This is a genomic window from Amycolatopsis sp. NPDC049691 (assembly GCF_040675005.1).
Lineage (GTDB): Bacteria > Actinomycetota > Actinomycetes > Mycobacteriales > Pseudonocardiaceae > Amycolatopsis.
The window spans coordinates 1-57115 of the sequence record NZ_JBFANX010000030.1 but is presented as its reverse complement, the minus strand read 5'-3'; the positions used below and the strand labels follow the sequence as shown (position 1 = coordinate 57115).

At 71.4% G+C, this 57115-nt stretch carries 52 protein-coding genes, 1 tRNA gene and 3 pseudogenes (1 of these 56 cut by a window edge); 50 read left to right on the top strand and 6 right to left on the bottom strand.

Annotated features, from left to right (window positions below; genetic code table 11):
- The 7 genes from AB0J40_RS42720 to AB0J40_RS42690 form a co-directional block, all read left to right on the top strand.
- Positions 1-92: the 3' portion of a TadA family conjugal transfer-associated ATPase gene (locus AB0J40_RS42720; protein WP_364465511.1), read on the top strand. The gene continues 1060 nt to the left of window position 1, outside the view; 92 of the gene's 1152 nt are visible here — the last part of the coding sequence; its start codon lies beyond the left edge, outside the window; it ends in the stop codon at positions 90-92.
- A 31-nt stretch (positions 93-123) separates the two neighbouring features.
- Positions 124-882 carry a type II secretion system F family protein gene (locus AB0J40_RS42715; protein WP_364465509.1) on the top strand — a complete coding sequence of 253 codons (759 nt, stop codon included), beginning with the start codon at positions 124-126 and terminating at the stop codon, positions 880-882.
- Positions 879-1601 carry a type II secretion system F family protein gene (locus AB0J40_RS42710; RefSeq protein WP_364465507.1) on the top strand — a complete coding sequence of 241 codons (723 nt, stop codon included), beginning with the start codon at positions 879-881 and terminating at the stop codon, positions 1599-1601. The genes AB0J40_RS42715 and AB0J40_RS42710 overlap by 4 nt, the downstream gene beginning before the upstream one ends.
- Before the next feature lie 27 nt (positions 1602-1628).
- The gene (locus AB0J40_RS42705; RefSeq protein ID WP_091389387.1) at positions 1629-1793 is read left to right on the top strand and encodes a DUF4244 domain-containing protein; all 165 of its coding nucleotides are present in this window, start codon (positions 1629-1631) and stop codon (positions 1791-1793) included.
- 20 nt (positions 1794-1813) lie between these two features.
- Complete coding sequence (locus tag AB0J40_RS42700) at positions 1814-2149, top strand: TadE family type IV pilus minor pilin (protein WP_364465622.1); 336 nt, start codon at positions 1814-1816, stop codon at positions 2147-2149.
- The gene (locus AB0J40_RS42695; protein ID WP_364465504.1) at positions 2136-2501 is read left to right on the top strand and encodes an Rv3654c family TadE-like protein; all 366 of its coding nucleotides are present in this window, start codon (positions 2136-2138) and stop codon (positions 2499-2501) included. The genes AB0J40_RS42700 and AB0J40_RS42695 overlap by 14 nt, the downstream gene beginning before the upstream one ends.
- Before the next feature lie 675 nt (positions 2502-3176).
- Positions 3177-3794: a bifunctional DNA primase/polymerase gene (locus tag AB0J40_RS42690; RefSeq protein WP_364465502.1), complete on the top strand. Its 618-nt coding sequence runs from the start codon at positions 3177-3179 to the stop codon at positions 3792-3794.
- An 83-nt stretch (positions 3795-3877) separates the two neighbouring features.
- On the opposite strand, the gene AB0J40_RS42685 is transcribed toward AB0J40_RS42690, so the two are convergent.
- Positions 3878-6343: a DEAD/DEAH box helicase gene (locus AB0J40_RS42685; protein ID WP_364465620.1), complete on the bottom strand. Its 2466-nt coding sequence runs from the start codon at positions 6341-6343 to the stop codon at positions 3878-3880.
- Between the two features lie 349 nt (positions 6344-6692).
- Here AB0J40_RS42685 and AB0J40_RS42680 point away from each other — a divergent pair, with 349 nt between their 5' ends.
- The 3 genes from AB0J40_RS42680 to AB0J40_RS42670 all read left to right on the top strand — a co-directional run bounded on the left by AB0J40_RS42680 (position 6693) and on the right by AB0J40_RS42670 (position 10415).
- Positions 6693-8987 (top strand): sodium-translocating pyrophosphatase, encoded by a 2295-nt coding sequence (locus tag AB0J40_RS42680; RefSeq protein ID WP_364465500.1) that lies wholly within the window; start codon positions 6693-6695, stop codon positions 8985-8987.
- Between the two features lie 145 nt (positions 8988-9132).
- Positions 9133-9723, top strand: a complete 591-nt coding sequence (locus AB0J40_RS42675) for a hypothetical protein (RefSeq protein WP_364465498.1) — start codon at positions 9133-9135, stop codon at positions 9721-9723.
- Between the two features lie 41 nt (positions 9724-9764).
- Positions 9765-10415 carry a hypothetical protein gene (locus AB0J40_RS42670; protein WP_364465496.1) on the top strand — a complete coding sequence of 217 codons (651 nt, stop codon included), beginning with the start codon at positions 9765-9767 and terminating at the stop codon, positions 10413-10415.
- Positions 10416-10433: 18 nt separating this feature from the next.
- On the opposite strand, the gene AB0J40_RS42665 is transcribed toward AB0J40_RS42670, so the two are convergent.
- The gene (locus AB0J40_RS42665) at positions 10434-11240 is read right to left on the bottom strand and encodes a serine protease (RefSeq protein WP_364465494.1); all 807 of its coding nucleotides are present in this window, start codon (positions 11238-11240) and stop codon (positions 10434-10436) included.
- 296 nt (positions 11241-11536) lie between these two features.
- Between AB0J40_RS42665 and topA the strand changes: the two genes are divergently transcribed.
- From topA to AB0J40_RS42615, 10 genes are all read left to right on the top strand, one after another.
- The gene (gene topA, locus AB0J40_RS42660) at positions 11537-14416 is read left to right on the top strand and encodes a type I DNA topoisomerase (protein ID WP_364465492.1); all 2880 of its coding nucleotides are present in this window, start codon (positions 11537-11539) and stop codon (positions 14414-14416) included.
- Positions 14417-14534: 118 nt separating this feature from the next.
- Positions 14535-15143, top strand: a complete 609-nt coding sequence (locus AB0J40_RS42655) for a hypothetical protein (protein WP_364465490.1) — start codon at positions 14535-14537, stop codon at positions 15141-15143.
- An 86-nt stretch (positions 15144-15229) separates the two neighbouring features.
- Positions 15230-16021, top strand: coding sequence for an ESX secretion-associated protein EspG (locus AB0J40_RS42650; protein ID WP_364465488.1), 792 nt, complete (start codon positions 15230-15232; stop codon positions 16019-16021).
- Complete coding sequence (locus tag AB0J40_RS42645) at positions 16014-16253, top strand: hypothetical protein (RefSeq protein WP_364465486.1); 240 nt, start codon at positions 16014-16016, stop codon at positions 16251-16253. The genes AB0J40_RS42650 and AB0J40_RS42645 overlap by 8 nt, the downstream gene beginning before the upstream one ends.
- Positions 16246-17037: a hypothetical protein gene (locus tag AB0J40_RS42640; protein WP_364465485.1), complete on the top strand. Its 792-nt coding sequence runs from the start codon at positions 16246-16248 to the stop codon at positions 17035-17037. The genes AB0J40_RS42645 and AB0J40_RS42640 overlap by 8 nt, the downstream gene beginning before the upstream one ends.
- Positions 17038-17543: 506 nt before the next feature.
- A complete protein-coding gene (locus AB0J40_RS42635; protein WP_364465483.1) occupies positions 17544-18155 on the top strand; it encodes a hypothetical protein in 612 nt (203 codons plus the stop codon).
- A 148-nt stretch (positions 18156-18303) separates the two neighbouring features.
- Complete coding sequence (locus tag AB0J40_RS42630) at positions 18304-20433, top strand: dTMP kinase (RefSeq protein ID WP_364465481.1); 2130 nt, start codon at positions 18304-18306, stop codon at positions 20431-20433.
- Positions 20430-21635 (top strand): DNA polymerase III subunit delta', encoded by a 1206-nt coding sequence (locus AB0J40_RS42625; RefSeq protein ID WP_364465479.1) that lies wholly within the window; start codon positions 20430-20432, stop codon positions 21633-21635. Before AB0J40_RS42630 ends, AB0J40_RS42625 begins: the two co-directional genes overlap by 4 nt.
- Before the next feature lie 83 nt (positions 21636-21718).
- On the top strand, positions 21719-22258 hold the full coding sequence (locus AB0J40_RS42620; RefSeq protein ID WP_364465477.1) for a DUF6232 family protein: 540 nt from the start codon (positions 21719-21721) through the stop codon (positions 22256-22258).
- A 16-nt stretch (positions 22259-22274) separates the two neighbouring features.
- Positions 22275-22610, top strand: a complete 336-nt coding sequence (locus AB0J40_RS42615; RefSeq protein ID WP_364465475.1) for a hypothetical protein — start codon at positions 22275-22277, stop codon at positions 22608-22610.
- 55 nt (positions 22611-22665) lie between these two features.
- Here AB0J40_RS42615 and AB0J40_RS42610 read toward each other — a convergent pair whose 3' ends face one another.
- The gene (locus AB0J40_RS42610; RefSeq protein ID WP_364465473.1) at positions 22666-24330 is read right to left on the bottom strand and encodes a hypothetical protein; all 1665 of its coding nucleotides are present in this window, start codon (positions 24328-24330) and stop codon (positions 22666-22668) included.
- 133 nt (positions 24331-24463) lie between these two features.
- Between AB0J40_RS42610 and AB0J40_RS42605 the strand changes: the two genes are divergently transcribed.
- A tRNA-Thr gene (locus AB0J40_RS42605) sits at positions 24464-24537 on the top strand.
- Between the two features lie 242 nt (positions 24538-24779).
- On the opposite strand, the gene AB0J40_RS42600 is transcribed toward AB0J40_RS42605, so the two are convergent.
- A complete protein-coding gene (locus tag AB0J40_RS42600) occupies positions 24780-25235 on the bottom strand; it encodes a GreA/GreB family elongation factor (RefSeq protein WP_364465471.1) in 456 nt (151 codons plus the stop codon).
- A gap of 123 nt (positions 25236-25358) precedes the next feature.
- Between AB0J40_RS42600 and AB0J40_RS42595 the strand changes: the two genes are divergently transcribed.
- The 7 genes from AB0J40_RS42595 (at position 25359) to AB0J40_RS42565 (ending at position 31891) form a co-directional block, all read left to right on the top strand.
- Positions 25359-25946 (top strand): TetR family transcriptional regulator, encoded by a 588-nt coding sequence (locus AB0J40_RS42595; protein WP_364465469.1) that lies wholly within the window; start codon positions 25359-25361, stop codon positions 25944-25946.
- 106 nt (positions 25947-26052) lie between these two features.
- Complete coding sequence (locus tag AB0J40_RS42590) at positions 26053-27258, top strand: M14 family metallopeptidase (RefSeq protein WP_364465618.1); 1206 nt, start codon at positions 26053-26055, stop codon at positions 27256-27258.
- A gap of 28 nt (positions 27259-27286) precedes the next feature.
- Entirely contained in the window at positions 27287-27808 is a 522-nt protein-coding gene (locus tag AB0J40_RS42585; RefSeq protein ID WP_331658596.1) for a gamma carbonic anhydrase family protein, read from the top strand.
- A gap of 39 nt (positions 27809-27847) precedes the next feature.
- Entirely contained in the window at positions 27848-28276 is a 429-nt protein-coding gene (gene rplK, locus AB0J40_RS42580; protein ID WP_364465467.1) for a 50S ribosomal protein L11, read from the top strand.
- A 1-nt stretch (position 28277) separates the two neighbouring features.
- On the top strand, positions 28278-28682 hold the full coding sequence (locus AB0J40_RS42575; protein ID WP_364465465.1) for a hypothetical protein: 405 nt from the start codon (positions 28278-28280) through the stop codon (positions 28680-28682).
- A gap of 112 nt (positions 28683-28794) precedes the next feature.
- Positions 28795-30063: a serine hydroxymethyltransferase gene (glyA, locus tag AB0J40_RS42570; RefSeq protein WP_364465463.1), complete on the top strand. Its 1269-nt coding sequence runs from the start codon at positions 28795-28797 to the stop codon at positions 30061-30063.
- Positions 30064-30241: 178 nt separating this feature from the next.
- On the top strand, positions 30242-31891 hold the full coding sequence (locus AB0J40_RS42565) for an MDR family MFS transporter (RefSeq protein WP_364465461.1): 1650 nt from the start codon (positions 30242-30244) through the stop codon (positions 31889-31891).
- A gap of 53 nt (positions 31892-31944) precedes the next feature.
- Here AB0J40_RS42565 and AB0J40_RS42560 read toward each other — a convergent pair whose 3' ends face one another.
- Positions 31945-32460 (bottom strand): inorganic diphosphatase, encoded by a 516-nt coding sequence (locus tag AB0J40_RS42560; protein WP_086853343.1) that lies wholly within the window; start codon positions 32458-32460, stop codon positions 31945-31947.
- A 174-nt stretch (positions 32461-32634) separates the two neighbouring features.
- On the opposite strand from AB0J40_RS42560, the gene dacB reads away from it, so the two are divergent.
- The 14 genes and pseudogenes from dacB (at position 32635) to folK (ending at position 47410) form a co-directional block, all read left to right on the top strand.
- Entirely contained in the window at positions 32635-35001 is a 2367-nt protein-coding gene (gene dacB / locus AB0J40_RS42555) for a D-alanyl-D-alanine carboxypeptidase/D-alanyl-D-alanine-endopeptidase (protein ID WP_364465458.1), read from the top strand.
- Between the two features lie 81 nt (positions 35002-35082).
- A complete protein-coding gene (locus AB0J40_RS42550) occupies positions 35083-36093 on the top strand; it encodes a zinc-dependent metalloprotease (protein ID WP_364465616.1) in 1011 nt (336 codons plus the stop codon).
- Positions 36090-37049, top strand: a complete 960-nt coding sequence (gene tilS, locus AB0J40_RS42545) for a tRNA lysidine(34) synthetase TilS (RefSeq protein ID WP_364465456.1) — start codon at positions 36090-36092, stop codon at positions 37047-37049. Before AB0J40_RS42550 ends, tilS begins: the two co-directional genes overlap by 4 nt.
- Positions 37050-37052: 3 nt before the next feature.
- The gene (gene hpt / locus AB0J40_RS42540) at positions 37053-37604 is read left to right on the top strand and encodes a hypoxanthine phosphoribosyltransferase (RefSeq protein ID WP_364465454.1); all 552 of its coding nucleotides are present in this window, start codon (positions 37053-37055) and stop codon (positions 37602-37604) included.
- Positions 37605-37748: 144 nt separating this feature from the next.
- Entirely contained in the window at positions 37749-38114 is a 366-nt protein-coding gene (locus tag AB0J40_RS42535) for a hypothetical protein (RefSeq protein WP_364465452.1), read from the top strand.
- Between the two features lie 23 nt (positions 38115-38137).
- Entirely contained in the window at positions 38138-39526 is a 1389-nt protein-coding gene (locus AB0J40_RS42530) for a hypothetical protein (protein WP_364465450.1), read from the top strand.
- A gap of 59 nt (positions 39527-39585) precedes the next feature.
- On the top strand, positions 39586-40371 hold the full coding sequence (locus AB0J40_RS42525; RefSeq protein WP_364465448.1) for an ESX secretion-associated protein EspG: 786 nt from the start codon (positions 39586-39588) through the stop codon (positions 40369-40371).
- A gap of 381 nt (positions 40372-40752) precedes the next feature.
- Positions 40753-41568 carry an ESX secretion-associated protein EspG gene (locus AB0J40_RS42520; RefSeq protein ID WP_364465446.1) on the top strand — a complete coding sequence of 272 codons (816 nt, stop codon included), beginning with the start codon at positions 40753-40755 and terminating at the stop codon, positions 41566-41568.
- 202 nt (positions 41569-41770) lie between these two features.
- Entirely contained in the window at positions 41771-44173 is a 2403-nt protein-coding gene (ftsH, locus tag AB0J40_RS42515) for an ATP-dependent zinc metalloprotease FtsH (protein WP_364465444.1), read from the top strand.
- Positions 44151-44408, top strand: a pseudogene (locus tag AB0J40_RS42510) (GTP cyclohydrolase I); the annotation flags it as partial. The gene ftsH and the pseudogene AB0J40_RS42510, both read left to right, overlap by 23 nt.
- Positions 44409-45383: 975 nt before the next feature.
- Positions 45384-45728, top strand: a pseudogene (gene folE, locus AB0J40_RS42505) (GTP cyclohydrolase I); the annotation flags it as partial.
- 35 nt (positions 45729-45763) lie between these two features.
- Complete coding sequence (gene folP, locus AB0J40_RS42500; protein WP_364465614.1) at positions 45764-46570, top strand: dihydropteroate synthase; 807 nt, start codon at positions 45764-45766, stop codon at positions 46568-46570.
- The gene (gene folB / locus AB0J40_RS42495) at positions 46563-46922 is read left to right on the top strand and encodes a dihydroneopterin aldolase (RefSeq protein WP_364465442.1); all 360 of its coding nucleotides are present in this window, start codon (positions 46563-46565) and stop codon (positions 46920-46922) included. The genes folP and folB overlap by 8 nt, the downstream gene beginning before the upstream one ends.
- The gene (folK, locus tag AB0J40_RS42490; protein WP_364465440.1) at positions 46919-47410 is read left to right on the top strand and encodes a 2-amino-4-hydroxy-6-hydroxymethyldihydropteridine diphosphokinase; all 492 of its coding nucleotides are present in this window, start codon (positions 46919-46921) and stop codon (positions 47408-47410) included. Before folB ends, folK begins: the two co-directional genes overlap by 4 nt.
- Positions 47411-47605: 195 nt before the next feature.
- Here the strand turns inward: folK and AB0J40_RS42485 are convergent, their stop codons facing one another.
- Positions 47606-48541, bottom strand: a complete 936-nt coding sequence (locus tag AB0J40_RS42485) for a MerR family transcriptional regulator (protein WP_364465612.1) — start codon at positions 48539-48541, stop codon at positions 47606-47608.
- 61 nt (positions 48542-48602) lie between these two features.
- Between AB0J40_RS42485 and AB0J40_RS42480 the strand changes: the two genes are divergently transcribed.
- The 8 genes and pseudogenes from AB0J40_RS42480 to AB0J40_RS42445 all read left to right on the top strand — a co-directional run bounded on the left by AB0J40_RS42480 (position 48603) and on the right by AB0J40_RS42445 (position 56997).
- Entirely contained in the window at positions 48603-49064 is a 462-nt protein-coding gene (locus tag AB0J40_RS42480) for a DUF3180 domain-containing protein (protein WP_364465438.1), read from the top strand.
- A 69-nt stretch (positions 49065-49133) separates the two neighbouring features.
- On the top strand, positions 49134-51371 hold the full coding sequence (locus AB0J40_RS42475; RefSeq protein WP_364465436.1) for a DUF6779 domain-containing protein: 2238 nt from the start codon (positions 49134-49136) through the stop codon (positions 51369-51371).
- A 264-nt stretch (positions 51372-51635) separates the two neighbouring features.
- Positions 51636-52739 (top strand): PrsW family intramembrane metalloprotease, encoded by a 1104-nt coding sequence (locus AB0J40_RS42470; RefSeq protein WP_364465610.1) that lies wholly within the window; start codon positions 51636-51638, stop codon positions 52737-52739.
- Positions 52740-52883: 144 nt separating this feature from the next.
- Positions 52884-53789, top strand: a complete 906-nt coding sequence (locus AB0J40_RS42465; RefSeq protein ID WP_364465434.1) for a DUF2520 domain-containing protein — start codon at positions 52884-52886, stop codon at positions 53787-53789.
- A complete protein-coding gene (panC, locus tag AB0J40_RS42460) occupies positions 53786-54691 on the top strand; it encodes a pantoate--beta-alanine ligase (RefSeq protein WP_364465432.1) in 906 nt (301 codons plus the stop codon). The genes AB0J40_RS42465 and panC overlap by 4 nt, the downstream gene beginning before the upstream one ends.
- A 9-nt stretch (positions 54692-54700) precedes the next feature.
- Positions 54701-55198, top strand: coding sequence for an aspartate 1-decarboxylase (gene panD / locus AB0J40_RS42455; RefSeq protein ID WP_364465430.1), 498 nt, complete (start codon positions 54701-54703; stop codon positions 55196-55198).
- Between the two features lie 5 nt (positions 55199-55203).
- A complete protein-coding gene (locus tag AB0J40_RS42450) occupies positions 55204-55983 on the top strand; it encodes a type III pantothenate kinase (protein WP_364465428.1) in 780 nt (259 codons plus the stop codon).
- A gap of 136 nt (positions 55984-56119) precedes the next feature.
- Positions 56120-56997: pseudogene (locus AB0J40_RS42445) on the top strand (IS5 family transposase).
- Positions 56998-57115 lie beyond the last annotated feature (118 nt).

Here is a 57115-nt window from a genome sequence, read left to right as displayed (position 1 = left end):
ACGGCCGCGCCCGAGTCGTCCCGGTGTGGCGCGCGGGCCGCTGGACGGTCGACCGCCACCTCTTCGTCACGACGGGAGCGATCGCATGCTGAGCCCGCTCCACTTCCCAGGCCGGAGGCCGCGATGATCACCCCGTGGTTCCCGCTGTGCGTGGGAGCGGCGTTGGCGTGCTGGCCCGCGGCCCCGAGCCGTCTCCAGGCCGCGCTCGAGCCACCGGCGACGTTCCGCTTCCCCGACGTGTGGCGCGTACTCCGATGGCTGCTCCCCGCGGCCGTGGCGGGCCTCCTGGCAGGCGCGGGAGGAGCGATTGCGGCGGGAGTCCTGACGCTGGCCTGGCACCAAGAGCGGCAAGCCCATCGCCGCACGGCCGCGGAAACAGAGCTGGCAGCCCACACGGCAACGGCCCTGCGCACGATGATCTCGGAGCTGCGTTCCGGCGCCCACCCGGTGACGGCGGCAGAGGCAGCGGCCGAGGTGGTCCCAGCGCTGGCAAAGGATCTGCACGCGCTGGCCACATCGGCCCGCCTGGACGGAGAGCTGAAGGCACCGGCCCTCCCCGAACTGGCGACGGCGTGGACATTGGCCAAGCGCCACGGCCTCCCGATGGCAGAGGTCCTGCAAGCCACCCACCGCGACGCGGAGGCAAGGCTGACATCAGCCCGCCGAACCCGCGCGAAGCTGGCAGGCCCCCAAGCAAGCGCGGCGGTCCTCACCGGCCTCCCAGCGCTGTGCGTGCTGCTCGGTCAGGTGATGGGCGCATCCCCGCTGCAGGTCCTGACAGACAGCGCACCGGGCCAGCTGCTCTTGGTGGCGGGCAGCATCCTGCTCTGGGCGGGAACAGCATGGTGCAGGGCATTAACGAGCCGGGCGAACCTCCGATGACCGCGACCGCCCTCCTTCTCTGCGCCGCGGCTCTCCTCATCTGGCCGACCGACTCGGCCGCCGCGAGGCGATTCGCCTGGCTGTCCGGCACCCCAGCCCCCGAACCCCCCAAGTGGCCCCGAGCGATCCCCCACCTCGCGACCACCGTCGGCGGCATCTCGACGGCAATCCTCATCGGCGGATTGCCCGGCGTGGTCGTGGGCGCCCTGGTAACCGCCGCCGGGTGGTGGGCCATTCGCCGCACTCGGCAGCCGCGCGCACCCACCCTCGGCACAGCGGCCAAGCTCCGGCTCGCTGGAACGCTGGATCTCCTCTCGGCCTGCCTCCGTGCCGGACTGCCGGTGCCCTCGGCGCTCGACGCGGTAGCCGACACCGCGCCGACCGAGGCGGGCGCGGCCCTCCGTTCGACCGCCGGCCTGCTCGCCCTCGGCTCCACCGCCGAGGAGGCCTGGGCACCGGTGCAAACCGTCGCGGGGTTCGGCGAACTGGCGGCCGCGGCGATCCGGACATCCCGTTCCGGGGCCGCGTTCGCCACGGCGGCCGCCGACCTCGCCGGACGGTTCCGCGACGAGCTCGCCACCGAAGCGGAGGAACGCGCGGAACGAGCCGGCGTGGCCCTGGCACTGCCCGTCGGCCTGTGTTTCCTGCCGGCCTTCTTCTGCCTGGGCGTGCTGCCGGTCGTGATCGGCCTGGCCGGACGTCTCGGCCCGCTCTTCTGACCACCGACAAGTACTGAAGGGAAACCCATGCGCGCGCCCCGCTCCGACGACGGTTCCACCACGGTCGAGTACGCGATCGTCACGGTCGCCGTCGCGGCTTTCGCGGCCGTCCTCTACACGCTCCTCACCGGCGACTCGGTCGTCTCGTGGCTGACGAACCTGGTCATGAAGGCCCTGACGGTGCCGTCGTGAGCCGAAGAGACGAAGGGGCGGTGACGGTCGAAGCAGCTCTCGGCCTGGCCGGTCTCACGCTGGTGACGGTCCTCTTGGTCGCAGGCCTCACGGTCCTGACGAGCCAGCTCCGCTGCACGGACGCGGCCCGCGAGGCAGCGCGGCTGGTGGCCAGAGGCCAGCCCCAAGAGGCGGCGTCGGCGGTCCACCAGATCGCCCCACCGGGCGCGAACCTCGCCATCCGCCACGACGGCGACGCGATAACGGTCGAGGTGAGCGCCCACCCAGCGGGCGGCCTACTGCCGTCGATCAACCTGAACGCAACGGCGTACGCGGTGGCCGAACCGGGAACGGAGGCCGCCGATGCGCCCGGCTGACGAAAGCCCGGACAGCGGCGTGGCCACCATCTGGACGGCGATGGCGGTGGCCGCACTGACCGGAGTAGCGGTCCTCGGCTGCTGGCTAGCGGCCGCGGTCCTCGCCCGTCACCGAGCGGAGACAGCCGCCGACCTGGGCGCACTCGCAGCGGCCTCACACGCGGCAGAAGGCCCAACCCAGGCCTGCGAGCGCGCGAGGTGGATCGCGGACCGCATGGCGGTCACGCTGGTGACGTGCAGATGGCAGCAACTGGACGCCTTCGTAGAGGTGCAGGCACCGGGCCTGACATTCGGCGGCCTGCCCGGCCCCTCCGCCAGGGCCCGAGCCGGACCCACCGGCCAGCCGCCGTGACGGCTGGGTGACCAGGGGCTCGCCGGACTCACCGACCAGCTGCCGAGACCAGCTGGTCAGCGAGGCGCGCCGACCAATCGGCTGGCCACCGTGGCCGGCGTCGGCCAGAGCCGAGCCGCCCCACCCGGGCAATCCGCCTGCACCACCGCCCGGGCGGCGCCACCACGACCACCGGTGCCACCACGACTACCGGCGCTACCACGACCACCGGCGCCACCTCACCGTGGCCGCCGACCGCTCACCGGGACCCTCACGTGCCGCCCGCTCGGCGGACGCCGACCGGTCGGTATGCCACGGTGACCGGCTGATCCGTCCGGGCGGACGATAAGTGGCCAATTGTCACGGGCAGCGGTCGGTAGTGCACGGCGAGCGGTCGAACACGCTGCTCACCTGGGCCGATACCCCGCGCGAAAGCCGCCGCCCAGCCGATCAACAAGGTCCCGCTCCTGGGGATTCGCACGACGAACGGTCTGTGGGCGGCTGCCGCTCACCGTCGATCCGCAGCCGCCGGGTTCGGTCGGGCCGTAGGGACTACCGGGCGTTCATCGCCGCGTAACCACCGGTTGTCGCGCGGGGGTTCCGGGCAATGTGCAACTTGCCGTTAAGTGAGATGTGCGACACCACGGCAGGGTCCCAGCGGGTCGCGGAGAACCGGAACCTAAGGCAGGAAAGACAATGTTGGACGCGAATTGGCCGGACAGCTGGCGCGGCGCCTTCCGCATCGAACTGCGGGCGGAGGCGATCGGTCTCGCCTGGCGTGGCTGGCCGGTGCTCCCGGGCGTCAACCCCGCTCCGCTCACCGAAGGCGACGACCTCACCTGGCGCCGTCCGGTCCCGGCCAGTGACGCCTGGCGCGAGCAGATCGGCACCCACGCCCACGAGGTCGCCACCTGGTTCTCCGACCGGACCCACAGCCTCCTCGTCGCCACCGGCACCGTCCTCGACGCCATCGAGGTCGACGACGAACTCGGCAAGCGCGCCTGCCGCCTGCTGCGCGCCATCGGGCACCCCGCCCCGATCATCGCGCTGCCGAACGGCCGGTGGCTCTTCCTCACCACCGTCGCCGACCACGTGCCGGCCGAGCTGGCCGCCCGCCCGTCGATCCAGTGGCACGGCAAGGACAGCTGGATCCCGCTGCCGCCGTCGCCGTTCCAGCACGGTGTCGTGCACTGGCGCGTGAAGCCCGAGGTCTGCGGCTGGCAGCTGCCGGACGCCGCCGAGGTGCACGACGTGCTCGTCCGCGCCCTGGCTGGTGCCGAAGCCCCGCAGCTGGTCCAGTCCACCGCGGCCTGAACCACCCGAACCACCGCCGACGGCCGGTCCCAGCCCGGCCGAGGCGGAGCACGGCACAACTCCATGAACCACCATGTGGCCGTCTAGGCACCGTGTTGACGCAACGCCCCGAGCACGGTTCCCAAGACAGCCACTGCCCCCGCCTTGTCCAGCGGATCGTTGCCGTTCCCGCACTTCGGCGACTGGACGCAGGACGGGCATCCCGTCGGGCACTCGCAGGAGACGATCGCCTCCCGCGTTGCGGCCAGCCACGGGACAATCGCGGCATAACCGCGTTCGGCGAATCCCGCACCCCCGGGATGGCCGTCATGCACGAACACCGTCGCCTCCCCGGTGTCTTCGTGCCACGCGGTACTCACCCCGCCGATGTCCCATCGGTCGCACGTAGCGAACAGCGGTAGCAGGCCGATCGCCGCGTGCTCGGCGGCATGCAGGGCACCGGGGACTCGTGCCGGAATCAGTCCGGCACTCCCCGGTGCCCTGCCACCCTCGTGAACGGGCCCCCGACCGTTCGCCAGGGGTTCCTCCCCGGTCCCCGCCGGCCCCGCAGATTCGGTCCCCACCCGATGGCCCCCGGTCCCCGCCTCACCATCGGCCCCAGACCCGCGGGAAACCGCCGCCGAAGCCCTCGGACGTCCTCCGGCGGCGACGGCCGGCCCCAGCAGCGAAGACGAGATCGTGTACCAGACCGCCCGCGTGCGCAGGCTCTGCTCCGGCAGGTCCAGCGGCGTGTGGTCCAGCACCTCACCCGACGGCCGCCGCCGCAGGTAGCCGACCACCTGCGACGTCACCGCCACCTCGCCGAGGCACACGCTCACCCCGCCGAACTCCTGCTTCTCCTGCGTGCTCAGCACCGCGATGTCCACGATCTCGCGCGGGGTCGTCGTCCAGTCCGGGTTCTCCGCGTGGACCATCGCCAGTCCCGTCTCCAGGTCCAGCTCGTCGACGACGTACGACGACCCCTGGTGCAGGTACACCGCGCCGGGGTGGACCGCGAAGCACGCCGACCCCGGGTCGACCGTGCCCAGCATCCGCCCGGAGTCCGACTCGACCACCGCGATCTGCTCGCCGCCCGTGCCGCGGATCCCGACCTCGGCGTGCGGCCGGTCGCGGGACGTCCAGTACCAGCCGCTCGACCGGCGCCGCAGCAGCTTCTGCTCCGCCAGCTCGGCCAGCACCTCCCGGGCCGCCTCCCCGCCGAACATCTCCAGCTCGGGGACGGTCAGCGGCAGCTCGGCCACGGCGCACGCGAGCTGCGGCGCCAGCACGTACGGGTTCGCCGGGTCGAGCACTGCCGTCTCCACCGGCCGCGACAGCAACGCCGCCGGGTGGTGCACCAGATACGTGTCGAGCGGGTCGTCCCGCGCGACGAACACCACGAGCGCCGAGTCGCCGGACCGACCCGCCCGTCCGGCCTGCTGCCAGAACGACGCGAGCGTGCCCGGGTAGCCGGCCAGCACCACCGCGTCCAGCCCCGCGATGTCGACGCCGAGCTCCAGGGCGTTGGTCGTCGCGACGCCCAGCAACCGGCCCGACAACAACGCCGCTTCCAACGCGCGACGCTCCTCCGGTAGGTAGCCAGACCTATACGCCGCAACGGTTTCCGCCAGGGCAGGGTCCACTTCGGACAGTATGCGACGCGCACCCAGCGCGGCCAGCTCGGCGCCCCGCCGGGACCGGATGAACGCCAGTGACCGCGCGCCTTCGACGACCAGGTCGGCCAGGATCCGCGACGTCTCCGCGCCCGCCGAACGCCGGACCGGCGCGCCGTTCTCCCCGGTCAGTTCCTCCAGCAGCGGCGGCTCCCACAACACCACCGTCCGGGCGCCGCGCGGCGAGGCGTCCTCCGTCACCGCGACACAAGGCACGCCGGTCAACCGCGAAGCGAACGAAGCAGGCGAAGCCGTAGTAGCCGACGCGAGTACGAACACCGGCGAAGCGCCGTAGTGCTCGGCAACGCGCCGAAGCCGGCGAAGCAGCAGAGCGACGTGCGAACCGAAGACGCCGCGGTAGCTGTGGCACTCGTCGACGACGACGCAGCTGAGCCGCCGGAAGAAAGTCGCCCATCGCCCGTGCTGCGAAAGGATCCCGCGGTGCAGCATGTCCGGGTTGGTGAACACCCAGTTGGCGTGCGCGCGCACCCAGTCGCGCTCGACCATCGGCGTGTCCCCGTCGAAGGACGCCGCCCGCACGCCGGGGATGTCCAAAGAGGACACCGATCGCAGCTGGTCCGCGCCCAGCGCCTTCGTCGGCGACAGGTACAGCGCGTTCGCCTTCTCGCCCGCGGCCAGCCGCGACAGCACCGGCAGCTGGTAGGCGAGCGACTTGCCCGACGCCGTGCCGGTCGAAATCACGACGTGGCGGCCCTCGTACGCGTGCGACGCCGCCTCCGCCTGGTGCGCCCACGGCAGCGAGACGCCGCAGTCACCGAACGCGCTCACCACCGCCGGGTCGGCCCACGACGGCCACGGCACGCACGTCGCGGACCGGCCCGGCAGGTCCGCGACGTGCGTGACCGGGTCTTCGCGCGCGGGGATGCCGGCGGTCACCCGCCCCAGCAGCCGCCGGCCCCGTGATTCGTCCACCCGCCGAGCTTGGCACAGGGGTACGACAGTTCCGGAGATCACCGGAGCGCCAACGGAATCCGGCCAGAGGGATCGATCAAGTGAGGAGGCTCACAAGGTAACGGAATGTGCTGTCCCGGGGACGCCTTAAAGGCGCTGGTTGCGATACCAATACACTCCCGCAATCCACACCCTCTGTGGTGAGCGTCATGCGAGACGTGCATCGCCGCACGGCTAGCGTGTCGCTCGGTACAGGGTCCATGCCAGCGCCGGCCGTGTCGAACCCTCGGCTTGCCGTCGACGCTGGCGCACGGCGACGTCTCCTGGAGGACGAATGTCACGGCAGTTCCTCGCGGAGGGCGGGTCCATCACGCTCTCCGGAGGTGGCTACACGATTGTCGGTGTAGTCGCCGTGGTCGCGCTTGCCGCACTCGTCATCGGCTACGTCCTGCTCAAGGAGGTGCTGGCCGCAGGCCAGGGCACCGCCAAGATGCAGGACATCGCCAAGGCGGTGCAGGAAGGCGCGGCCGCTTACCTCAAGCGGCAGCGGAACACCCTCGCCATCTTCGGCGTGATCGTGTTCCTCCTGCTCTTCATCCTTCCCGCGGACGACTGGAACGAGAAGATCGGCCGTTCGATCTTCTTCCTGGTCGGTGCGGGTTTCTCGTTCGCGATCGGCTACCTCGGCATGTGGCTGGCCACGCAGGCGAACCTGCGGGTCGCCGCCGCCTCGCGTGAGGAGGGCGGCCGCGAGAAGGCGATGCGCGTCGCGTTCCGCACCGGTGGCGTGGTCGGCATGATCACCGTCGGACTCGGCCTGTTCGGTGCCGCGGTCGTCGTGCTCGTCTACACGGGCCAGGCGCCGAAGGTGCTCGAGGGCTTCGGCTTCGGCGCCGCGCTGATCGCGATGTTCATGCGTGTCGGCGGCGGCATCTTCACCAAGGCCGCCGACGTCGGCGCGGACCTGGTCGGCAAGGTCGAGCAGGGCATCCCGGAGGACGACCCGCGCAACGCCGCGACCATCGCGGACAACGTGGGCGACAACGTCGGCGACTGCGCCGGCATGGCCGCGGACCTCTTCGAGTCCTACGCCGTCATGCTGGTCGCCGCGCTGATCCTGGGCAGCACCGCCTTCGGCGTGCACGGCCTGATCTTCCCGCTGATCGTGCCGGCGATCGGCGTGATCACCGCCGTCATCGGTGTCTACATCACCAAGGCGCGCGCGGGTGAGGGCGGCCTGGTCACGATCAACCGCTCCTTCTACATCTCCGCGGTCATCTCCGCCGTCCTGTCGGCGATCGCGGCGTTCGTGTACCTGCCGAGCAGCTTCTCCGACTTCGGCGCGGGCTTCGAGGGTTCGGGCAACCCGGCGGTCATCGCGACCGTCGCGGTGATCATCGGCATCGTGCTCGCCGCGGTCATCCTGAAGCTGACCGGCTACTACACCGGCACCGAGTACAAGCCGGTCAAGGACGTCGGCCGCACCTCGGAAACCGGCCCGGCGACGGTCATCCTGTCCGGCATCTCGGTCGGCTTCGAGTCCGCTGTGTACACCGCGATCGTGATCGGCGCGGCCGTGTTCGGCGCCTACCTGCTGGGCGGCGGCATCGCGCTGTTCGCCGTGGCGCTGGCCGGCACCGGCCTGCTGACCACGGTCGGCGTCATCGTCGCGATGGACACCTTCGGCCCGGTTTCGGACAACGCGCAGGGCATCGCCGAGATGTCCGGTGACGTCGACGAGAAGGCCGCGCAGATCCTCACCGAGCTCGACGCGGTCGGCAACACCACCAAGGCGATCACCAAGGGCATCGCGATCGCCACGGCGGTCCTCGCCGCGACGGCGCTGTTCGGGTCCTACTCGGACGCGATCACGAAGACGCTGTCGGGCATGGGCAACGGCGTGGTCACCGGTCTCGACGCGGCGAAGTCGTTCGTCAACGAGATCGTCAGCCCGAACACGCTGGTCGGCGTGATCATCGGTGCGGCCGTGGTGTTCCTCTTCTCCGGCCTCGCCGTCAACGCGGTCTCCCGTGCGGCCGGCGCGGTGGTCTACGAGGTGCGCCGCCAGTTCCGCGACATCCCGGGGATCATGGAGGGCACCACCCGTCCCGAGTACGGCAAGGTCGTCGACATCGTCACGCGCGACTCGCTGCGCGAGCTGACGACGCCGGGTCTGCTGGCGGTCTTCGCCCCGATCGCGGTCGGCTTCGGCCTCGGCACCGGCGCGCTCGCCGGCTACCTGGCCGGCGCGATCGCCTGCGGCACCCTGATGGCGATCTTCCTCGCCAACTCCGGTGGCGCGTGGGACAACGCGAAGAAGCTGGTCGAGGACGGCAACCACGGTGGCAAGGGCTCGTCCGCGCACGAGGCCACCATCATCGGTGACACCGTTGGTGACCCGTTCAAGGACACCGCCGGCCCGGCGATCAACCCGCTGATCAAGGTGATGAACCTGGTCTCCGTGCTGATCGCGCCCGCCGTCGTGCAGTTCTCGATCGGCCCGGACGCCAACACCGCGGTGCGCATCATCATCTCGCTCGTCGCGGTCGCGGTGATCGTGGCGGCGATCGTGGTGTCGAAGCGGCGGGGCACCGTCATCTCCGACACGCCGGCCGAGGTCAAGGCCTGACGAACCACCCCGGGCCCGGCACGCAGCGTCGCGTGCCGGGCCCGGGGCGTGTCAGGCCATCCCACACTGGCTCGGCGACTTGCGAAGCAGCACCGAGTCGGTACCGTCGGCCCTTCCGGGACGTCGTCGAGCAGGAGGTGTTCAGGTGCGGCCGCGGTCAACCGTCTTCGCCGCCCTAACCACGACGATCACGATCGGCCTCGCCGGCTGCGGGCAGCAGGCTCCCGCGCAGTCGCCGGCGCGGGACCAGGGTCTGTCGGTGACGACCGTGGTGCCGCAGGCCGACCCCGCGGCGAGATGGGCGGACGCCTACTGCGGTGCGGTGACGCACCTCGTCCGCGCACTGGCGGCCCTGCCGACCGTCGACCCCAGCACGCCGGCGCAGGCGTCCCGGACGTCCAGTGACCTGCTTTCGTCCGTGGTCGGCGGTCTCGACCAGAGCCTGGCCGGCCTGAACGCGCTCGGCGCGCCTCCGGTGCCGTCCGCGGACGGCGGCCGCGAGCACGTCATCGGCCAGTTCGCCGAGATCCGCACGCAGGCGGAGAACGCCCGGCAGCGCATCGACGCCGTTCGCGGCGACGCGGCGGCGACGAAGGAGGCGCTCGGCGAGGCCAAGGCCACGCTCGACCGCATCGACGCGCTCGACTACCTCACGGGCCTCAAGGGCGTGCCGGCGCTGGCCGCGGCGGAGCAGCGCGCTCCGGCGTGCCGCCAGCTCGATCAACCGCCCAGGTGAAGATCTCGCGCCGAATCGAACTTGTGTTCTAGTATGGCGCGGTGGATCGGACGATCTCGCTCTTTTCCGCCGAGGCCAGCGGGCCGGGCCTGGGCGACCTGGCCGGCCTGTTGTGCTGCCACGGCCAGATCACCGGCTTCGGGCGCACGGCCGCCCGGCTGTCGGTGGTCGTCGAGGAGCCGTGGCGGGCGCACGTCCTGGCGCGCGAGTTCCGCTGCCGCGGCGCCGACGCCCAGGTCTCGAAAGCCGACTGCGGCAACCCGCAGGTCCGCACGTCCTTCCGCGTCGACCTGCTCCCGCTGGCGCTGCGGTGGCTGCGTGCGGGCTGCGCGGGCCCGGCGGAGGACGACTCGGGCAAGGCGGTGCCGGACGGCTTCCGGCTGAGCGGGGCGATGCTGCGGATGTGGGTGCTCGCCGGCGGCCGCCCCGGCACGCAGGGCTACCTGCTGGGCGTCGACCCGCTGGCGCCGGGTATGCACGAGCGGCTGGTCGAGGCACTGACGCCGCTGGGCGTCACGGCGAAGCTGACCGGCCCGAAGGCCGAGGTCCCGGCCGTCAAAGTCACCGGGAAACGCCGTCTGGAGGCGCTGCTGGAACTGATCGGGGAACCGCCACCGGGCGCCGAAGCGGCGTGGCCGGGCGCGGCACCGAAGCCGGTCCCGCACCCGGAGGCCGTGACGAGCACGGCCTGACCGGGCGCGGGTGGCGCGTCAGGGTCGGGGCAGGGTGCAGCCGGCCTGCGTGAGGGCGATTTCGTTGGCCGAGGTGAGGCACGCGGGAATGCCGTAGGTCTCCTGGCCGTAGTTCGTCTTGTAGTGCACGGTGACGTTCCCGGCCTGGTCGACCTCGCACGGGTTGTTCTCCGTGCAGCGCTCGCCGTCCTCGTTGCCGGTGTTGTTCACGCCGACGACCTTGCCGCCGGAGACGATCGGCGAGCCCGACGTGCCGCCGATGGTCTGGCACGCGGACGTGTAGCGGATCGAGTCCTTCCAGGTCCAGCTGCCCTCCCTCAACCGGTAGACGAACCCGTCGATGGTGCAGGAGTAGATCCGCTTCCAGTAGCCGGAGACGACGTCGATCGCGGCGCCGGCCGTCGGGTGCGCGTTGGACAGCTCCAGCGGCGAGATCCCGTAGCTCGACTTGATCTGCGCGTAGGTGGTGGTGAGCTGGTAGAGCGACACGTCGGTGTCGGTCATCGTCCCGTAGACGATCTTCCTGGCCCGCAGCGTGCCCGCGTTGCCGCCGCTGGAGTTCAGCAGCGTGAACGTCCGGCTCGACGACCGGTTGGTGATGACCTGCCCGGGCGCCGGGAAGCCGGTCTCGAGGCAGTGCCCGTTGGACAGGACGAGTGCGGGGGCGGAGTCGGGCGTCGCGGCCGGTTTGACCACCGAGCCCGAGCAGTTGGACAGCGCTACCGTGCCGGCGAAGTTCGCCGCGGCCGCGCTTGCCGGGGTCGTCCCCAGTAATACTGTGGCGGTCGCGGCGGTGAGCAGGGCGCCGAGGAGGCGTCGGGTCATGGCGGATCCTTTCGGCTGGGCGGGGAAACCAGTGAAGCGGTGACGTCCCCGCGCTCACCACCGTCGAACGGAGGGTATCCGGACGGTCACGCGCTAGGCTGCGCGGGACGTGGCCGAAATCACGTGGCAGGTACGTTGGGGAAACATCGTCGAGGTCAGCGGCGATGCGCTGGGCACAGGACCGGCGGCGTGTTGGGCCACCTCCGCGCCGTCCGGGCCGGAACAGCGTGCACACTGGCAGGTCGAGACGCGGGCCCTTGGCAGGGACGTGGTGCAGTTCCGCCTGGCGGGACGAGATGAGCGGAGAGCAGGACAGCGTGGCAGGAGCACGGACCAAGAAGAACGGAGCCTCGGCGGGCAACGGCGCCGGGCACCGGCGGCTGGTGATCGTCGAGTCCCCGACGAAGGCCCGCAAGATCGCCCCCTACCTGGGCGGCGGGTACGTCGTCGAGTCCTCCGTCGGGCACATCCGCGACCTGCCGCGTGGCGCTGCCGACGTGCCGGCCCAGTACAAGGGCGAGTCCTGGGCGCGCCTCGGCGTCGACGTCGACAACGGCTTCAAGGCCCTCTACGTGGTCACCCCGGACAAGAAGTCCAAGGTCACCGAGCTCAAGGGCCTGCTCAAGGACGTCGACGAGCTCTACCTCGCCACGGACCCCGACCGCGAGGGCGAAGCCATCGCGTGGCACCTGCTCGAGACGCTGAAGCCGAAGGTCCCGGTCCGCCGGATGGTCTTCCACGAGGTCACCGAGCAGGCCATCCGCGCGGCCGCCGACTCGACCCGCGAGCTCGACGCCGACCTCGTCGACGCCCAGGAGACCCGCCGCATCCTCGACCGCCTCTACGGCTACGAGGTCTCGCCGGTGCTGTGGAAGAAGGTCATGCCGAAGCTCTCGGCGGGCCGCGTGCAGTCGGTGGCGACCCGGATCGTGGTCGAGCGCGAACGCGAGCGGATGCGCTTCACCTCGGCGTCGTACTGGGACATCTCGGCGACGATGGACGCGGGCGAAGAAGCGTCGCCGCGAAACTTTCCCGCGCGCCTGGTCGCCGTCGACGGCGCGCGCCTGGCCACCGGCCGCGACTTCGGGTCGGACGGGCAGCTCAAGGCGTCGAACACCGAGGTCCGCGTGCTCGCGGAGGCCGACGCCCGGCGCCTGGCCGAAGCGCTGAAGCAGCGTGACTTCAAGGTCGCGAGCGTCGAAGAGAAGCCGTACACGCGCAAGCCGTACGCGCCCTTCATGACCTCGACGCTGCAGCAGGAGGCCGGCCGCAAGATGCGGTTCACCTCCGAGCGCACCATGCGGATAGCGCAGAAGCTGTACGAGAACGGCTACATCACTTATATGCGTACCGACTCCACGACGCTGTCGGAGTCGGCGATCTCGGCCGCGCGCAGCCAGGCCACGCAGCTGTACGGCAAGGAGTACGTCTCGCCGTCGCCGCGCCAGTACACGCGCAAGGTCAAGAACGCGCAGGAGGCCCACGAGGCGATCCGGCCGTCGGGCGAGGTCTTCCGCACGCCGGGCCAGGTGGCGGGCGAGCTGGACACCGACGAGTTCCGGCTCTACGAGATGATCTGGCAGCGCACGATCGCGTCGCAGATGGCGGACGCCAAGGGCACCACGATGTCCGTGCGGATCGTCGGCAACGCGACTTCGGGCGAGGAGTGCACCTTCGCGGCTTCGGGCCGCACGATCACCTTCGCGGGCTTCCTCAAGGCGTACGTCGAGGCCGTCGACACCGAGACCGGTGGCGAGGCCGACGACAAGCAGAGCCGCCTGCCGGTGCTGGAGAAGGACCAGGCGCTCACCGCGTCGGACCTGAACCCGGACGGCCACACGACCTCGCCGCCGGCGCGGTACTCGGAGCCGAGCCTGGTCAGCAAGCTGGAAGAGCTGGGCATCGGCCGCCCGTCGACGTACGCGTCGATCATCAAGACGATCCAGGACCGCGGCTACGTCTGGAAGAAGGGCTCCGCGCTCGTCCCGTCGTGGGTCGCGTTCGCCGTGATCGGCCTGATGGAACGGCACTTCGAGCGGCTCGTCGACTACGACTTCACCGCCGGCATGGAGGACGAGCTCGACCGCATCGCGGCCGGTGACGAGCAGCGCGCGCAGTGGCTGTCGAAGTTCTACTTCGGCGGCGACATGGGTGTCGACGGCTCGATCGGCCGCCTGGGCGGGCTGAAGAAGCTGGTCGAGGGCAGCGTCGAGGACATCGACGCGCGCGAGATCAACTCGATCCCGCTGTTCAGCGACGCCGACGGGCACACGGTCGTGGTCCGCGTCGGGCGCTACGGGCCGTACCTCGAGCGCGAGGTCAACGGCGAGTCGCAGCGCGCGAACCTGCCCGAGGACCTGCCGCCGGACGAGCTGACGCAGGAGATCGCGGAGAAGCTGTTCGCGACCCCGCAGGAGGGCCGCACGCTGGGCACCGACCCGGTGAGCGGGCACGACATCGTCGCGAAGGAAGGCCGCTTCGGGCCGTACGTCACCGAGGTGCTGCCGGAGATCGAGATCCCCGAAGACGCCACGGCCGCGCAGAAGAAGGCGCTGAAGGCGAAGGCGCCGAAGCCGCGTACGGGCTCGCTGTTCAAGTCGATGGACATCGAGACCATCACGCTGGAAGACGCGCTGAAGCTGCTCTCGCTCCCGCGCGTGGTCGGCAAGGACCCGGAGTCCGGTGACGAGATCACCGCGCAGAACGGGCGCTACGGGCCGTACCTGAAGAAGGGCACGGACTCGCGCTCGCTGTCGACCGAGGACCAGCTCTTCTCGATCACGCTCGAAGAGGCGCTGAAGATCTACTCGGAGCCGAAGCAGCGTGGGCGGTCCGCGACGGCGAAGCCGCCGCTCAAGGAGCTCGGCGAGGACCCGGTCTCGAAGAAGCCGATGGTCGTCAAGGACGGCCGGTTCGGCCCGTACGTGACCGACGGCGAGTACAACGCGACCCTGCGGAAGGGCGACGAGATCGAGTCGCTGACCGCGGAGCGGGCGTCCGAGCTGCTGGCCGAGAAGCGGGCGAAGGGGCCGGCGCCGAAGCGGAAGGCGCCGGCGCGCAAGCCGGCGTCGACGACGGCGAAGACGGTCAAGGCGGGCACGAGCAAGACCGCCAAGGCCGCGGCCGCCAAGTCCACGACGACGAAGCGCAGCTCGACGGCCACGAAGGCCAAGTAGGACCGCTCATGAAGGCCCCTGGTACGCCAGGGGCCTTCATGGTGTCCGGCCACACTTTCGGGTGACCTCTCGAACGGATGTTCGGGAAATTGTCGGTGGTCCCGGGTTCCATGGACGCGTGACCAAGACACCACGCACCGTGCACACGGTGACCACCAAGATCCTCAAGCCGGTCCGGGCGGCGGCCGCCGGCAGTGCCACCGCCGTGGACATGATGGAGTCGCTCACCGGCTTCATCGGCACCGGCGGCGTCTGCGGCGTCGCCGTCGCGATGGCCGACGAGCCGTGGACTTCGGCCTTCTTCGACGACCGGGCCAAGTTCGGGATCGCCGGGGACGGCCTGCGCCTGTCCGGGCCTTCGCCGGGCGGCGTCGCGGAGCTGCTCCGCCTGGCGTTGACGCGCCTGCCTCCCCTGCCGCCGGCGCCGGGCGAGGGGTTGTGCCTCGACGCCGACGGGCGGGGCGTGCTCGAGCCCGGGCAGGAGTGCCTCGTCCTCGATCTCATGGACGACCTGCGGCGGCCCCGGCGCGGCACCGTCCAGTTCGACATCGCCCGCGACGGCGTGCCTTCGCGGTGGGAGATGCTCGCGTTCGTCGACGACGACCGCGGACGGCACCTGGCGGCCCTGGGCAGACCGCGGGGCGGCCACCGTCGCCTCTGGTGGCTGCCCGGCACCGTGGAGCGGCTCGCGGACTTCGTCGAAGGGCGGGTGCCGGAGCATGCTTGAGCCGCTCGGCGACCGTTCACCGACCGACATCACCCACTCGAACATATGTGCGAGAAATTGTCGGTGCCAGGGTGTTCAATCGAGGGGTGAACACTTCAGTCGCCGTCTTCGACGTCATCGACGAGGTCATCGCCCCGCTGTCGGCCGAGGTGCCGGAGCGGCCCTCGGTGATGGAGTTCTACGACCCCGAGTTCGAGATCCCGCCGGTGCTGGCGGACACCGAACCGCTGCCGGGGCGGCGCTCCTCGACCGCGTCGAGCCTCGCCGACGAGGTGGAGCAGTACACCCGGTTCGTCGCCGGGATGGCCGCGATCGGCCTCGCCCCGGGCGGCGAGGTCACGGCGGAAGCGGTCGGGCTGTACCGGGCGCTGCGCGGCGGATTCATCCGCGGCGTGGTCACCGGTGTCTTCCCGGCCCGGCGGGAGCCGTGGGAGGTGCGGTTCTTCGGCGACGAGGACTACACCACGGTGCTGCACAAGCTGGGCAACCGCGCGCGGCTGCGGTCCGGCTTCCTGAGCGAGCTGCCGGGCTGGGTGTTCGACGGCCTGCCCGACCGGCCGCCGGGACCCGGGCCGCACCTGCGCATCGAGACCGACGAGGGCGGTCTGATCCCGCGCCGGTGCGAGCGGGCGGTGGAGCAGATCCGGGAGTGCGCGGCCCGGCCGCGGCTGGGCACGGTGCTGGTCGACCTCGCGGTGCGCGACGCGATCCTGGCCGAGTACCCGCACGGCGCGTTCGGGCTGGTGGACAACGACCTGGGCCGGTACCAGTTCAGCGCGGCGGTCGGCCGGACCGGGCGCTGGACGGTGACCTGGGGTCCGGCCTCGCGGAGCACGGCCGAGCAGTGGATCGTCGAGGCGGTGCAGAGCCATGCGTGAGGAGGAAGGAGCGGTGCGGACGACGGCCGGGGAGGGAGTGGACAGAGTGGTGGCGGCGGCCCCGCGGGACTTGACGGTGCGCGACGCGATCCTCGAGGCGGCCGAGCTGAACAGCGGTGTGCCGGAGCCGCGACAGGCGGCCGCGGCGTCGGAGGCTGCTCCGGGGGCGTCTTCGGAAGCCTCGCCGGCGGAGGCCGGGCCGGATCCGGGCGAGAGGCGGCGGCATGGCTGAGCGCACGGCGGCCAGGGAGCTGCTCGAGCTGGCGGCCGGCCCGGTGCTGGCGGCGATGCCGGACCGGGACCCGGTCGACCGGCTCTACAACCCGGACGTCAGCGACCACGAAATCCTGGTCCACGGCCCGGTCTCGGACGACCCGGCGGACCTGGTCGCCGAGGTCGAGCGGCACACGGCGTGGGCGGCCTGGATCGACGGCACGCCGTTCGGCGAGGACGGCGAGCTCAACGAGATCGGCTTCGAGGTCGTGTCGCTGATGCTGCGCGGTTCGGTGCGGGCGGCGCTGTGCGGCGTGTTCGACGGCGAGCCCGAAACGGCGGACATCCGCTGCTACGCGGACGGCGAGCGGGCGTTCATGATGGGCTCGCTGCCCGGCCGCACGGCGATCCACCTGGCGGATTTCGAGGAGCTGCCGGAGATGCTGGTGGCGGAGCTGCCGGAGGTGCCGTTCGGGGCATCGCCCCGAGCGATCTGGTTGTCGGTCGACGACGACGGCCTGGTCCACGACGGCCAGGACGACGACGTGTGGGCGATGCGCGAGGTGCTGGCCAGGCCCCGCTCGGGCACGGCGGTCCTGGACATGCTGGCGTTCGGCGGCCTGTGCGCGGAGTTCCCCGACCACGGGTTCGTCCTGGTGGACACGGACCTGGGGAGGTTCGCCCTGGCCGCCCTCGACCGCGGCGACGGCTTCCGCCAGCTGGTGCTGAGCCCCTTCAGCCGCGGCATGCTCCGCGACTGGTGCCGGAAGATGATCGACCTGGGACAGGAGGAGGTGCCCTGAGCGGAGAGGTGCGATGACTTCCGGGCAAAGGGACGAGCGTCGGCGCGGCGGGCGCCGTCCGTGGGCCTGGCAGTGCCGCGGCGCGGACCGGTCCGTCGCCGCGGCCGAGCGTGGTCGCGTTCCGGGGGAGCGCGCCGCCGGCCGGCGCGCACCCGCATCGGCCGCGGTCCGATCAGCCCCTGCCGGAAGCCCCCAGGCGGCGCAGTCCGCTACCCCGGTCTCCACGCGAACTCGTGCCCAACCCGACCAGAACCCGGCAAACTGGTCAGCAAAGGCCAGCCGCCGGCCACCTGCCCGCCGGACGCCGCTGTGACGGGACTCACTACAATCCGTCACCATTGGCGGTCGACCCGGCCACCGGCGGACTGGACACTGCAGGGGGTTCGGGCACGGGCTTGCGCTGCGTGACCGACCCTCCACTGGAGACAGAGCCATTGGGCGGATGCGTTATCCGCCAGCGTCGCTACCCTGGAAAGGCGAGGACATTCAGTAGTGAGGTGGTCACCATGAGCGCGAACGGTGAGGCTCCCTTCTTCAATGCCCCCGAGCTCACTCAGCGCGACGGCACTCTGTCCGCAGCACCCGGCGAAATGTTCGCCGACCCCGTCTCGGGGCTCGTCACGGCCGACCCCGAACCACGTACCGCGGTCGCGAATGGCCACGAGCCCGCCGCCATCCCGGTGGCCGGGCCGGTGGCGCCCGACGAAGAGGCCGTGCGCCGGATGGTCGAGGAAACCCTCCGGGAGGAGGGCGCCAGGACCCCGGAGGCGATCCCGCCCGCGGGCACCACGAGCACCGTCGGCGAGGAAGTCGCGCCGCCGATGGGGTTGCTGCCACGGCAGCGGAACCGGCGGCGCACCTGGCCGAACCGGCCGCCGCTGCAGCGGCCACTGCGGCGGAAGCCGCCCGTGGACACCGGCGACGACTTCGACGAAGACCTCGAGGTGGTGCCCGTCAAGCGGCGGCGGCTGCCGTCGATGTCGATGCCGGCGTTCAACCGGCCGTCGTCAAGCGCGGCCGGGGTCATGCTCGCCGTGGCGTTGCTGATCGTGTTCGGTTTTGTCGCCATCGAGATGGTGTCCAGCCTGGTCAGCAGCGTGACCGGGCTGTTCGACTAGCGTCCGCTCGCTGGTCCCCGCCCCGCCGGGACCTCGGGGCCGTCCGCGCGGCAAGGGCCGATCGGGCTACCCTGACTTCACGGTCGGGCGACCTCACGAGGGCGTCCGGCACCGCCGTGACTAGTGGGGTGGGCGTATCAGCGAGGGCGTGCGATCGGTACCCGGGGCCGGCCCGGGTGCGTCGTCGGGCGCCGAGGCGTCCACGATCAACCGGGTCCGGCGGGTACTGGCGATCAAACCGTTCCGGCGCCTCTGGGGCGTCACGTACCTGTGCAGCGTGGCCGACTGGCTGAACATCCTCGCCCTCACCGGCCTGGCCACGAAGCTGACGAACAACTACTTCGCGCAGAACTTCGCCTTCGTCGGCGTCGTCCTGACGGGCCTGGCACCGGGGCTGCTGTTCGCCCCGGTCGGCGGGTTGCTCGCGGACCGGTTCGACCGCCGCAAGGTCATGGTGGTCGCCGACCTGCTGCGCTGCGGCTTCCTGCTGTCCATCGCCTTCGTCAGCGCGCCGTGGTGGCTCCTCGTCGGCAACTTCCTCGTCGGCAGCGCGGCGAGCATGTGGATTCCCTCGAAAGAGGCGGCGGTTCCCAACCTGCTCCGCCGGCCCGACCAGGTCGAGACGGCCAACCAGCTCGGCATGGTGATGACCTACGGCCTCGCCGTCATCACCGCGGCCGGCGCGAACGCGATCATCACCGGCGTCAACACGACCTTCCACCTCTTCCCCGGGGAGAGCGCGAGCCTCAGCATCGCGAAGCTGGTCGTCATCATCACGGGCCTGCTCTACCTGGCCAGCGCGATCCTCATCGCCACCCGCATCCCCGAACTTTCCCTGCGCAACGTCCACGTGCTGCCGGAGCAGAAGGTCAAGCCGGCCGACGAGGAGAAGCTCGGCGTCGGGACGATGATCGCCGATGGCTTCCGGTTCATCCGCAGCACGCCGCTCGTGCGCGGCCTGCTGGTCGGCGCGTTCGGCGCGTTCGCCGCCGGCGGTGCCGTGATCGGCTCGGCCAAGCCGTACTCCTCGAGCCTGCTGGCCGGCGACTCGGCGTTCAGCCTCCTGGTGCTGGCGGTCTTCCTCGGCCTGGCCTCCGGGATGGCGCTCGCGCCCAAGCTCTCCCGACGGCTCCCGCACGACCGGTTGTTCGGCGTCTCCATCATCGCGGCCGGGCTCTCGCTCGCGCTGGTGGCGTTGTCGCCGCACCTGTCGATCTCGCTCATCACCGTGGTGCTGGTCGGCTTCTGGGCCGGGACGGCCTTCCTCACCGGTGTCACGATCATCGGCTCCCGCGTCGAGGACGCCATCCGCGGCCGGATCAACGCGATCTACCAGCTGATGATGAAGCTGGTCCTGTTCGGCACGACGGTCACGGTGCCGGTTCTGGTCGGCGTGGTCGCGCCGCACACCGTCAACGTCTGGGGCAGCCCGGTCACGATCGACGGCACCCGGCCGATCATGCTCGGCGGCGCCGCGATCGCGCTGGTCGCGGGCCTGTTCGCCTACCGGCAGATGGATGACAAGCGCACCGAGCCGATCCTGTCGGACCTGCGCAACGCGCTGCGTCGCACGCCGCGGCGCGTCAACGGCTTCCTCATCGCCGTCGAGGGCACCACCGCGATCAACACGGCGATCCAGGCCGTCAACCTCGCCGACTGGATGCGCGGCGGGACCCGGCCCGTCGTCGTCGCGGCCGATCCGGCCCTCGACGACAAGCGGCTCACCGCCCTCGTTTCCGGTGCGTCGCTGACCGGCGCGCGGGCCCAGGCGCTGGCCGCCGCCGCGGTGCGGGCCGACATCGTCGAGCGGCACGTCCAGCCGGCGCTCGACGCCGGTTCCGTCGTGGTGATGGAGCGGTTCGTCGACTCGCCGCTGGCGCATCTCTCGGCCGTCGCCGGCCTGGACAGCGACGAGCTCGAAGGCCTCGCCGACTGGGCGACCGGGCGGCTGCGCCCGGACCTGACCGTCCTGCTGGACTCCGCGCCGCACGGCGCGCCGCGCGACCGGTCGGCCGCGATGAACGACCAGTGGCGCGTCCAGCACCTGCTCACCGAGATGGCCGCGGCCGACCCGGACCGCTACGTCGTGATCGACGCCGACGGCACCGACGCCGAGGTCGCCGAGCGCATCCGCACCGCGCTGCGCGCCGTGTTCGTCGGCCGCCTGTCCGCGCTCGCGCCGACGACGGAGAAGCCGGTGACGCTGCCGCTGGACGTCGACGTCGACGTCACCCTGCCCGTCGAAACCCCGGAAGAGCCTCGCGTGGAGGCGAAGTGACGACGACCGAGCGGATCGGTGTCTGGAACCAGCTCGTCGGCCAGGACCCCGCGGTCGAAACGCTGAGCGCGGCCGCGGCCGCCGCCGCGAAGATCGTCGCCGGCGAGCCCGCCCCGCCCGGCGCGATGACGCACGCGTGGCTGCTCACCGGCCCGCCCGGGTCCGGCCGCTCGGTGGCCGCGCGGACCTTCGCCGCGGCGCTGCAGTGCAGCACCGGGACCGGCTGCGACGCCTGTCCCGGCTGCCACACGACGATGGCCGGCACCCACGCCGACGTCCGGCTCGTGGTGCCGGAAGGGCTGTCCATCTCGGTCGCCGAAATGCGGGCCCTGGTGCAGGCGGCCGCGCGCCGCCCGACGACCGGGCACTGGCAGGTCGTGATCATCGAAGACGCCGACAGGCTCACCGAAGGCGCGTCGAACGCGCTGCTGAAGGCCGTCGAAGAACCGCCGGACCGCACGGTCTTCCTGCTGTGCGCGCCGTCGGACCACCCCGAGGACGTCTCGGTGACGATCCGCTCGCGCTGCCGCCTGGTGTCGCTGCGGACGCCGCCGCCGGAGGCGATCGCGGACGTCCTGATGCGCCGCGACCACATCGACCCCGAGCGCGCGCAGTGGGCGGCTTCGGTGTGCGGCGGCCACGTCGGCCGCGCGCGCCGGCTCGCCACGGACGAGGCCGCCCGGCAGCGGCGGGCCACCGTGCTGCGGATCCCGCTGGGTCTCCGGCGGCCGAGCGACGTCTTCACGAGCGCCGACCAGCTGATCAGCGCGGCGGAGGCCGACGCGGGCGAGGCGAGCAAGACGCGCGACGAAGACGAGCGCAACGAGCTGCGGACGGCGATGGGCGGCGACGGCGTCGGCAAGGGCGTCGCCGGCGCGAAGCGGGCCGCCGAAGCGGCGGTCAAGCAGCTGGAGAAGAAGCAGAAGTCCCGCGCGACCCGCACCCAGCGCGACACGCTCGACCTGGCCCTGATCGACCTGGCCGGCTTCTACCGCGACGTCCTGGTGACGGCGACCCGCTCCGGCGCGACGCTCAACCACCCCGACCACGCCGACCAGATCCGCGAAGCGGCGCAGGCGTGGACGCCGGAGTCGACCCTGCGCCGTCTCGAAGCGGTGCTGGAGTGCCGCGAGGCGATCGACTTGAACGTGAAGCCCCGCATCGCGGTCGAAGCGATGGTCACGACTCTGCGTCAGGGCTGAGGTCCGCCCGAAAGGACATTGTCGCCGGTTCCCGTTCCAGTGACCCTGGTCCCGCTGCGGTTTCCGCACGGAAGGACCGGGAAATGCCCCACCGGAACGGTGACATAGAGGTCAAAGTCAGCCAGCAGATCCTCTGGGTGGGTGGCGAGGCGTACCCGCTGCGGAACATCGCGCGGGCGCGGGTGGTGCGGCTGACCGTCCGCCGCGGCGCCGCGTTCGGCCGGTTCCTGGGCTTCACGCTGCTGTGGCTGGTCCTCGGCATGGGGGCAACGGTCGCGTTGCGCGCGGCGAAAAGCCAAGGCGTGCACCTGGACCGGAACCTCGGCGACGTCGTGCTCGTCGTGACGGGCGTCCTGATCGGGCTCGCCGTGCTCCGGCTGCTCTACCTCCTGGTGCGCCCGGCGCTTTTCGCGCTCGTCATCGAAACGGCGGGAAACCCGCACACCGCGTTGATCACCACCGACGAAGAAGTCGTCTCCCAGATCGTCCGGGAAATCATGGCGGCGATCAACAACCCGGCCGCGCGGTTCAAGTACACGGTCAACAACATCCACAACGGCGACAAGTACGGCGGCGACCACGTCTCGGTCAGCGGCTCCGGGATCGGCAAGATCGTGCACTGAAGGAGAGGACCGAGCGATGAGCGGCACCTACCACTACGGCGACAGCTACGGCGGTGACCGGGTCGAGGTCAGCGGGTCCGGGATCGGCAAGATCGTGTACCAGGGACCGGCCGACCGGCAGGCGGCGCTGCGGGAACTGCTCGACGCCGTCCAGGCGCTGCGCCCCCAGGTGACCGGCCCGGACCGCCAGGTCATCGACGAGTCGCTGGCCACCCTCCAAGCGCCCCAGCCGGAACCGGCGCGGCTGCGTCGCGCGCTCGGCGCCGTCTCCGGCGTCGCGATGATGGTCGGCCAGGTCGGCGTCCCGGTCGCCGAAGCCGTGCGCAAGGTCCTGACCGCCCTCGGCATGTGACCCGCGCGAAGAAGCCCGCCAGGCGAACCTGGCGGGCTTCTTCACACCCCTCGGGTCAGTCGCGCGGACGCGGTGACGGCTTGAACGGCTTCTCCTCGACCGCGACCGCCAGCGGACGCCGGCGCGTGCCCGGCATCGCGGCCACCATCACCACGCCCAGCAGCAGCATCGCGGTACCCGTCCAGAACAGCGGCACGGTGTCGTACGCGCCGCCGGTGTAGGCGAGGTTCTTCACCGGCCCCTTCGGTGCCTGACCGCCCGCGGGCGGCGTCGACGTCGACCCGCAGACCACGCCGCCGGTCGGCGCGTAGGCCCGCGCGATCTGCTCGCCCAGCGACAGCTGGGCCAGTGACGACGGCAGGTTCTTCGCCTGGTCGTCCGGCAGCAGGCTCTTGAGCTTCGTCGTCGGCAGCAGCTGCAGGTCGAACATCCGCGCCGACGCGCCCAGCTGGAAGCCCTTGAAGGGCGTGGTCATGTTCGCCGACTTCTGGTCCAGCCCGGCGATGCTCAGCCGCAGCACACCCAGGTCCAGCACCGTGCCGGTGGTGTTGCCGACCTGCTGGACGCCGTTGGTCAGCGTCGAGACCAGCCCGCCGACCACCGGGATGTCGTTCAGCTGCCCGAACTGGTCGCTCAGGCCCTTCAGCGGCAGCCCGATCGGGATGTCCTTCGTCGGGTGCGCCGCGTCCAGCGTGTACAGCGTCTTGCCGCCGGCCGTGATGGTCAGCACCGGCGCGGTGTACTCCACTTTGGACGTCTTCGCGTCACCGGTGGACGTCACCTTCAGCGTCGGCTGGCTGGCCACCTTGATGCTCAGCGCCAGCGGCGTCCCCTTGAGGATCTCGATGTCCGCGGCCTGCAGCGTCGACGTCGACTGCACGGCCTTGTTCTTCGAGCCGGGCACGTCGACCAGCTTCACCTGCGAGCGCGACGACAGCGTGTTCGGCAGGCTCAGCAGCGACCCGGTGCCGTCCTTCGCCGTCTGCCCGCCACCCTGCAGCAGGCCACCCAGGCTCTGCAGGCCCTTCGTCAGGTCGAACCCGCTGGCCAGCGAGTTCGGGTCGAGCTTCGGCTTCAGCGCGTCCAGACCCAGGTTCGGCATCGACGGGACGACGTTCAGCAGCGACAGGCTCGCCACCGACGTGCTCGCGTCCGCGATGGTGTCGACGCACGGCCCGAGCGTGGGGCTCCACCGCGCGTGCGCGCTCCCGTTCAGCAGGCCGACGTTCAGCAGCGGGTTCGACGGCGCGTTGAGCCCCCCGCTGATCGGCTGCGGGTTGTCCGGCAACGCGGTCTGCACGACACTGCCCGGCGTCTGCGGCGCGTTCCCGCCGATCGACAACCCGAACGGCGAAGCCTGCGCGATCGCCTTCTCGTAGCTCAGGTAGGCGTCCGAGTTCGCCGACGCGCTCGACAGGCCCATCCCCGCCTCGAGCGCCGACTGCTTCGGCAAGGTGGCCCCGAACCCCGGCAGGATCGTGCTCGTCGGCACGGCGTTGGGCAGCAACCGGATGATCCCGAGCGCGGTCCCGGCATCCCCGACGGCCTGCCCCAGCGGCTGCGGCCCGATCGGCGCCGAGATCGGCGCCTGCCCCGGATTCGCCGGCTGCGGGATCGGCGTCGTCGGATAGGTCGGATCGGCGTTCGCCGGCGCCGCGCTGAACAGGAGCAACGCCGCGGCCGCCGGCAGGGCCACCGAACGGGGCAGTCTTCGCCGCATGTGCCAGAGCCTCCAGATAGGTCGACCGGGGAGTGAGACCGACGTCATAGGGCCCTAACGACGGTCCCCCCGGAAAGTGACGCGCACAGCCTCCGCTACACTTGCTCTCGTCGCCAGCGCGAGCCGGAGACATGCCGCCTTAGCTCAGTCGGCCAGAGCGATTCACTCGTAATGAATAGGTCGGGGGTTCGATTCCCCCAGGCGGCTCGACAAGGTTGGAAGGCCCCTGCCCCCAAAGGGCGGGGGCCTTTTCCTTGTCTCGCGTGTCTTGGGGGGCTCCGCCCCGCACCCCGCCCGGAGGGCTCCGCCCCCGGCCCCCCGCGTGGTCGAGTTGCGTTGTCGGCTGCCGATTTTCTTTTTCGGAACCACCCTTATGGGGGGACTTCCCGCCTTGTCTGGACGGGCGAAGGCCCCCGGTGTGAGCCGGGGGCCTTCGGATGAGCAGGGGGTTACTTCGGGGGCGTCAGCTTGACCACCGTGGCCTTCGCGTCGCCTCGGGGGGTTCGGTAGGTGATCTCGTCGCCCGCCTTGGCTCCCACCAGGGCCAGGCCCAGGGGGCTGTCCGAGGTGATCGCGTCCGCGTCTTCGCCGGGGACCGTCACCACCTGGAACGTCTCTTCGTCTCCGTCCGAGAAGCGGAGCGTCACCACCGTGCCGTCGGGGAGCTGCGCGTTGCCGTAGCCGCCGTGCTCCATCTTCGCGGCCAGGTCCGCTATCTGGCGGTCCAGCCGGGCCGCCGCCTCCGCGCGGTCGATCACGTCCGCCTGGTCCGCCGCGTCACCGGTGCGCTCCTGCTCGCCGGGTTGCGGCGCGAGGGCTTCCCGCTGCGCGCGCAGGTTCGCGATTTCCTTCTCCAGCTGGCTGCGCGCTGCCGAGCTGAGCCCCTTGTCCCCTGAGATCACCATGCCGGGCATTGTCCGCTGCGCGGAGCGGGGTGGCCAATCCGGTTTTTCACCCGCGGGCCGCCCGCGGGACGTCTGCCCTAGGATTCGGGGCTGCCGTCCAGTCAGAAGGTAACGAGAATCACCGTGAGCGCAGTCCCCGGTCGCAGCGACCGGCTCTCCCCGAACCAGCTGGCCAAGCAGGAACAGATCGTCGAGGCCGCGCGGACCGTCCTCGCCCGCGACGGGCTCGCCGGGTGCACCGTCCGCGCCATCGCCGACGCCGGCCCGCTCACCAAGAGCGCGATCCACTACTACTTCGCCGACATCGACGTCCTCATCGACCGCGCCATGGCCGCGCACATCACCGCCTTCGCCGCGGGGTTGCGCGAAGTCGCCGCGAAGCACGACGACCCGCGTACGCGCCTCTTCGCCGTCCTCGAGGAGTACCTGAGCGTGTTCGCCGCCAACCCCAACGCGGCGTTCCTCTGGTTCGAGTACTGGATCGCCGCCGGCCGCGCCCAGCACCCGCAGGCCATCGACGCCATGCTCACGTCGCTCACCGAGCTGCTGGCCGAGCTGCTCGCCCCCCTGGACGTCGACGACCCGCGCGCACGGGCTCGCGCGCTCCTGTCGTACCTGCTCGGCACGGTCGTCCAGCAGCGGGTGCGCCCGCGGCCGTTCGCCGCACTGCGGGGCGACATCGAGGCGCTCTGCTTCGCCAACTACGGCTAGCAACGCCCTTTAGATCCGTAGACGTACGGATTGCGCACTACGTCCGGCTCCGGCCAGGGTCGAGAGACCCCCGAGAGCAGGAGACGCTATGCGCCCACGAACGTGCCTGGCGGCGGCCGCGGCCGCCCTCTTGATGCTCACCACCGGCGGACCGGCCGGTGCCGCCCAGCCCACCGGACCGCAGGTGTACGAGGTGACCGGCACCGGCACGGCCCAGCAGCGCACCGAGGTCGCGCGGACCGGCGCCGACATCCTCGACAGCACGGACGGCACGACGACCGTCATCGCCAACCCCGCCGAAGCCGCCCAGCTGCGCGCGCTCGGCTTCGGCGTCAAGGCGCTCGGCGCGGTCAACCGGCCGCGGACCGCGGCGACCGTCGAGGACTTCCCGGCCGGCTACACCGGTTACCACACCTACGCCGAAACGCAGACCGAGCTGCAGAAAGCCGTCGCGAACTACCCCTCGCTGACGAAGCTCGGCAGCGCCGGGACGTCGTACGAGGGCCGCGCGCTGTCGCTGATCAAGATCTCGGACAACGCCGCGACCGACGAGAACGAGCCCGAGGTGCTCTTCACCTGCAACCAGCACGCGCGCGAGCACCTCACCACCGAGATGTGCCTCCACATCGTCGACCGCCTGACCAGCGGATATGCGACGAACAGTGCGATCAAGCGGCTCGTCGACAGCACCGAGATCTGGGTGATCCCCAGCGTCAACCCGGACGGCTCCGAGTACGACATCTCCGGCGGCACGTTCCACAGCTGGCGCAAGAACCGCCAGGGCCCCGGCACCGACACCAACCGCAACTGGGGCTACAAGTGGGGCTGCTGCGGCGGTTCCTCTGGGTCGACGTCCAGTGAGACCTACCGCGGCACGGCGGCGTTCTCCGCGCCCGAGACCCGGGCCGTCTCGAACTGGGTGAACTCGCGGGTGGTCGGCGGCGTCCAGCAGATCAAGACGCACATCGACTTCCACACCTACTCCGAGCTGGTGCTCTGGCCGTTCGGCTACACCTACGCCGACACCGCGCCGGGCCTGACCGCGGCCGAGGCGCAGAAGTTCCAGACGCTCGGCAAGCAGATGGCCGCGACCAACGGCTACACCCCGCAGCAGTCCAGCGACCTCTACATCACCGACGGCAGCGTCAACGACTGGATGTGGGCGACGCACAAGATCTGGAGCTTCACCTTCGAGATGTACCCGAAGGGCGGCAGCCCGGGCTTTTACCCGCGCGACACGCAGATCGTGCCGCAGACGACCCGCAACGACCAGGCCGTCGACATCATCATCAACGCGGCGATCACGGGCTGAGCCGCTGGGGGCGGTTTAGGGTGCGGGCATGCCTCTGTTCTCGTTCGAAGGGCTCAGCCCGCAGGTCCACCCGGACGCCTGGATCGCCCCCACCGCCACGCTCATCGGCGACGTCGTCGTCGAGAAGGACGCCTCGATCTGGTTCGGCGCGGTGATCCGGGCCGACTTCGGCCGGATCGTCATCCGGGAGGGCGCCAACATCCAGGACAACTCGGTGATCCACGTCAACGACGGCGTCTGCGAGGTCGGCAAGAACGTCACCGTGGGCCACCAGTGCCTGGTGCACGACTGCACGATCGGGGAGCAGGCGCTGATCGGCAACGGCTCGACGGTGCTCGACAAGGCGAAGATCGGCGCGCGGGCGCTGGTCGCTGCCGGGGCGACGGTCACGCCGTCGACGGAGGTGCCGGAGGAGGTCATCGCGATGGGCAGCCCCGCGAAGAAGTTCGTGCCCCTGACCGACTCCGCGCGGATGTGGGTCGAGCACAACGCGGCGATCTACCAGGAGCTGGCGCGTCGGCACCGCGCCGGGACGAAGCCGATCGATTGAGTTTGACTCTCCAGTAACTGGAGACTCTAGCTTCGGGGCATGGCTCCGAAGACGAAGAAACTCACCCACCAGGTCACCCTGGAACTCACCGCGGGCAACGCCCCGGTCGTCGACCTCGGCAAGATGCTGGGGCAGACCGGGGTCAACCTCGTCGAGATCAAGAAGGCCTACGACGCGGCGACGGCGGCCCAGCGCGGCGACATCGTGCCCGTGGTCGTCTCGGTGTTCGAGGACCGCTCGTTCGACCTGCGGCTGAAGACGCCGCCGACGTCGTTCCTGATCAAGAAGGCGTTGGGGGACAAGGGTTCCGCGCGGCCGGGCCACGAGGTCGCGGGCAAGCTGACCAAGGAGCAGCTGCGCGAGATCGCCGAGCGCAAGCTGCCGGACCTCAACACCTCCGACGTCGACGCGGCGATGCGCACGATCGCCGGCACCGCCCGGTCCATGGGCGTCGTGGTCGTCGACTGACGTGCGCAAGCACGCGGTCGTGCCGCCGTTCCACGCGCTGGACCCCGAGCTCGGGGTGGCGGAACGGTTGCTGCGCCAGGAAAACCCGGCGCTGTGCGGGATAGTCGCGCGACTGCCCGACGAACACGCGGCCGCGCGCCGCCTCAACGCCGTGCTGGCGGAGGCCGGGGCGCGGCCGCGGCTCGTCGACACCGGCGCGGCGTGGCGGATCGTCTACGTGACGCCGCGTGCGAGCGAAAGCGAGCTGGCCGCGGGCGCGGCGGGCCTGGCGGAACTGGTGACCGTCGGCGGCTGGCGCCGCGTCAAGCGCTGCGCGACCTGCGGCAGGCCGTTCTGCGACCGCACGTCCGGGTGCACCCGCAAGTGGTGCGCCGAACACCGTCGAGCCTCGAGCGGGGTGGACTAGGCTCTTACGCGCAGCAGCGACTGGCGCCATCGAGGTGGAGCACCACCGGGAAGCGACTACGAGGCCGGCACCGCGCGCCTGGGTGAAGGCCACTCCAGAGCCGGAGTACGCCATGACACACCAGCCGAAACTGAACGCACTCGCCGCCGCCGATCCCGCCATCGCCGGGCTCGTCGAGGACGAGGCGAAGCGCCAGCACGACAAGATCCGCCTGATCGCCTCGGAAAACTACGTCTCGCAGGCCGTGCTCGAGGCGACCGGCACCGTGCTCACGAACAAGTACTCCGAGGGGTACGCGGGCAAGCGCTACTACGAGGGCCAGCAGTTCATCGACCAGGTCGAGCAGCTGGCCATCGAGCGGGCGAAGGCCGTGTTCGGCGCCGAGCACGCGAACGTCCAGCCGTACTCCGGGTCACCGGCGAACCTGGCCGTGTACCTGGCGTTCGCCCAGCCCGGCGACACCGTGCTCGGCATGGCGCTGCCGGACGGCGGCCACCTCACCCACGGCTGGAGCGTCTCCGCGACCGGCAAGTGGTTCACCCCGGTGCGCTACGGCGTCGCCAAGGAGACCGGCCGCGTCGACCTCGACCAGGTCCGCGACCTCGCCCGCCAGCACCGGCCGAAGCTGATCTTCGCCGGTGGCACGGCGATCCCGCGCACGATCGACTTCCCGGCGTTCGCCGAGATCGCGCGCGAGGTGGACGCGGTGCTCGTCGCCGACATCGCGCACATCGCCGGGCTGGTCGCGGGCGGCGCGCACCCGTCGCCGGTCGGGCACGCGCAGGTCATCACGACGACCACGCACAAGACCCTGCGCGGCCCGCGCGGCGCGATGATCCTGTCCGACGCCGAGCACGCGAAGGCCGTCGACAAGGCGGTGTTCCCGGGGCTGCAGGGCGGCCCGCACAACCACACGACCGCGGCGATCGCCGTCGCGCTCGGGGAGGCGCAGCAGCCGTCGTTCAGCGAGTACGCGCACCGGATCGTGGCGAACGCCCGCGCGCTGGCCGACGCGCTGCTCGCCTGCGGCTACGACCTCGTGTCCGGCGGAACGGACAACCACTTGCTGCTGATCGACCTGACGAACAAGGGCGTCGCGGGCAAGCCGGCGGCGCAGGCGCTGGACCGCGCGGGCATCGAGCTGAACTACAACACGGTGCCGTTCGACCCGCGCAAGCCGTTCGACCCGTCCGGCATCCGGCTGGGCACGTCCGCGATCACGACGCGCGGGCTGCGGCCGGAGCACCAGGTCCAGGTGGCGGCGTGGATCGACCGCACGATCACCGCGGCGGCCGCGTCCGACGAGGCCGCGCTGGACACGATCGCCGCGGAGATCCGCGAGTTCCTGGCGCCGTTCCCCATCCCGGGCTACTCCGCCTGACGCTCGTCCGCTGAAGGCCATCTCCGCAGGTCGGAGGTGGCCTTCAGTGCGTCCGGGGGCGCGGAGACGCGGCTCACAGGAAATTTGATTGCACGATGCAAGCTCTCTGGGAATACTTGGTCGAGACAAGTAGTTGACGGGTACAAGCAACTACGACGAAGGCTGAGGGAGACCCACCATGAGCGACACCACCACGGCGGAAGGAGCAGCCGCTACGAACGGCAAACTGTCCCACCGCCAGATCCTGACCGTCCTGTCCGGGCTGATGCTCGGCATGTTCCTCGCCGCGCTCGACCAGACGATCGTTTCGTCCTCGATGCGCACCATCGCCGACGAACTCCACGGCTTGTCCCTGCAGGCCTGGGCCACCACCGCGTACCTGATCACCGCGACGCTCTCGACGCCGCTGTACGGCAAGCTCTCCGACCTCTACGGCCGCAAGCCCATGTACCTCACGGCGATCTCGCTCTTCCTGGTCGGTTCGCTGGCCAGCGGTATGGCGACGTCGATGTACGAGCTCGCCGCGTTCCGCGCCTTCCAGGGCCTCGGCGCCGGTGGCCTGATGTCGCTGGCGCTGGCGATCATCACCGACATCACCGCGCCGCGCGAGCGCAGCAAGTACCAGGGCTACTTCATGGCGGTGTTCGGCATCTCGAGCGTCGCGGGCCCGGTCGTCGGCGGGTTCTTCGCCGGCATCGACACCTTCGCCGGCATCACCGGCTGGCGCTGGGTCTTCCTCGTCAACGTCCCGATCGCGCTCGCCGCGCTGGTCGTCGTCACCAAGGTGCTGAACCTCCCGCACACCCGCGTGGACCAGAAGGTCGACTACTGGGGCGCCGTCGCGCTGGCCACCGGCCTGGTGCCGCTGCTGATCGTCGCCGAGCAGGGCCGTGAGTGGGGCTGGGGCTCCGCCGCCTCGATCGCCATGTACGTCGTCGGCGCGCTCGGCGTCACCGCCTTCGTCTGGATCGAACGCCGGATGGGCGACGCCGCCCTGCTGCCGCTGCGGCTGTTCAAGCGGCCGGTGTTCCGGATGTCGACGCTCGTCACCGTCGTCCAGGGCGCCGGGATGTTCGGCGCGATGATGTCGCTGCCGCTGTACCTGCAGATCGTCAAGGGTGCGACGCCCACCCAGGCCGGCCTGCAGATGCTGCCGCTGACGCTGGGCATCATGTCCGCGAGCATGACCAGCGGCCGGCTCATCTCGAAGACCGGGCGCTACAAGATGTTCGCGGTGGCCGGGATCGGCCTGATGGCGGCGGCGCTGTTCGCGCTGTCCACGATCACCGTCGACAGCTCGCTCGCGCTGGTCATGATCATCGCCTTCGTGATCGGCCTCGGCCTCGGCGCCTCGATGCAGACGCTGGTGCTGGCCGCGACCAACGACGTCCGCCCGCAGGACATCGGCGTCGCCACCTCGGCGGCGACGTTCTTCCGGCAGATCGGCGGCACGGCGGGCACCGCGGTGTTCCTCTCGATCCTGTTCGGCACGGTCGGCGACCGCATCGCGAACGCCATCCGCTCGGCGATGACCCAGCCGGCCTACGTGACGGCGCTGGCGCAGCACCCGGAGTTCGCGAAGCAGATGCAGAGCGGCCTGGACGTCAACGACACGTCGTTCCTGTCCACGCTCGACCCGACGCTGGCCCGGCCGATCCTGCAGGGCTTCGCCGAGTCGATGAGCACGGTGTTCCTGGTCGGCGGGATCGTGCTGACCGTCGGCTTCGCGCTGGTGTGGTTCCTCAAGGAGAAGCCGCTGTCGGACAAGTCGGCGATGGAACAGCGCGCGGAGGCCGAGGAGGCACCCGCACTGGCCATGGCGCACTGACCGGGGAATGAAAGGGCCCCCTCGGGATCTCCCGAGGGGGCCTTTTCGCGGGCTCAGTGACCGGTCCCGTTGGCCTCTTCCTTGGCCAGGCGGTCGGTCTCGCGCTCGTACGAGCGGGCGATCTCGTTCTCGGCCTCGGCGCGGCCGACCCAGGACGAGCCTTCGACGCTCTTGCCGGGCTCGAGGTCCTTGTAGACCTCGAAGAAGTGCTGGATCTCCAGCTTGTGGAACTCGTTCAGGTGGTGGATGTCGCGCAGGTGCTCCAGGCGCGGGTCGTTCGTCGGGACGGCGAGGACCTTGTCGTCCGGGCCCTTCTCGTCGGTCATCCGGAACATGCCGATCGCGCGGCAGCGGATCAGGCAGCCCGGGAACGTCGGCTCCTGCACGAGGACCAGCACGTCCAGCGGGTCGCCGTCCTGGCCGAGGGTGTCGTCGATGAAGCCGTAGTCGGCCGGGTACTGCGTGGCCGTGAACAGGGTCCGGTCCAGTTTGATGCGGCCGGTCTTGTGGTCGACCTCGTACTTGTTGCGCTCCCCTTTGGGGATTTCGATCGTGACGTCGAACTCCACGCCTGTCCTCACTGCTTCTTTAGGTCCCGGCATGCCACGCGTCGCGGGCGGCAACCTTCATGACTGTCTTGACGTCTCCTAGTGTGGACTACGCCCTGCTTCCGGGTCGCATCGATGTCGGCCCTGAGGCATGTGAGCTTGGCCCCTTCCGGGGCAGGTGAGAAGGAGTGGTGGGTGCCGGAAAACGACCAGCCGATGTGGCCGTCGTCGGACGAAGACGGCTCGTCGTCCGGTGCGCGGGAGACCACGCCGATGGCGCTGCCCGACCCGCCGGCGAGCGCTCCGGAGCGCCCTGGCGTGCCCAACGTCACAGGCAGTGAAGCGCCGAAGGGATCGTGGTTCGCGCCGAACGTCGCGCCCGAACCGATCCCCGGCCTGAACGCCCCCGCGGAGGAGCCGCCGCCCCCGCCGCCCCCGGCGAAGCAGGACCTCGCCGATCGGCTCGGCTCCCGCGAACCGAAGCCGAAGCCGGAGTCCGAACCGGAGCCGACACCGGAGCCCAAGCCGGCCGAGGCCGAGGCGGCGCCGGTCGCGGAGAGCACCCAGTACATCGACGTCAAGCAGGGCGAGAGCACCCAATACATCCAGGCGGAGCCGGCGCCGCAGAAGACGCCGATCGTGCCGGTGGAGCGCAACGTCTGGCCCGGCGAGCAGCAGGAACGCCACGAGGAGCCGCGGTCCGAGAAGCCGGACGCGCAGCCGTGGCGCGAAGAGCTCCAGCTCTGGCGCGAGGAGCAGCAGCGCCGCGAAGAGCAGCTGAAGCGCGTGGACGCCCAGCGCCGCCAAGAGACCCAGCAGCCCCAGCAGCAGCGCGCCGACGCGCCCTGGGCGCAGCGCATCGACGTGCCGGAGAACCGCCCGCGCACCGACCCGCCGGAGCGCACCGCCGAGCCGGCCGAACGACGTCCCGGCCTGCCGCCGGAGCCGCCGCGCGGGGTCGTCCCGTCGGCGTCCGCCGGGTCGCTGGCCCGGCCGATGCGGATCGAGCCGGACGGGCAGCGGTTCGACGCCGAGGCGACCGTCGGGATCGAGCGGCCCACCCAGTTCCCCGGCGCCTTCCAGCAGCAGCCCCAGCCCCGGAACGAGCCGCCCGCGGAGCCGCCGCCACCGCCGGCCGAGCCCGCGGCCGCCGGGGAACCGCCGAAGAAGAAGCGCCGCAAGGGCAAGATCATCGCCATCGTCGCGGTCGTCGTGCTGCTGCTGGCCGGCGGCGGGGTCGCGGCCGCGATGCCGAAGGTGTCGAACCGGCTCGGCCTGCCGTGGGCGCCGAACGCGCCGAAGGGCGACAGCCCGGAGCCGGTCGCGGCCACGCGCCAGCTGCAGGGGCCCGACACCTCGGGACCGGCGCCGACCGCGAACGGCGTCAAGTCCGCGCTGGCCGCCGCGGCGGGCAACAGCGCGCTGGGGCAGCTCAACGGCAGCGTCGTCGACCCGGTGACCGGCACGACGCTCTGGGACCACAGCGCGTCGACGGCGGTGACCCCCGCGTCGACGACGAAGGTGCTCACGACGGCGGCCGCGCTGCTGTCCATGGATCCGAACACGCGGCTGTCGACGAAGATCGTCCAGGGCGCCGACCCGGGCACGGTGATCCTGGTCGGCGGCGGTGACGTCACCCTGACCTCGCTGCCGCTGGGCACCGAGTCGCCGCTGTACCCGGGCGCCGCGCACGTCGACGACCTCGTCGCGCAGGTGAAGAAGGCCAACCCGAACGTCAAGAAGGTGCAGGTCGACCTCAGCCTGTTCAAGGGCGCGACGACCGCGCCGGGCTGGGCCGCCGGTGACGCGCCGTCGACGTTCGCCACCCAGATCGGCTCGGTGATGGCCGACGCGGGACGCATGGACCCGAAGAACAACAACTCCCAGCGCGTGGCCAACGCGGGCAGCGCGCTGGCGGGGACGATCGCGTCGAAGCTCAGCGCGTCGGCGGGCGGCCAGGCGACCGCGCCGAAGGACGCGAAGGTCCTCGCCGAGGTCAAGTCGGCGCCGCTGACCGAGCTGGTCTCGGACACGATGGAGCTGTCCGACGACGTCCTCGCCGAGGCCCTCGCCCGGCAGGTCGCGCTGGCGACCGGCCAGGAGGCGACCTTCGCGGGCGGTGCCGCGGCGACCATCAAGGTGCTGAAGGACCACGGGTTCGACACCGCCGGCGTCAAGCTGTCCGACGGCAGCGGCATCTCGACCGAGAACAAGATCCCGGCGAAGCTGCTGACCCAGCTGATGGCGGCCGCGGCGGCGCCGGACGGCAAGAACCCGAACACGGCCAAGCTGCGCGCGATGCTGGCCGGTCTCCCGGTGGCGGGCGGCTCGGGCACGCTCGCGGACAAGCGGTTCGAGACGCCCGCGTCGCAGGCCGGCCGGGGCTGGGTGCGGGCCAAGACGGGCACGCTGACCGGCGTCAACACCCTCGCCGGGCTGGTGCTGGACCAGGACGGGCGGGTGCTGGTGTTCGCGTTCATGTCCAACGGCTCCGACCAGCAGCCGGGCCGGGACGCGATCGACGCCCTCGCCACCAGCCTCCGCAAGTGCGGGTGCTCGTAGAACCGTACGAAGATCGTGGCCGGAAACCGACCTGGGCCAGGTAGCGTCGGAAGGGTGAGTCAGGAAACCGAGACCCGGCCCATGGTCGACTGGGCCCTCGCCGCGCAGACGGGCGCGCTGCTCGTGCGCGGCGGCCCGCAGGTCCCGCGGGAAGAGGCCGAGGCGGCCGTCGCCGATCTGCGCGAGCTCACCGTCGTGGCCGAAGGGCACGTCCGGGAGCTGACGACCCTGGGCCTCGACCTGCCGCTGCTGCCCGGCGAGGTCGTCGACCGCCCCGGCTGGGTGCGCTCCGCCGCGGGCGGGCTGAACGCGCTGACCGGGCGCGCCCTGCCGCGGCAGGGCGGGCCGTTCGGGCCGATCCTGGCCGGCGGCGCCGGCGTGCAGACCGGGCTGGTGCTCGCCTTCCTGGCCAGCCGCGTGCTCGGCCAGTACGACCCCTTCGGCGGCCCGGACAAGGAAGGCCAGCTGCTGCTGGTCGCGCCGAACGTCGTCGCCGCCGAGCGGGCGATGGACGTCCCCGGCCGCGACTTCCGGCTCTGGGTCTGCCTGCACGAGTGCACCCACCGCCTCCAGTTCACCGCCGTCCGGTGGCTGCGCGACTACTTCGCCGACGAGGTCGAGCGGCTCGTCGCCGGGCTCGCGGGCGGCGGTTCCGACAGCCTCGCCGACCTCGTCGGGCGGCTGCCCGAGGCGATCAAGCAGGGGCCGAAGCTGAACCTCGCCGAGCTGCTCCAAGGACCGAAGGAACGCGCGGTCTTCGACCGGCTGCTGGCCCTGTCGACGCTGCTGGAAGGCCACGCCGACTTCGTGATGGACGCCGTCGGCCCGCAGGTCGTCCCGAGCGTCGACACGATCCGCGCGCGGTTCACCGCCCGGCGCAAGGGCGGCGGCGTCTTCGACCGGCTGCTGCGCGCGCTGCTCGGCGTCGACGCGAAGATCCGCCAGTACGAAGAAGGCGCGAAGTTCACGAAGCACGTCGTGGACGCCGTCGGCATGGAAGGCTTCAACGCCGTCTGGCGCTCGCCGAACACCCTGCCCTCGCGCGCCGAGATCGCCGACCCGGCCGCGTGGGTCCGGCGCCTGCACGGATGACCGGGACGGCGGTCGCCGCGGTCCGCCGGGCCGTCCGAGCCTTCCTGGACGCGGTCGAGGCACCGCCTGAGCTGTGCGTCGCGGTTTCCGGCGGCGCCGACTCCCTCGCGCTGTGCGATGCGGCGGCGTACGTCGGGCACCACCGCGGCCACCGCGTCCGCGCGCTGGTCGTCGACCACGGCCTGCAGGAGGGCTCGGCGAAGATCGCGCTCGACGCGGCCGCCGCGGCGAAGTCGCTGGGCGCCGACGAAGCCGAGGTGCGCCGCGCCGACGTCACCGGCCCCGGCGGCCCGGAAGCCGCCGCGCGCAAGGCCCGCTACCGCGCGCTGGCCGGCCACGACCTCGTCCTGCTCGGCCACACCCTCGACGACCAGGCCGAGACCGTCCTGCTCGGGCTGGGCCGCGGCTCCGGCCCGCGCAGCGTCTCGGGGATGCGGCCGCACGACCCGCCGTGGGGCCGTCCGCTGCTCGCCGTCCCGCGCGCCACCACCCGGGCCGCCTGCGCCGAGCTCGGCGTCGAGCCGTGGGAGGACCCGCACAACGCCGAACCGCGCTTCACCCGCGTCCGGTTGCGCACCGAGGTCCTGCCGTTGCTGGAAGACGTCCTCAACGGCGGCGTCGCCGGCGCGCTGGCCCGCACGGCCGCGCAGCTGCGGGACGACAGCGAGGCGTTGGACACAATGGCGGACAGGATCTTCACCCGCGCGGGCGGCCCCGAAGGGCTGGAAGCAGGCGTGCTTTCGGCGGAGCCCGCGGCGGTGCGGCGGCGGGTTCTCCGCAGGTGGCTGCTGGCATCCGGCGTGCGCGAACTCACCGACGGGCACCTGCGCGCGGTCGACGACCTCGTCGCCCGGTGGCGCGGTCAGGGTGGCGTGTGGTTGCCGGGCAACTTGGAGGCGCGGCGGGCGCATGGCAGGCTCTGCCTCACCTCCCAACCCACCACACGAGGGGAATGACCTGTGTACGAGGGCGAAATCGCCTCCGTGCTCGTCACCGAGCAGCAGATCAAGGACAAGATCGCGGAGCTGTCGGCGCAGATCGCCGCCGACTACCCGCCCAACGGGCAGGGCGAACTCCTGCTGGTGGGCGTCCTGAAGGGCGCGGTCATGTTCATGACCGACTTCGCCCGCGCGCTGCCGCTGCCGACGCAGCTGGAATTCATGGCCGTCTCCTCGTACGGCTCGGCGACGTCGTCGTCCGGCGTCGTGCGGATCCTCAAGGACCTCGACCGCGACATCGCGGGCCGGGACGTGCTGATCGTCGAGGACATCGTCGACTCGGGCCTGACGCTGTCGTGGCTGCTGAAAAATCTCGCGAGCCGCAACCCGGCGTCGCTCGAGGTCGTTTCGCTGCTGCGGAAGCCGGAGGCGGTCAAGGTGGACGTCCCGGTGAAGTACATCGGCTTCGACATCCCCAACGAGTTCGTCGTCGGCTACGGCCTGGACTACGCCGAGCGCTACCGGGACCTGCCGTACATCGGGACGCTGGACCCGAAGGTCTACACGTCCTAGTTCACCGACCGTTCACCGCAACTACCGGATTTGCGGAACCCGGCGGTCCGAGATTGCGTCATACGCTCTGATCACGTGCGTTAACCTATGCGAAGACCATTCGTGCCCGCGGTGACCGGGTCGGGGGAACGGGAGAGAGCTCAGATGGGGAACAGCAGCGCTGCCGACGCGAACGCCTTCAAGGCCGCGGCCGCGGCGGGTCAGGTCGGGATCGACCCCGACGCCGCGCAGACCGTGCTGAACAAGATCCGCACCGGCAAGGACGCGGTCGAGGCCCTGCTCGCCGGCGCGGGCACGCTCGCGCAGCCGCCGAAGCTCGGGGACAACCCGGTGGGCAACGCAATGGCGGCCAAGTTCGTCCAGCGCGCCGACGGCGGGAACGACTCCTACGCCGCCGCGCTGCAGAACCTGCTCGACCAGTACACCGCCGCCGAGGAGGGCATCGTCACGGCGATGTCCCGGTACCACGAGATCGACCAGGCCGCGGCCGACCCGTTCCGCAACGCCTGAGCCCAGAGGGGGATTTCGAAGTCATGGCTCCGAACCACAGCGACCAGCCGGCGACGACGACCGACCCGGGCTCGCTCGTGCCGCTCGGCGACAACTCCGCGTCGCAGAACATCGTCGAGAACGCCCGCGGCAGCGCCGGCGGCTTCGACATGGGCAGCGACCGCGCGATCGCCAACCCGCCGAACTGGAACGCGCAGGCCAGCCAGCAGCTGTACAACGGCGCGGTCAACAACAACGACCCCGGCACGGCCGAGGCGACCGGGCACGCCTGGGCGCACCACGGCACCGAGCTGAAGCAGGCCTCCGACCACCTGTACAACGCGATCTCCGAGCTGGGCAACGCGTGGGTCGGCCGGGGCGCCGCGGGTGCGCAGGGCGCGCTGGTGGCCATTGCGAACTCCGGCTCGCAGGCCTCCGACGCCGCGCACACGATGTCCGACCGGCTCGCCCGGCAGGCCGCGGCGGCCGCCGAGGTCAAGAAGATGCCGGCCCCCAAGGACTACGACCCGAAGCAGGCCATGGCGGCCGCGCTGGCGGGCGGCCCGGCGGCCCTGATCGCCGACCAGAAGGCGCAGGCGGACGCGGCCAACGACGTCAAGGCGCAGCAGGTCGCGTTCTTCAACGCCTACACCAAGGCGATGAGCGAGGTCGACAGCTCGACCCCGAGCTTCGGCCCGGAGTCGCTCGGCATGAAGCCGACCGGTTCGCACAACTCCGTGTCGTTCAACGGCATCAGCAGCGTCGGCAGCGCCGGCCCGGTCCAGGGCCTCTCCGGCGCGGGCGGCGCGGTGTTCGCCTCGAGCGGCGCGGGCTTCGGCGGCGGCCACGGCGGCGCGTTCGACGCGCAGCACGCGGCGGTCGGCCCGAACGGCGTCCACGGCGGCGCTTTCGGCCACGACGCGGCGGCGCTCGGCAGCGACGGCAGCGCGGGCGGCACGGCCACCGGTACCGGCACGAACACCGGAGCGGGCCACGTCGCCACGGGTGCCGGCCAGCAGGGCAGCGGCAACCCGCTGAGCAAGATCGGCATGGGCCTCGGCATCGGCGGTGCCGCCGGCGGCCTGGGTGCGCTGGCTTCCCGCGCGCTGGGCAAGGGCAGCAAGTCGGGTGCGAAGGCCACGAACGACACGTCGCTGGCCTCGGCCGAAGGCCAGGGCCAGAGCGCCGCTTCGGCGCAGGCGCCGCAGCAGGGTCTCGTCTCGTCGGCGGGCACCATCGGCGGGCAGACCCCGCCGCCGATGAACCCGGGCATGGGCGGCATGGCCCCGCACGGCGCCCAGGGCGAGCAGGATGAGGAGCACACGCACGCGTCGTTCCTCATCGAGGCCGACCCGGACGCGGCCTTCGGCGCCGACCAGGCGACCCCGCCGCCGGTGATCGGCGCGTGGTCCGAGGACGACGAAGACCGCTGATCCTTTCGGGCCGGGTCCGCCGAGGCGGGCCCGGCCCGGTTTCTCCTGGGGGTGGCTCGATGCCGAACGCTGAGCTGCTCACCCCGGTCGAGGTGGACTTCCTGTGGGAGTCCGCCGGGCTGGGCGAGCTGCCGTACCCGCTGCGCGTCCGTTCGCACGGCGAGACCGTGGACGAGCGGGAGCTGCTGCGCCGCCGCACGCTGGAAGGGCTGGCCGCACGCGGGCTGGCCGACGGCCGCGGTCGGCCGGAACCGCACGTCGAGGACTACTTCGGCGTGCTGGCGCAGCCCGAGCTGAGCCTGGACGCGGTCCAGCTGATCGCCCCGGACGCCGAGCCCCTGCTGGCGATCGCCGGCGTGCTGGGCGGCCAGGGCCTGCTGGCGGTCCAGGACACGCGGGGCCTGCACCTGCAGCCGTGCCCGGCCGACGGCCTGGCGAGCGCGATCGTCTCCCTGCTCCCCGGCGCCCCGCGCGGTGCGGAGAAGTCGGTGACGGTCCCGCTGGAGCAGCTGGTCGGCGCGCACGGCGTCGACTTCCTGTCCCGCCGCGGCAACGGCGACGAGCGCGCGTCGGCGGACGAGGACCGCAAGGCGCTGGCGAAGCTGCACGCCCAGCCGCGGCTGCGCGGCGGCCAGATCGCGGCCAACGCGCGTTCCCGCGTGGGCGGCCGCACCCGGACGCCGGTGCTGAGCTGGTTCGACACGGAGACGGGCCGCTACTTCACCCAGGCGACCCGCGGCCGCGACGGCCGTGACTGGATCACGATCGCCCCGGCCGACGCGGCGACGCTGCGCCACCGGCTGGGCGAGATGCTCGCCGGGGCCGCGCAGACCAGCACGGTCTGACGGCCGCGCGAGGGCGTTCGACCCACTGGGCCGGGGGTGGGTCCTGCCTTCGCGAGTGCGAGGGCATCCGGCCGAAGTGGGCTCCGCCCGCGCCCCCGCGCGCGTGAGGGACTTCGCCCGCCGGGGTCGGCGAGCCTCGCCCTGTGCGCGAGGGGCTCTGGCCGAACTGGGCCCGCCCGCGCCCCTGCGTGCGTTGGGGGCTTCTGCCCGCCGGGGTCGGCTGAGCCCTCGCCCGCGAGGGGCGCGGCCGCCGGGCCGGACCGCGGCCGTCCGCGCCCTCTGCCAAGATCGGGCTCCGGCTTTCTCCGAGCGTGCTCGCCGCCGGCCGCTTTTTGTCGGTGGTGCGGGCTACGCTGAGCAAGAGTCCGAACCGGGAGAGTAGTGATGCAAGAGTTCTTCTCGCCGCTCGCGTTCGACTTCCTCTGGGAGTCGGCGCAGGTCGGTGAGCTGCCGTACCCGCTGCTGGTCCGGTCGCACGGCGCGACCGAAGACGAGCGCGTCTCGCTGCGCCACCGCGTCGACGCCGAGCTGAAGGCCCGCGGCATCCGCGATCCGCGCGGCAGGCTCGCGCCGCCGATCGAGGACGCCCTGCAGCTGCTGGCCTTCGCCCCGCTGACCATCGACGCCCTGCACATCCCGCAGTTCGAGGCGCCCACCGTCGGCGTGCTCGCGGCGGCCGACGCCACCCTCGGCGTCCTCGCGGTCCAGGACGCCGACGGCATCTGGCTGCGGGACGTCCCGCCGGACGGCCTGGTCTCCGCCGTCGTCGGGGTGCTCCCGGCCGGGCCGCGCGGGACCGAGGCGTCGGTCACACTTCCGCTGGACGACGCCCTGCGCACCGCGCCGATCCGGGTGCCCGTGTCCCTCCCGTCGAACCCGGGCGAAGACCGCGGGAAGGCGCGCCGGACGCCGCTGAGCGAACGCGTCACGGCCGATCCGCGGGAGGCGTACGGCCGCATCTCCGGGCAGCCGCGGCAACGCGGTGGTCAGCTGGCAGCGAACAGCCGTTCCCAGGTCGGGGCCAAGCAACGGTCCCGGGTGCTGGCCTGGTTCGACACCGCGACCGGGCGCTACCTGAGCCTCTCCCGCGCAGGTACGGACGGCCGCGAGTGGGTCACGGTCGCGCCCGCCGACCCGGCGACGCTGCGGACCCGGCTGGGCGAGATGGTGAGCAGTGTGTCCGACGGCACGCGCTAGCGTGAACAGCGTGGACGCCGGCCGGGAACCCGGGCGCGGTATCGCCCGTTGACCTGCGAGAGGCTCACAGGGGATGAACGCGGCAGCGGACGGTACCCTGATGGGACGGCAGCCCGGGCACCACGGGTTGTCAAGATCGTGATGGCGGGTATCACAGGAGCCGCCCAACCAGGGAGGGTCGAGGCCACCAGGGCCGAGTCGTATGAACCGGAAGAGCGTGCTCAGGAACCCACTGCTGTGGATCGTCGCGGGGTTGCTGGCGTTGTTCGCGTACAACACGATCTTCGACAGTGATCGTGGGTACACCCAGGCACCCATCTCGGTGGCGAACTCCCAGATCTCCTCGAACAACGTCAAGGAAGCCAGCCTCGAGGACAAGGAGCAGCAGCTCAAGCTGTTGCTGAACAAGCCCATCGACGTCGACGGCCAGCAGGTCACCCAGATCATTTCGCAGTACCCCTCGGACGCCACCCGCCCGATCTACGACTCGTTGATCGCGGCGAAGAACGGCGGCCAGCCGATCAAGTTCACCACCAAGGTGACCCAGCAGGGCGTGCTGACGCAGATCCTCATCTTCGCCATCCCGCTGGCCCTCGTCCTGGGCCTGCTGATGTGGATGATGAACAACGCCCAGGGCGGCGGCAACCGCGTCCTCAACTTCGGCAAGTCCAAGGCCAAGCAGCTGAACAAGGACATGCCCAAGACGACCTTCGGGGACGTCGCGGGTGCCGACGAGGCCGTCGAAGAGCTGTACGAGATCAAGGACTTCCTGCAGAACCCGGCGCGCTACCAGGCGCTCGGCGCGAAGATCCCGAAGGGCGTGCTGCTCTACGGGCCGCCGGGTACCGGCAAGACGCTGCTCGCGCGGGCCGTGGCCGGCGAGGCGGGCGTGCCGTTCTACACGATCTCCGGCTCGGACTTCGTCGAGATGTTCGTCGGTGTCGGCGCCTCGCGCGTCCGTGACCTGTTCGAGCAGGCGAAGCAGAACGCGCCGTGCATCATCTTCGTCGACGAGATCGACGCGGTCGGCCGCCAGCGCGGCGCCGGCCTCGGCGGCGGCCACGACGAGCGCGAGCAGACGCTGAACCAGCTGCTCGTCGAGATGGACGGCTTCGACGCCCGCGGCGGCATCATCCTGATCGCGGCCACCAACCGGCCCGACATCCTCGACCCGGCGCTGCTGCGCCCCGGCCGGTTCGACCGGCAGATCCCGGTGTCCGCGCCCGACCTGCGCGGCCGCAAGGCGATCCTCGAGGTGCACGCCAAGGGCAAGCCGATCGCCCAGGGCACCGACCTGACCAGCCTGGCCAAGCGGACCGTCGGCATGTCCGGCGCCGACCTGGCGAACGTGCTCAACGAGGCCGCGCTGCTCACCGCCCGCCAGAACGGGCACGTGATCACCGACGCGGCGCTGGAGGAGTCGGTCGACCGCGTCGTCGGCGGCCCCGCCCGCAAGAGCCGGATCATCTCCGAGAAGGAGAAGAAGATCACGGCCTACCACGAGGGCGGGCACGCGCTCGCCGCGTGGGCGATGCCGGACATCGAACCGGTCTACAAGCTGACCATCCTGCCGCGCGGCCGCACGGGCGGGCACGCGCTGCTCGTCCCCGAGGACGACAAGGACCTGATGACCCGCTCCGAGATGATCGGGCGGCTGGTCTTCGCGATGGGTGGCCGCACGGCCGAGGAGCTCGTCTTCCACGAGCCCACCACCGGCGCGTCCTCGGACATCGAGCAGGCGACGAAGATCGCCCGCGCGATGGTCACCGAGTACGGCATGAGCGCCCGCCTCGGCGCGGTCAAGTACGGCCAGGAGCAGGGCGACCCGTTCCTCGGCCGGTCGGCCGGGCGGCAGGCGGACTACTCGCTGGAAGTGGCGCACGAGATCGACGAGGAGGTGCGCAAGCTCATCGAGACGGCGCACACCGAGGCGTGGCACGTGCTCAACACCTACCGCGACGTGCTCGACGAGCTGGTCATCGAGCTCCTGGAGAAGGAGACGCTGACCCGCAAGGACCTGGAGCGGATCTTCGCGACGGTCGAGAAGCGCCCGCACATCACCGTGTTCAACGAGTTCGGTGAGCGGACGCCGTCGGACAAGCCGCCGATCAAGACCCCGGGCGAGCTGGCGATGGAGCGCGGCGAGCCGTGGCCGCCGCCGGAGAAGGAGAAGCCGGTCCTGAAGCCGGAGCCGACCCCGGTCGGCACCGCCCAGGGCGCGGGCGACCTCCCGGGCGGCCCGCCGTACCCGGCACCGGCCGACCCGAACGCGAACCCGTACGCCCCGCCGCAGCCGGGCGCCTACCCGAACGGCGGCCGTCCGTACGGCGGCCCGAACGGTGGACCCAACGGCACGGCGCACTGGCCGCAGAGCTACGGCGGCCAGCAGCCGGGCAGCTACCCGCCCGGCCAGAGCGGGCCCCCGAACTACGGTGCCCCTCCGGGCTGGACGCCCGCGACCTCGCCGGGCGGTCAGCCGGGCCAGTCGTGGCGGCCCGGTGGTGAAGAACGCCCTCGTGAGCACGGCTGGTTCGCCGACCAGGCGGGCAACCAGCAGAACGAGGGAGAACGACGTGACGTGGATGGATCCGAAAAGCCCCAGTGACGCCGACCGCCCGGTCTTCGACCAGGACCGGGCGGAGAAGGCGATCCGCGAGCTTCTCCTGGCGTGCGGCGAAGACCCGGAGCGGGACGGTCTCAAGGAGACCCCCGCCCGGGTTGCCCGCGCGTACCACGAGATGTTCGCGGGCCTCTACACCGAGCCGGACTCGGTCCTGGACCGGACCTTCGACGAATCCCACGAGGAACTCGTGCTGGTCACGGACATCCCGATGTTCAGCCAGTGCGTGCCCAGCAAGCAGACCGTGAACGCCGTCGGCGGCCGCAAACAGGCCGCTGACGTGCAGGTGGGCGACAAGCTGTGGACGCTCGTCGGCGGCAACGTCGAAGAGACCGAGGTCACCGAGATCAGCTCGCACCAGACGCGTGAGCTGGTCGAGGTGAAGACTTCAGTGGGCAAGTTCCGCGTTACCCCGGACCACCCCTTGGCGACGCCGGAAGGCTGGAAGGAAGCCAAGGACGTCGACGGCACGTTCATCGAGTGGACGCACGCCAAGAAGCTCTGCCGCGACCGATGGCGGCCGACCCTCGGGTACGACTTCGGCTACGTCGTCGGCACGGTCTGCGCCGATGGCACGGTCGCGGATCGCTATGTGTCCCTTGTGGTCAACGACCGCGACTACGCGAAGAAGTTCGCGGAGTCCCTGCACCGTGCGTTCGGGATCGACGCGAAGGTCGAACCGACCTCCCGGCCGTCGGGCTACCTGGGGCGGGATCTGCCGGGCTTCCGCGTGCGGGTGGTGTCGTCCTTCCTGGCCGATCTGATGCGGCAGTACGTCGGCGGCGACGCTCACCACATGCGTCAGCGGTTCCCGATGGTCGTGTTGAACGACTTGTCGACCTTCAACGGCTTCCTCGACGGATACATCGACGGAGACGGTTGTGACGACCCCGGTCGGCCTGGGCGGCGTGTGACGAGCTCCAATGTCAATTTCCTGGAGGACTTGGCCACCATCATCGGCGCCAGGTTCTCGCCCAGCATTGGCGTTACGTCGCAATTGTGGATCGCGGACAGCTGGTTCCGGAAGCATGGATTCCCGCAGGACGACTACGCGACCGACCTCATCGAGTCGGAGTACGTGCAGGTCGAGTCAGTGACACCCGTGACGGCGACCGGCGCCAAGCCTTATACGGTTTACAGTTTCAAATGTGATCCGCATCCGACTTTTTTGATTGCGGGACATTTGACGCATAATTGTGAGCATCATTTGGTGCCATTCCACGGCGTCGCGCACGTCGGGTACATCCCGAACGCCGCCGGCAAAGTCACCGGGTTGTCCAAACTGGCCCGGCTTGTCGACCTCTACGCCAAGCGCCCGCAGGTCCAAGAACGCCTGACCTCGCAGGTCGCCGACGCGATCGTGCGCAAACTCGAACCCCGCGGCGTCATCGTCGTGATCGAAGCCGAGCACCTCTGCATGGCCATGCGCGGGATCCGGAAGCCCGGTGCCCGCACGACCACCTCCGCCGTGCGCGGGCAGCTGAAGAACTCGCCGTCCTCGCGGGCGGAGGCGCTCGACCTGATCAAGGCGCGCCGGTGAGCGTGGGGCTTCCCGCTCCCGGCCGGTGCGTCGTGATGGGCGTGCTGAACGTGACGCCCGATTCCTTTTCGGACGGTGGCCGCTACCTCGGGCTCGACCAGGCGCTGGCGCACGCGCGCGAGATGTGGGCGCGCGGGGCCGACCTGATCGACGTCGGTGGCGAGTCGACCCGGCCGGGAGCGGCCCGGGTGGATGCCGAGACCGAAATGCAGCGGATCCTGCCGGTCATCCGCACGCTCGCCGGCGAGGGAATCGCGCTGTCGGTCGACACGACCCGCGCGGCCGTCGCCGCCGCGGCGCTCGAAGCCGGGGCGCACATCGTCAACGACGTCTCGGGTGGGCTGGCCGATCCGGACATGGCGCGCGTGGCCGCGGACAGCGGGGTGCCGTGGGTGCTGATGCACTGGCGCGGGCACAGCAAGGACATGCAGGCGCTGGCGTCCTACCGGGACGTCGTCGCCGATGTGCGGGCCGAGCTGCTGTCCCGAGTGGACGAAGCGCTCGCCGCGGGGGTCGCCGAGAGCGCGATCGTGTTGGACCCCGGCCTGGGGTTCGCGAAGAACGCCGAGCACGACTGGGCGTTGCTGCGCGGCCTGGATTCGTTGCTGTCGCTGGGTTTCCCGGTGCTCGTCGGCGCTTCGCGCAAGCGGTTTCTCGGCCGTCTGCTGTCCGAAAAGGACGGCACGCCGCGGCCGCCGGACGGCCGTGAAGACGCCACCGCCGCCATCTCCGCGCTCGCCGCGGCCGCGGGCGCGTGGGGCGTGCGGGTGCACGAGGTCGGGGCGTCGCTGGACGCGGTCGCCGTGGCCGCCGCTTGGTGGAAGGGTTCCCCGGATGTCTGACCGGATCACGCTGACCGGCCTGCGCGTGTTCGGCCGCCACGGCGTGTTCGAGCACGAGAAGCGCGACGGGCAGGAGTTCGTCGTCGACATCACGGTGTGGCTGGACCTCGGGCCGGCCGCCGCGTCGGACGACCTGACGAAGACGCTGCACTACGGCGAGCTGGCCGAGCTGGCGGCGGGGATCGTCGCGGGCGAGCCGTACGACCTGATCGAGAGCGTCGCGGGCAAGATCGCCGACGAGGTGCTGCGCGACGAGCGGCTGAGCGCGGTCGAGGTGACGGTGCACAAGCCGTCGGCGCCGATCCCGCTGACGTTCGACGACGTCGCGGTGACGGTCCGGCGCGGCCGGTGAGCCGCGCGGTGCTGTCGCTGGGCTCGAACCTCGGCGACCGGCTCGGCTTCCTGAAGCTGGCGCTGGACGCGGTGCGGCCGGCGTTGGTCGCGGTGTCGAGCGTGTACGAGACGAAGGCGTGGGGCGTCGAGGACCAGCCGGACTTCCTGAACGCGGTGTGCGTGGTCGACGACCCGGCGCGCGACCACTGGGCGTGGTTGCGCACGGGCCAGGCGGCCGAGCGGGAGGCGGGCCGGGTCCGCGAGCTGCGCTGGGGGCCGCGGACGCTGGACGTCGACGTGGTCACGGTGGACGGGGTGCGCTCGGCGGACCCGGAGCTGCTGCTGCCGCACCCGGGAACGCCGGACCGGGCGAGCGTGCTGGTGCCGTGGGTGGAGATCGAGCCGGCGGCGGTGCTGCCGGGCCACGGCCCGATCGCGGAGCTGCTCGCGGCCCGCCCGGCGGACGAGGTGGCGACGGTCCGCCGCACGAACCTCGAACTGCGCTGACGCCGAGCCTGTGGACAACTCGGGACCCTTGTGGACAACTCGGGTGCGTGGACCCGGAACTGTCGGTGCTCGCGAGTAACGTTGAAACCGGGGGTCCCCCAAGCGGGCGGGGGCGGAAAGAGGGCCTATCGGTGAGCCGGAGGTGGCCGTTACCGATCACCCCCGGCCCATCGCCGAGTTGCCGTTCCCGTGCGGTCAGCCGCGCAGGGCTTCGATCATGAAGCGGACCGCCGGCTGCGTCGTCGGGACCGGGGGCCAGCTGTTGATGATCGCCAGCAATTGCCAGTAGCGCTCGGCGCGGGCGTCGCCGCTCGCGGCGAAGCGGTCGGCCAGCTCGCGGCGGAACTCGGCCGAATCCGCGTCCTGGTCCGGGCGCGCGCTCGCCGCCGCGATCTCCGCCGCAAGCGTTTGCCCCTCCGTCGACCTCGGGTCCAGGCCGGCGTCGACGGCTTCCTGGGCCCGCGTCATCCAGGCGTTCCAGTTCTCCCGCCAGGCGTCCGCCGGCTGCTGGAACTCGCCCGCCTTGATCTGCGCGGCCTGGGTCTCGCTCATACCGCGGATCAACGCCCGGAACGACGGGTCCTGGACGAGCTCGGCGAACTCGATCCACGCCTCCAGCTGCTCGGGCGACGGGTCGTCCGGCAGCTCGGGCTTCCCGGCGCGCATGCGCTCGTAGAACTGCGAGTCGATCTCCAGGCCCGCGACCATCTCGTCCCAGAACTCGTCGACCAGCCGCTTGCGCTCTTCGTCGGACATCGACGCGAGACGGTTCATCAGTTTCACTTCCTCCAGCTCGGAATCACGCTTGGCCACCGCGCGCAACACCGCCCGGCGCAGCCGCAGGCGCCGGATCTGCTCGTCCAGCGCCTCGACGTGCCGGGTCGCCAGCTCGCCGACCGTCGCCGACTTCGTCAAGGCGGCCGACACGTCGGCGAGGCCCAGCCCGAGCTCGCGCAGGGTGCGGACCAGCTCGAGCCGGGCCATCGCCGCGGCGTCGTAGAGGCGGTAGCCGGCGTCCGTCCGCTCGGTCGGGGGCAGCAGGCCCTCGTCCGAATAGAAGCGGATGGTCTTGACCGGCAGGCCGGTCCGCCGGGCCAGCTCGCCGATGGTGAAGGTCGCGGTGGTACCCACAAGACGCATCTTGAACTCTCCAGTTGGTGGAGAGTCAAGCCTCGCACGGTACGGTTGGTTCATGCACTTCACCCGGCCCCGGGACCTGGTGGTGGCCGGGCTGCTCGGCCTGGTCCTCGGCTACCTGCTCTTCGTCGTCGCGTACGGATCGCTGCCGCAGCTGCCCACGTTCGCCGGCGTCACCTTCGCCGTGTTGGCCCTTGTGGAAGCCGGGCTCGCGCTCTCCATTCGCTCTCGGATCAAGAACGGCCGGGTCGTTGCCGCTATCGGGATCGCCCGATCAGTGGCGCTGGCGAAGGCTTCGTCACTCGCCGGAGCGTTCATGGGCGGCGCGTGGCTGGCCGCGCTCGCCTACGTTTTCCCGCGACGTGACGAACTCGTCGCCGCCGTGCTCGACACCCGCGCCGGCGTGGTCGGCGTCGTGTCCTCCGCGGCCCTGGTAGCAGCGGGTTTGTGGCTCGAGCACTGCTGCCGGACCCCGCGTGACCAAGATCGTGAGCACACCCGCGGGACGACCGGTTAGCGCTGGAATCCCACCGCTCGCGGGACCGAGTAGGTCTCGTTCGGATTACGAGCAGGTACGGTGTCAGGCATGACCGGCGTGGGTGACGACTCGCGCGGCCGCCTACTGGGCAGGCCGTGGCTCGTCGTCGGCTTTGTCCTCGCCATCGGAGCCACCCTCGCACTGGTGCTCAGCGACGATCTCCGCTACCTCCGGCTCGGGATCGTCGCCGCCCTCTGGGCTGCCCTGATCGGCGCTTTCCTCGCCGTGAAGTACCGCAAGCACGCGGCACAGAGCGAGGACGCGGTCGCCGAGGCGCAGGCTGTGTACGAACTGGAGCTGGAACGCGAGATCGCGGCCCGGCGCGAATTCGAGCTGGAGGTGGAGGCCGAGAACCGCAGCGCGGCCGACTCCAAGGGCCGCGAGGAGCTGGAGGCGCTGCGCGCCGAGGTCTCCGCGCTGCGCGACAGCCTCCAGTCGCTGTTCGGCGGCGAGGTGCTGCTCGAACGCGTCGCGCTGACCGCGCAGGCGACCCGGATGCGCAAGCTCTCCGACGAGAACCGCATGGTCACCGACGGCGCGCCGAAGAAGCGGCCCGCCCAGCTGATGGCCGGGAAGAAGCCCGCCGAGGCGGGCGAGCGGCCGACCGAGCTGATCGACCGCGTGCTCGACGAGCGTCGCCGCAAGGCCTCGGGCGGGAAGCCGGCGAACGGCAAGGGCCTCGGCAAGGGCAAGGGCTTCGGCGGCAAGCCGGTCCCGAAGACCCCGGCGAACGTCTCCGTGCAGAGCACCCAGCAGATTTCGCGGCCGACGCCGTTGAGCGAACGCCGTCCCCCGGTGCCGCCGGTCGACCCCGCCTTGAACGCCGCGCAGCGCGAGCTGAAGGCCGCCGAGCTGCGCGCCGAGGCGGCCCGCCGTCAGGCCGAGTCGCAGCCGATGCGGCTGCCGAAGCCCGAAGAAGTCGCGAAGCCCGAGCGCCGTCCGGAAGCCGCCGCCGAGCCGACGCGCCAGGTGCCGCGCCCCGAGCCGAAGACCGAGATCCGCCGCGCCCCGGAGCCGAAGACGGAGATCCGCCGTCCCGAGCCGCCGCCCGCGCGCCGGGCGGAGCTGTCGCGGCCGGCGATGCGGCCCGCCGAGGTGTCGCGCCCGGACCTGCCGCGCGTCGAGGCGCCGCGGCCGGCCGAGGTCTCGCGGTCGGACATCCCGCGGGTCGAGCGCTCGATGCCCGCGATCCCGCGGGTGGAGATGTCGCGGCCGGACATTCCGCGGGTGGAACGGTCCATGCCGGACATCCCGCGGGTGGAGCGCTCGATGCCCGCCATTCCGCGGGTGGAGATGTCGCGGCCGGACATTCCGCGCGTGGAACGGTCCATGTCCGACATCCCACGCGTGGAGCGGTCGATGCCGGCGATTCCGCGCGTCGAGATGTCGCGGCCGGACCTGCCGCGCGTCGGCAACGGTGCGCGTCCCAAGCCGCCCGAGCCGCCGCGGCCGGCGCCCGCCCGGCCGGCGCCGCCGGTGAAGCCGTCGGAGATGTCCCGGTCGGACATCCGGCCGGTGACCGACCTGAGCGCGGCCTTCCAGAACCGTGACGACTTCGCCGAGCGCCAGCGGCCGAACCGGCCGAAGCCGCCGGAACCGAAGACGCCGCCGATGCCGCGGGACGCCACGGCGTCGCGCCGGGACCTGCCGGTCGTCCCGCCGACGACACCGGTGCCGAACAACCCGCCGGCCGCACGGCAGCCGTCGCGGACGAACCTGCCGCCGGTGGTGCCGCCGACCACGCCGGTCCCGGCCGCCGACGGCCGCCGTCCGTCGCGGCTGGAGCAGTTCTCGCGGGCGGACATGTCGCCGATCCTCGACGAGCCGGCGTCGCGCCACGGGGGTTCGCACCGCGCGCCCGCCGAGGCCGCGCAGGCCGACGCGCCGCTGGCGAACCCGACGCTGCCGGAGTCGGTCCGCAACTTCCAGGGCCGCTCGGGTGGCCGCCGCCGCAAGCCGGACGACTCGCAGCAGATGCCCGCCGTGCCGGCCGCGCCGGAGCCGACGGGCGGTGGCCGCCGCCGTCGCCCGGACGGCGAGCCGCCGGCGTGGGAGGGCATGGTCGCCGAGCGGGCGTCGATGTCGCGCCGCAACATGGCCCCGGTCGACCCGGCGGACGCGGAGCAGAACGGCAACGGCCACAACGGCGCTCGCAACGGCCGCCGGTCGGCCGAGGCGGCCCCGGGCAGCGGTTCGCACACGGCGGGCCGCTCGGTGAGCGAGCTGCTGGCCGCGAACGGCGGAACGGGCTCGACGCCCCGCCGCCGTCGCCGCGCGGAGGACTGACCCCGGCGCCAGGACCCAAGCGCCCCAATATGGCCTTCGGTGCGTCTTGCGCACCCAATGTGGCCTTCGGTGCGTCACACGCAACCAAGGCCACATTGGGGCGCACCCGGCGAGCCGATCCGGCGCCCGCTTGGCTGAACCGGTGCCGTGTGTGCCAGGTGGCGTTCACGTTCCTGTCCGGTCTGCGTAGGGTGACCGGCTGTGAGCGGAACCCTCTCGCCCGCGACGGGACTCGATCGGGGACGGCGGCCTCGCCGGATCACCGTGCTGCTGCCGGTGCTCGGGCTGATCGTGGTCGCCCTCTGCGGCCTGTTCCTCTTCGGCCTGGCCACCGCGCGGGTCGGCCCCCTGGCCGTCACCATCGGTGTCCTCGCCGCGCTCGTGCCGGTCGCCGGGGTCGTCGCCGGGTTCCTCTGGGTCGACCGCTGGGAGCCCGAACCGGCGAAGTTCCTCCTCCTCGCCTTCGCCTGGGGCGCCTGCATCGCGACCATCACCGCGCTGCTGATCAACACCACCGCCGAAGCCGTCGGTGACGAGCTGCTCGGCAAGGGCAGCGGCAACACCATCGCCGCGCTCATCTCCGCGCCCGTCGTCGAGGAGGCCGCGAAGGCCCTCTTCGTGGTGCTCCTCGTGTGGCGCCGCCGCGAAGAGTTCGACGGCGTCGTGGACGGCGTCGTCTACGCCGGGTTCAGCGCCGCCGGGTTCGCGTTCACCGAGAACATCTACTACTTCGGCCGCGCGTTCGCCGACTACGGCTTCGGCGACGGACACAGCCAGGGCGTCATCACGGCGTTCTTCCTCCGCGGCGTCCTCGCGCCGTTCACGCACCCGCTGTTCGCCGTGCTCACCGGCATCGGGATCGGTATCGCCGCGCGCACCACCACCAAGGCCATGCGGGTCGTCGCGCCGATCGCCGGGTACCTCGCCGCCGTCTGCCTGCACGCGCTGTGGAACAGCGCCGCGCTGCTCGGCGGGTCGAAGTTCCTCACCGTCTACTTCCTGATCATGCTGCCGCTGTTCCTCGGCGTGGTCTACCTCGTCGTCCTGCAACGACGGCGGGAGCAGCGCATCATCGCCGCCGCCCTGCCGCACATGGCCGCCGCGCGGTGGATCGCGCCGTCGGAGGTCGACCTGCTGGCCAGCCTGCCCGGGCGGCGCGCCTGGCGGCGGCAGGCGAAACGCCAGTCCGGCAAGCGTGCCGCGAAGGCCGTCGCCGTCTACCAGGCCAGCGTGACCGAGCTCGCGTTCCTGGACCGCCGGGAGCTCACGAGCGACGAAGACCGGCAGCGCCAGCAGGAGCTGCTGCGCACGTTGAAGGCCGCCCGCGCGGAGGCGACGCGCCTCGCCGAAGAGGCCGCCCGAGGGTGACCCGGTCCGGGTGAAGCTGGTCACCCGGGCTCAACGCTTCGCGCTTAATCGAGTTAGTCTCGCGCCGTTCGTCCGGTACCCGGAAAGGGACTGGAACGAGAGCAGAGGGAGTCTGCCAACCATGAGCGTCCACAGGCGCACGCCATGATGAGGCCCGCTCGCCTGGCGGTCGGCGTCGTCTCCGCCGGCCGGGTGGGCAGTGTGCTCGGCGCCGCGCTGGCCCGGGCGGGGCACACCGTGGTCGCCGCGTCGGGGCTGTCCGCCGCGTCGCTGGCCCGTGCCGAACGCCTCCTCCCCGACGTGCCCCTGCTGCCGCCCGACGAGACCGTCCGCCAGGCGGACCTGGTGCTGCTCGCCCTCCCCGACGACGCGCTGGCCGGCATGGTCCGCGGGCTCGTCGCGACCGAGTCGCTGCGGCCCGGCCAGATCGTCGTGCACACCTCCGGCGCGCAGGGCATCGACGTGCTCGCCCCCGCGGCCGAGGCCGGGGCGCTGGCGCTCGCGCTGCACCCGGTGATGACGTTCACCGGCCGCGAAGAGGACCTCGAGCGGCTGGCGGCGTGCAGCATCGGCGTCACGGCGGCCGCCGACGACGAAGCGGCGTGGAACGTCGGCGAGGCGCTCGCGGTCGAGATGGGCTCGGAGCCGGTGCGCATCCCCGACTCCGCGCGAGCGCTCTACCACGCTGCGTTGACCCACGGCGCGAACCACCTGATGACGCTGGTCGCCGACTGCGCGGAAGTCTTGCGGGAAGCGGGAATCGGGCATTCCGAACGCCTGGTGGCGCCACTGCTTTCGGCGGCGTTGGATAATGTGCTGCGACACGGCGACCGCGCTCTCACCGGGCCGGTCGCGCGTGGCGATCTCGGCACCGTCCGCAAGCACCTCGCGGTGCTGGCGGACCGGGCGCCGGAGGTGGAGCCGGCCTACCGCGCGCTGGCCAGGCGCACGGTGGCGCGTTCGTCGGCTGCCGGGCTGCTGGACACCGCGGCCGCCAAAGACCTCACCGAACTCCTCGACGATCCCGCCGAAGGGCAGCAAGACCAGTGACCACACCGAAATTCAGCCGCGGCACGTTGAACACGTTCGCGTCGCCGGAGCAGATGAGCCAGGTCAGCAAGGCCCTGCACGGCGTCGGCCGCAAGCTGGCGCTCGTGCCCACCATGGGTGCGCTGCACGCCGGGCACCGCGAGCTGATCCGCCGCGCGAAGCGGCTGCCGAACAACGTCGTGGCCACCTCGATCTTCGTCAACCCGCTGCAGTTCGGCGCGGGTGAGGACTTCGAGGCGTACCCGCGTCCGCTGGAGGCCGACCTGGCCGTCCTGGGCGAGGACGGCGTCGAAATCGCCTTCACGCCCAGCGCCGACGCCCTCTACGGCGAAGGCGCGGTCGTGACCGTCCACCCGGGTCCGCTCGGCGACGAGCTCGAGGGCGCCTCCCGGCCCGGCCACTTCGCCGGGGTGCTGACGGTCGTGGCGAAGCTGTTCAACCTGCTTCGCCCCGACTACGCCCTCTTCGGCGAGAAGGACTACCAGCAGCTGGTCCTGATCAAGCGGATGGTGCGCGACCTGAACATCGACACGCACGTCATCGGCGTGCCGACCGTGCGGGAGCGCGACGGCCTGGCGCTGTCGTCGCGCAACGTCTACCTGACGCCGGAACAGCGTGAAGACGCCGTCGTCCTGTCGGCCGCCCTCACCGCGGGGGCGTTCGTCGGGCGCGACGGTGCCGAGGCGGTCCTCGAGGCCGCGTGGAAGACCCTCGCCGCGCGGCCCGCGGTCGAGGTGGATTACCTGGAGTTGAGGGGAACCGACCTCGGGCCCGCGCCCGTCGATGGTGAAGCACGCTTGTTGATCGCGGCCCGGGTGGGGAGTACCCGGCTGATCGACAACGTTCCGGTGTTGCTCGGCGCCGCCGTCGAGCACCCGGAGCGGCTGGACGCAGGGGAATAGGAGTCCACTATGTACCGCACCATGCTCAAGTCGAAGATCCACCGCGTCACCGTGACCCAGGCCGACCTGCACTACGTCGGCTCGGTGACGGTCGACGAGGACCTGATGGAGGCCGCGGACCTGCTGCCGGGCGAACAGGTGTCCATTGTGGACGTCACCAACGGCGCGCGGCTGGAGACCTACGTCATCAAGGGCGAGCGCGGCAGCGGCGTGCTCGGCATCAACGGCGCCGCCGCGCACCTGGTGCACCCGGGCGACCTGGTCATCCTGATTTCCTACGGGCAGATGGACGACGCCGAAGCCGCGACGTACGAACCGCGCGTGGTGTTCGTCGACGCCGACAACCGGATCGTCCACCGGCACACCGATCCCGGCTACGCGCCGGAGGGGTCGGGGCTGCTGTCCGGCACGGTGACGCTGCCGCCGGAGGAGGAGACGGCGGTGTTCCCGGTCGCCGAGACGGCCGACGCCCGCCGCCTCGACGCGCTGCTGCACGCGGAAAGCTGACCCGCTTGCTGCTCACCGTCGACGTCGGCAACACGAACATCGTCCTGGGGCTCTGGTCCGGCCACTCGCTGGTCGGCGACTGGCGCATGCGGACGGACGCCCGCATCACGGCCGACGAGCTGGCGTTGACGGTGCGCGGCCTGCTGGGCCCGCACGCGGATTCCGTCACGGGGATCAGCGCTTTGTCGACGGTGCCGGCGGTGCTGCGCGAACTGCGGGTGATGCTTTCCCGGTACTACGCGGACGTGCCGAAGATCGTGGTGGAGCCGGGTGTCCGCACGGGCGTGGCGCTGCTCGTGGACAACCCGAAGGAGGTGGGCGCGGACCGGCTGGCGAACACGCTGGCCGCGCACCACCTCCACAGCGGCACGGCGTGCGTGGTGGTCGACTTCGGCACGTCGACCAACGTGGACGCGATCTCGGCCCGCGGCGAGTTCCTCGGCGGCGCGTTCGCCCCGGGGATCGAGATCTCGGTGGACGCGCTGGCGTTGCGCGCGGCGGCGTTGCGCAAGGTCGAGCTGGTCCCGCCGCGGTCGGTGATCGGGAAGAACACGGTGGAGTGCCTGCAGTCGGGGATCCTGTACGGGTTCGCCGGGCAGGTGGACGGGCTGGTGCGGCGAATCGTCCGCGAGCTGTCGCCGAGCGGCACGGAACCGGTCGCGGTGCTGGCGACCGGGGGCTTGGCACCGCTGGTGATCGGCGAGTCGGAGACGATCACCGACCACGTCCCGGATCTGACGTTGCTCGGGCTCCGGCTGGTCTACGAGCGGAACATCCGGCCCTAGGGCCTGTATCGAAGTCGTCTCCAGCAAGTTGAGCCGGTGCTGGGCGTGTCGGTGGTTGAAATAGGTGAGGTCTCCGGTAGGTGGTTCGTCGACCAAGAAGAACCTGAACACCGGAGACCTCGTGGACACCCTAGCGGTGACGAGGCGGTTCGACCTGACCGACGAGCAGTGGGCGGCGCTGGAGCTGTTGTTGCCTGCGCCGTCGCGGCAGGGGCGGCCGTCGTTGTGGAGCAGACGGCAGCTGATCGACGGGATCCGGTGGCGGGTGCGCACCGGCGCACCGTGGCGGGACTTGCCCGAGGGATATGGGTCCTGGGCAGCGGTTTATGGGTTGTTCCGGCGCTGGCAACGGGCTGGTGTCTGGCAGCGGATTCTGACCGCGTTGCAGGCCCGGGCCGAGGCGGCTGGGCGGATCACGTGGGATGTCAGTGTGGATTCCACGGTCGCGCGGGCGCATCAGCATGCGGTGGGTGCGCGGAAAAGGGGGATCTGCAGGCCGAGCCGCCGGGCGGGGTCACCGTCGAGCCGGATGATCATGCGTTGGGTCGGTCGTGAGGCGGATTGACCACGAAAGTGCATCTGGGGTGTGAGCAGGGGCAGAAGCCGTTGTCGATCGTGTTGACCGCGGGGCAGCGGGGTGACAGCCCGCAGTTCATTCCGGTTCTGGCCGGGATCTGGGTGCCTCGACTGGGCGGTGGCCGGCCGCGGACGCGTCCTGATCGGGTGCTGGCCGACAAGGCTTACACCTCGAAGGCCAACCGGGCGCACCTGCGCGGTCGCGGGATCAAGGCGACGATTCCGAGCAAGGCTGATCAGGATGCGCATCGCAAGGCCAAGGGGTCGAAGGGCGGTCGGCCACCGGCCTTCGACCCCGAGATCTACAAGCAGCGTCATGCGGTCGAGTGCGGGATCAACCGGCTCAAACGCCACCGTGGGGTGGCCACTCGCTATGACAAGCTTGCTGTCCGCTACGAAGCCACCGTCCACGTCGCTGCGATCAACAAGTGGCTCTGACCCACTTCGATACAAGCCCTAGTTGTACTGACCTGTGAGGTTGGGGACGCGGCTGGCGGGTGGGTGGCCTGCGAGTGCGGTGTGTCCGCGGTGATGGTTGTAGGTGTGCAGCCAGTGT

What these genes read in the sequence shown, in the direction of transcription:
- AB0J40_RS42715 (WP_364465509.1), top strand. Translation starts at nt 124, where the DNA reads ATGATCACCCCGTGGTTCCCGCTGTGCGTGGGAGCGGCGTTGGCGTGC.
- AB0J40_RS42710 (WP_364465507.1), top strand. Translation starts at nt 879, where the DNA reads ATGACCGCGACCGCCCTCCTTCTCTGCGCCGCGGCTCTCCTCATCTGG.
- AB0J40_RS42705 (WP_091389387.1), top strand. Translation starts at nt 1,629, where the DNA reads ATGCGCGCGCCCCGCTCCGACGACGGTTCCACCACGGTCGAGTACGCG.
- AB0J40_RS42695 (WP_364465504.1), top strand. Translation starts at nt 2,136, where the DNA reads ATGCGCCCGGCTGACGAAAGCCCGGACAGCGGCGTGGCCACCATCTGG.
- AB0J40_RS42690 (WP_364465502.1), top strand. Translation starts at nt 3,177, where the DNA reads ATGTTGGACGCGAATTGGCCGGACAGCTGGCGCGGCGCCTTCCGCATC.
- AB0J40_RS42680 (WP_364465500.1), top strand. Translation starts at nt 6,693, where the DNA reads ATGTCACGGCAGTTCCTCGCGGAGGGCGGGTCCATCACGCTCTCCGGA.
- AB0J40_RS42665 (WP_364465494.1), bottom strand. Translation starts at nt 11,240, where the DNA reads ATGACCCGACGCCTCCTCGGCGCCCTGCTCACCGCCGCGACCGCCACA.
- topA (WP_364465492.1), top strand. Translation starts at nt 11,537, where the DNA reads ATGAGCGGAGAGCAGGACAGCGTGGCAGGAGCACGGACCAAGAAGAAC.
- AB0J40_RS42645 (WP_364465486.1), top strand. Translation starts at nt 16,014, where the DNA reads ATGCGTGAGGAGGAAGGAGCGGTGCGGACGACGGCCGGGGAGGGAGTG.
- AB0J40_RS42640 (WP_364465485.1), top strand. Translation starts at nt 16,246, where the DNA reads ATGGCTGAGCGCACGGCGGCCAGGGAGCTGCTCGAGCTGGCGGCCGGC.
- AB0J40_RS42635 (WP_364465483.1), top strand. Translation starts at nt 17,544, where the DNA reads ATGAGCGCGAACGGTGAGGCTCCCTTCTTCAATGCCCCCGAGCTCACT.
- AB0J40_RS42620 (WP_364465477.1), top strand. Translation starts at nt 21,719, where the DNA reads ATGCCCCACCGGAACGGTGACATAGAGGTCAAAGTCAGCCAGCAGATC.
- AB0J40_RS42615 (WP_364465475.1), top strand. Translation starts at nt 22,275, where the DNA reads ATGAGCGGCACCTACCACTACGGCGACAGCTACGGCGGTGACCGGGTC.
- AB0J40_RS42610 (WP_364465473.1), bottom strand. Translation starts at nt 24,330, where the DNA reads ATGCGGCGAAGACTGCCCCGTTCGGTGGCCCTGCCGGCGGCCGCGGCG.
- AB0J40_RS42600 (WP_364465471.1), bottom strand. Translation starts at nt 25,235, where the DNA reads ATGGTGATCTCAGGGGACAAGGGGCTCAGCTCGGCAGCGCGCAGCCAG.
- AB0J40_RS42585 (WP_331658596.1), top strand. Translation starts at nt 27,287, where the DNA reads ATGCCTCTGTTCTCGTTCGAAGGGCTCAGCCCGCAGGTCCACCCGGAC.
- rplK (WP_364465467.1), top strand. Translation starts at nt 27,848, where the DNA reads ATGGCTCCGAAGACGAAGAAACTCACCCACCAGGTCACCCTGGAACTC.
- glyA (WP_364465463.1), top strand. Translation starts at nt 28,795, where the DNA reads ATGACACACCAGCCGAAACTGAACGCACTCGCCGCCGCCGATCCCGCC.
- AB0J40_RS42565 (WP_364465461.1), top strand. Translation starts at nt 30,242, where the DNA reads ATGAGCGACACCACCACGGCGGAAGGAGCAGCCGCTACGAACGGCAAA.
- AB0J40_RS42550 (WP_364465616.1), top strand. Translation starts at nt 35,083, where the DNA reads ATGGTCGACTGGGCCCTCGCCGCGCAGACGGGCGCGCTGCTCGTGCGC.
- tilS (WP_364465456.1), top strand. Translation starts at nt 36,090, where the DNA reads ATGACCGGGACGGCGGTCGCCGCGGTCCGCCGGGCCGTCCGAGCCTTC.
- AB0J40_RS42535 (WP_364465452.1), top strand. Translation starts at nt 37,749, where the DNA reads ATGGGGAACAGCAGCGCTGCCGACGCGAACGCCTTCAAGGCCGCGGCC.
- AB0J40_RS42530 (WP_364465450.1), top strand. Translation starts at nt 38,138, where the DNA reads ATGGCTCCGAACCACAGCGACCAGCCGGCGACGACGACCGACCCGGGC.
- AB0J40_RS42525 (WP_364465448.1), top strand. Translation starts at nt 39,586, where the DNA reads ATGCCGAACGCTGAGCTGCTCACCCCGGTCGAGGTGGACTTCCTGTGG.
- ftsH (WP_364465444.1), top strand. Translation starts at nt 41,771, where the DNA reads ATGAACCGGAAGAGCGTGCTCAGGAACCCACTGCTGTGGATCGTCGCG.
- folP (WP_364465614.1), top strand. Translation starts at nt 45,764, where the DNA reads ATGGGCGTGCTGAACGTGACGCCCGATTCCTTTTCGGACGGTGGCCGC.
- folB (WP_364465442.1), top strand. Translation starts at nt 46,563, where the DNA reads ATGTCTGACCGGATCACGCTGACCGGCCTGCGCGTGTTCGGCCGCCAC.
- AB0J40_RS42480 (WP_364465438.1), top strand. Translation starts at nt 48,603, where the DNA reads ATGCACTTCACCCGGCCCCGGGACCTGGTGGTGGCCGGGCTGCTCGGC.
- AB0J40_RS42475 (WP_364465436.1), top strand. Translation starts at nt 49,134, where the DNA reads ATGACCGGCGTGGGTGACGACTCGCGCGGCCGCCTACTGGGCAGGCCG.
- AB0J40_RS42465 (WP_364465434.1), top strand. Translation starts at nt 52,884, where the DNA reads ATGATGAGGCCCGCTCGCCTGGCGGTCGGCGTCGTCTCCGCCGGCCGG.
- panD (WP_364465430.1), top strand. Translation starts at nt 54,701, where the DNA reads ATGTACCGCACCATGCTCAAGTCGAAGATCCACCGCGTCACCGTGACC.